This is a genomic window from Paraburkholderia sediminicola, from assembly GCF_046027825.1.
Taxonomy (GTDB): Bacteria; Pseudomonadota; Gammaproteobacteria; order Burkholderiales; family Burkholderiaceae; genus Paraburkholderia; species Paraburkholderia sediminicola_D.
Genome location: NZ_JAQQDU010000002.1, coordinates 1 through 56,596, shown reverse-complemented (window position 1 = coordinate 56,596; position 56,596 = coordinate 1). Strand labels below are relative to the sequence as shown.

At 62.1% G+C, this 56,596-nt stretch carries 51 protein-coding genes and 1 pseudogene (1 of these 52 cut by a window edge); 29 read left to right on the top strand and 23 right to left on the bottom strand.

Translation table 11 applies throughout. The features are described 5' to 3' along the window. The 10 genes from PQQ96_RS01420 to PQQ96_RS01375 all read left to right on the top strand — a co-directional run. On the top strand, positions 1–554 hold the 3' portion of the coding sequence (locus PQQ96_RS01420) for an acetyl-CoA C-acetyltransferase (RefSeq protein WP_408287750.1). It extends 598 nt beyond the left edge of the window; the window shows 554 of its 1,152 coding nt (coding positions 599–1,152); its start codon lies beyond the left edge, outside the window; it ends in the stop codon at positions 552–554. Positions 555–581: 27 nt separating this feature from the next. Next, on the top strand, positions 582–1,457 hold the full coding sequence (locus PQQ96_RS01415) for an SDR family oxidoreductase (protein ID WP_408287747.1): 876 nt from the start codon (positions 582–584) through the stop codon (positions 1,455–1,457). A 4-nt stretch (positions 1,458–1,461) separates the two neighbouring features. After that, entirely contained in the window at positions 1,462–2,820 is a 1,359-nt protein-coding gene (locus PQQ96_RS01410) for an acyl-CoA dehydrogenase family protein (protein ID WP_408287744.1), read from the top strand. Continuing rightward, positions 2,820–4,025 carry an acyl-CoA dehydrogenase family protein gene (locus PQQ96_RS01405; protein ID WP_408287741.1) on the top strand — a complete coding sequence of 402 codons (1,206 nt, stop codon included), beginning with the start codon at positions 2,820–2,822 and terminating at the stop codon, positions 4,023–4,025. The genes PQQ96_RS01410 and PQQ96_RS01405 overlap by 1 nt, the downstream gene beginning before the upstream one ends. Beyond that, entirely contained in the window at positions 4,022–4,825 is an 804-nt protein-coding gene (locus PQQ96_RS01400) for an SDR family oxidoreductase (protein ID WP_408287739.1), read from the top strand. The genes PQQ96_RS01405 and PQQ96_RS01400 overlap by 4 nt, the downstream gene beginning before the upstream one ends. Before the next feature lie 11 nt (positions 4,826–4,836). After that, positions 4,837–5,343 (top strand): MaoC family dehydratase, encoded by a 507-nt coding sequence (locus PQQ96_RS01395; RefSeq protein ID WP_408287737.1) that lies wholly within the window; start codon positions 4,837–4,839, stop codon positions 5,341–5,343. A 40-nt stretch (positions 5,344–5,383) separates the two neighbouring features. Beyond that, positions 5,384–6,589, top strand: a complete 1,206-nt coding sequence (locus PQQ96_RS01390) for an acetyl-CoA C-acyltransferase (RefSeq protein ID WP_408287734.1) — start codon at positions 5,384–5,386, stop codon at positions 6,587–6,589. Between the two features lie 188 nt (positions 6,590–6,777). Then, a complete protein-coding gene (locus tag PQQ96_RS01385; RefSeq protein ID WP_408287732.1) occupies positions 6,778–7,812 on the top strand; it encodes a WD40/YVTN/BNR-like repeat-containing protein in 1,035 nt (344 codons plus the stop codon). A gap of 108 nt (positions 7,813–7,920) precedes the next feature. After that, the gene (locus PQQ96_RS01380) at positions 7,921–10,422 is read left to right on the top strand and encodes an efflux RND transporter permease subunit (protein ID WP_408287729.1); all 2,502 of its coding nucleotides are present in this window, start codon (positions 7,921–7,923) and stop codon (positions 10,420–10,422) included. Between the two features lie 275 nt (positions 10,423–10,697). Continuing rightward, positions 10,698–11,774: a 3-ketosteroid-9-alpha-monooxygenase, oxygenase component gene (locus PQQ96_RS01375; RefSeq protein ID WP_408287727.1), complete on the top strand. Its 1,077-nt coding sequence runs from the start codon at positions 10,698–10,700 to the stop codon at positions 11,772–11,774. Between the two features lie 140 nt (positions 11,775–11,914). On the opposite strand, the gene PQQ96_RS01370 is transcribed toward PQQ96_RS01375, so the two are convergent. The 7 genes from PQQ96_RS01370 to PQQ96_RS01340 all read right to left on the bottom strand — a co-directional run bounded on the left by PQQ96_RS01370 (position 11,915) and on the right by PQQ96_RS01340 (position 20,529). Next, on the bottom strand, positions 11,915–12,781 hold the full coding sequence (locus tag PQQ96_RS01370) for a tyrosine-protein phosphatase (RefSeq protein ID WP_408287724.1): 867 nt from the start codon (positions 12,779–12,781) through the stop codon (positions 11,915–11,917). A gap of 905 nt (positions 12,782–13,686) precedes the next feature. After that, positions 13,687–14,718 carry a 4-hydroxy-2-oxovalerate aldolase gene (gene dmpG / locus PQQ96_RS01365; protein WP_408287722.1) on the bottom strand — a complete coding sequence of 344 codons (1,032 nt, stop codon included), beginning with the start codon at positions 14,716–14,718 and terminating at the stop codon, positions 13,687–13,689. A 10-nt stretch (positions 14,719–14,728) separates the two neighbouring features. Further along, a complete protein-coding gene (locus PQQ96_RS01360) occupies positions 14,729–15,628 on the bottom strand; it encodes an acetaldehyde dehydrogenase (acetylating) (RefSeq protein WP_408287720.1) in 900 nt (299 codons plus the stop codon). Positions 15,629–15,662: 34 nt separating this feature from the next. Beyond that, positions 15,663–16,445, bottom strand: a complete 783-nt coding sequence (dmpE, locus tag PQQ96_RS01355; RefSeq protein WP_408287718.1) for a 2-oxopent-4-enoate hydratase — start codon at positions 16,443–16,445, stop codon at positions 15,663–15,665. Positions 16,446–16,529: 84 nt separating this feature from the next. Beyond that, positions 16,530–17,921 carry a DUF1329 domain-containing protein gene (locus tag PQQ96_RS01350; RefSeq protein WP_408287715.1) on the bottom strand — a complete coding sequence of 464 codons (1,392 nt, stop codon included), beginning with the start codon at positions 17,919–17,921 and terminating at the stop codon, positions 16,530–16,532. Between the two features lie 87 nt (positions 17,922–18,008). Then, positions 18,009–19,598: a DUF1302 domain-containing protein gene (locus tag PQQ96_RS01345; protein ID WP_408287712.1), complete on the bottom strand. Its 1,590-nt coding sequence runs from the start codon at positions 19,596–19,598 to the stop codon at positions 18,009–18,011. A gap of 130 nt (positions 19,599–19,728) precedes the next feature. Further along, positions 19,729–20,529, bottom strand: a complete 801-nt coding sequence (locus tag PQQ96_RS01340) for an SDR family oxidoreductase (RefSeq protein ID WP_408287710.1) — start codon at positions 20,527–20,529, stop codon at positions 19,729–19,731. Positions 20,530–20,703: 174 nt separating this feature from the next. On the opposite strand from PQQ96_RS01340, the gene PQQ96_RS01335 reads away from it, so the two are divergent. The 4 genes from PQQ96_RS01335 to PQQ96_RS01320 all read left to right on the top strand — a co-directional run bounded on the left by PQQ96_RS01335 (position 20,704) and on the right by PQQ96_RS01320 (position 23,436). Then, positions 20,704–21,597, top strand: a complete 894-nt coding sequence (locus PQQ96_RS01335) for an alpha/beta fold hydrolase (protein WP_408287707.1) — start codon at positions 20,704–20,706, stop codon at positions 21,595–21,597. A gap of 113 nt (positions 21,598–21,710) precedes the next feature. Further along, a complete protein-coding gene (locus tag PQQ96_RS01330) occupies positions 21,711–22,496 on the top strand; it encodes an SDR family NAD(P)-dependent oxidoreductase (RefSeq protein WP_120305282.1) in 786 nt (261 codons plus the stop codon). Between the two features lie 8 nt (positions 22,497–22,504). Then, positions 22,505–22,897, top strand: coding sequence for a nuclear transport factor 2 family protein (locus tag PQQ96_RS01325; protein ID WP_408287704.1), 393 nt, complete (start codon positions 22,505–22,507; stop codon positions 22,895–22,897). A 17-nt stretch (positions 22,898–22,914) separates the two neighbouring features. After that, positions 22,915–23,436 carry an LbetaH domain-containing protein gene (locus PQQ96_RS01320; protein ID WP_408287702.1) on the top strand — a complete coding sequence of 174 codons (522 nt, stop codon included), beginning with the start codon at positions 22,915–22,917 and terminating at the stop codon, positions 23,434–23,436. A 100-nt stretch (positions 23,437–23,536) separates the two neighbouring features. On the opposite strand, the gene PQQ96_RS01315 is transcribed toward PQQ96_RS01320, so the two are convergent. Continuing rightward, positions 23,537–24,538, bottom strand: a complete 1,002-nt coding sequence (locus PQQ96_RS01315) for a helix-turn-helix transcriptional regulator (protein ID WP_408287700.1) — start codon at positions 24,536–24,538, stop codon at positions 23,537–23,539. Between the two features lie 184 nt (positions 24,539–24,722). On the opposite strand from PQQ96_RS01315, the gene PQQ96_RS01310 reads away from it, so the two are divergent. Next, positions 24,723–25,634, top strand: a complete 912-nt coding sequence (locus PQQ96_RS01310; protein WP_408287697.1) for an AraC family transcriptional regulator — start codon at positions 24,723–24,725, stop codon at positions 25,632–25,634. Positions 25,635–26,302: 668 nt separating this feature from the next. Beyond that, on the top strand, positions 26,303–26,728 hold the full coding sequence (locus PQQ96_RS01305) for a DUF3830 family protein (RefSeq protein WP_408287694.1): 426 nt from the start codon (positions 26,303–26,305) through the stop codon (positions 26,726–26,728). A 167-nt stretch (positions 26,729–26,895) separates the two neighbouring features. On the opposite strand, the gene PQQ96_RS01300 is transcribed toward PQQ96_RS01305, so the two are convergent. From PQQ96_RS01300 to shiA, 3 genes are all read right to left on the bottom strand, one after another. Beyond that, the gene (locus tag PQQ96_RS01300) at positions 26,896–27,024 is read right to left on the bottom strand and encodes an MFS transporter small subunit (RefSeq protein ID WP_074288242.1); all 129 of its coding nucleotides are present in this window, start codon (positions 27,022–27,024) and stop codon (positions 26,896–26,898) included. 10 nt (positions 27,025–27,034) lie between these two features. Beyond that, on the bottom strand, positions 27,035–28,438 hold the full coding sequence (locus PQQ96_RS01295) for an L-lactate MFS transporter (protein WP_408287691.1): 1,404 nt from the start codon (positions 28,436–28,438) through the stop codon (positions 27,035–27,037). Between the two features lie 504 nt (positions 28,439–28,942). Beyond that, a complete protein-coding gene (gene shiA, locus PQQ96_RS01290) occupies positions 28,943–30,271 on the bottom strand; it encodes a shikimate transporter (protein WP_408287689.1) in 1,329 nt (442 codons plus the stop codon). Positions 30,272–30,639: 368 nt separating this feature from the next. On the opposite strand from shiA, the gene PQQ96_RS01285 reads away from it, so the two are divergent. The 5 genes from PQQ96_RS01285 (at position 30,640) to PQQ96_RS01265 (ending at position 34,854) form a co-directional block, all read left to right on the top strand. After that, entirely contained in the window at positions 30,640–30,858 is a 219-nt protein-coding gene (locus PQQ96_RS01285; RefSeq protein ID WP_408287688.1) for a hypothetical protein, read from the top strand. Beyond that, positions 30,842–31,561, top strand: coding sequence for a GntR family transcriptional regulator (locus PQQ96_RS01280; RefSeq protein WP_408287685.1), 720 nt, complete (start codon positions 30,842–30,844; stop codon positions 31,559–31,561). Before PQQ96_RS01285 ends, PQQ96_RS01280 begins: the two co-directional genes overlap by 17 nt. Before the next feature lie 558 nt (positions 31,562–32,119). Then, positions 32,120–33,367 carry a formyl-CoA transferase gene (frc, locus tag PQQ96_RS01275; RefSeq protein ID WP_408287683.1) on the top strand — a complete coding sequence of 416 codons (1,248 nt, stop codon included), beginning with the start codon at positions 32,120–32,122 and terminating at the stop codon, positions 33,365–33,367. A 57-nt stretch (positions 33,368–33,424) separates the two neighbouring features. Beyond that, a complete protein-coding gene (locus PQQ96_RS01270; protein ID WP_408287680.1) occupies positions 33,425–34,213 on the top strand; it encodes a fumarylacetoacetate hydrolase family protein in 789 nt (262 codons plus the stop codon). Continuing rightward, entirely contained in the window at positions 34,210–34,854 is a 645-nt protein-coding gene (locus tag PQQ96_RS01265) for an NAD(P)(+) transhydrogenase (Re/Si-specific) subunit beta (RefSeq protein WP_408287677.1), read from the top strand. The genes PQQ96_RS01270 and PQQ96_RS01265 overlap by 4 nt, the downstream gene beginning before the upstream one ends. A gap of 131 nt (positions 34,855–34,985) precedes the next feature. Here PQQ96_RS01265 and PQQ96_RS01260 read toward each other — a convergent pair whose 3' ends face one another. Beyond that, on the bottom strand, positions 34,986–35,933 hold the full coding sequence (locus PQQ96_RS01260) for a LysR family transcriptional regulator (protein WP_121106681.1): 948 nt from the start codon (positions 35,931–35,933) through the stop codon (positions 34,986–34,988). 368 nt (positions 35,934–36,301) lie between these two features. Here PQQ96_RS01260 and oxlT point away from each other — a divergent pair, with 368 nt between their 5' ends. Genes oxlT through PQQ96_RS01245 form a run of 3 tightly spaced genes read left to right on the top strand, consistent with a single transcriptional unit; the run spans position 36,302 to position 40,085 of the window. Further along, positions 36,302–37,642: an oxalate/formate MFS antiporter gene (gene oxlT, locus PQQ96_RS01255; protein WP_408287673.1), complete on the top strand. Its 1,341-nt coding sequence runs from the start codon at positions 36,302–36,304 to the stop codon at positions 37,640–37,642. A 30-nt stretch (positions 37,643–37,672) separates the two neighbouring features. Next, on the top strand, positions 37,673–38,644 hold the full coding sequence (locus PQQ96_RS01250) for a LysR family transcriptional regulator (RefSeq protein WP_408287672.1): 972 nt from the start codon (positions 37,673–37,675) through the stop codon (positions 38,642–38,644). Continuing rightward, positions 38,634–40,085 (top strand): aldehyde dehydrogenase family protein, encoded by a 1,452-nt coding sequence (locus PQQ96_RS01245; protein WP_408288157.1) that lies wholly within the window; start codon positions 38,634–38,636, stop codon positions 40,083–40,085. Before PQQ96_RS01250 ends, PQQ96_RS01245 begins: the two co-directional genes overlap by 11 nt. Positions 40,086–40,177: 92 nt before the next feature. Here PQQ96_RS01245 and PQQ96_RS01240 read toward each other — a convergent pair whose 3' ends face one another. The 3 genes from PQQ96_RS01240 to PQQ96_RS01230 form a co-directional block, all read right to left on the bottom strand. Continuing rightward, complete coding sequence (locus PQQ96_RS01240; RefSeq protein WP_408287669.1) at positions 40,178–41,155, bottom strand: 2-dehydropantoate 2-reductase; 978 nt, start codon at positions 41,153–41,155, stop codon at positions 40,178–40,180. A 265-nt stretch (positions 41,156–41,420) separates the two neighbouring features. After that, positions 41,421–42,041 (bottom strand): LysE family translocator, encoded by a 621-nt coding sequence (locus PQQ96_RS01235; RefSeq protein WP_408287667.1) that lies wholly within the window; start codon positions 42,039–42,041, stop codon positions 41,421–41,423. A gap of 129 nt (positions 42,042–42,170) precedes the next feature. Continuing rightward, positions 42,171–42,710, bottom strand: a complete 540-nt coding sequence (locus PQQ96_RS01230; protein WP_408287665.1) for a hypothetical protein — start codon at positions 42,708–42,710, stop codon at positions 42,171–42,173. Positions 42,711–43,225: 515 nt separating this feature from the next. On the opposite strand from PQQ96_RS01230, the gene PQQ96_RS01225 reads away from it, so the two are divergent. Both PQQ96_RS01225 and PQQ96_RS01220 read left to right on the top strand, forming a co-directional pair. Further along, a complete protein-coding gene (locus tag PQQ96_RS01225) occupies positions 43,226–43,606 on the top strand; it encodes a DUF2946 domain-containing protein (RefSeq protein WP_408287662.1) in 381 nt (126 codons plus the stop codon). Positions 43,607–43,875: 269 nt separating this feature from the next. Continuing rightward, entirely contained in the window at positions 43,876–45,981 is a 2,106-nt protein-coding gene (locus tag PQQ96_RS01220; protein WP_408287660.1) for a TonB-dependent receptor family protein, read from the top strand. 43 nt (positions 45,982–46,024) lie between these two features. On the opposite strand, the gene PQQ96_RS01215 is transcribed toward PQQ96_RS01220, so the two are convergent. Continuing rightward, positions 46,025–46,609, bottom strand: a complete 585-nt coding sequence (locus PQQ96_RS01215) for an IMPACT family protein (RefSeq protein WP_408287658.1) — start codon at positions 46,607–46,609, stop codon at positions 46,025–46,027. Positions 46,610–46,989: 380 nt separating this feature from the next. On the opposite strand from PQQ96_RS01215, the gene PQQ96_RS01210 reads away from it, so the two are divergent. Further along, on the top strand, positions 46,990–47,616 hold the full coding sequence (locus tag PQQ96_RS01210) for a LysE family translocator (RefSeq protein WP_408287655.1): 627 nt from the start codon (positions 46,990–46,992) through the stop codon (positions 47,614–47,616). 74 nt (positions 47,617–47,690) lie between these two features. Here PQQ96_RS01210 and PQQ96_RS01205 read toward each other — a convergent pair whose 3' ends face one another. Next, positions 47,691–48,059 carry a hypothetical protein gene (locus tag PQQ96_RS01205; protein WP_408287653.1) on the bottom strand — a complete coding sequence of 123 codons (369 nt, stop codon included), beginning with the start codon at positions 48,057–48,059 and terminating at the stop codon, positions 47,691–47,693. 285 nt (positions 48,060–48,344) lie between these two features. After that, positions 48,345–48,965, bottom strand: a complete 621-nt coding sequence (locus tag PQQ96_RS01200) for a TetR/AcrR family transcriptional regulator (protein ID WP_408287652.1) — start codon at positions 48,963–48,965, stop codon at positions 48,345–48,347. A gap of 65 nt (positions 48,966–49,030) precedes the next feature. Between PQQ96_RS01200 and PQQ96_RS01195 the strand changes: the two genes are divergently transcribed. Next, positions 49,031–49,669, top strand: a complete 639-nt coding sequence (locus PQQ96_RS01195; RefSeq protein WP_408287650.1) for a glutathione binding-like protein — start codon at positions 49,031–49,033, stop codon at positions 49,667–49,669. A gap of 22 nt (positions 49,670–49,691) precedes the next feature. Here the strand turns inward: PQQ96_RS01195 and PQQ96_RS01190 are convergent, their stop codons facing one another. After that, a complete protein-coding gene (locus PQQ96_RS01190) occupies positions 49,692–49,949 on the bottom strand; it encodes a DUF2866 domain-containing protein (protein ID WP_408287647.1) in 258 nt (85 codons plus the stop codon). Positions 49,950–50,262: 313 nt separating this feature from the next. Between PQQ96_RS01190 and PQQ96_RS01185 the strand changes: the two genes are divergently transcribed. Beyond that, positions 50,263–51,366, top strand: a complete 1,104-nt coding sequence (locus tag PQQ96_RS01185) for a GGDEF domain-containing protein (RefSeq protein WP_408287644.1) — start codon at positions 50,263–50,265, stop codon at positions 51,364–51,366. 31 nt (positions 51,367–51,397) lie between these two features. Here the strand turns inward: PQQ96_RS01185 and PQQ96_RS01180 are convergent, their stop codons facing one another. From PQQ96_RS01180 to PQQ96_RS01165, 4 genes and pseudogenes are all read right to left on the bottom strand, one after another. Continuing rightward, on the bottom strand, positions 51,398–53,158 hold the full coding sequence (locus PQQ96_RS01180) for a peptidoglycan D,D-transpeptidase FtsI family protein (protein ID WP_408287642.1): 1,761 nt from the start codon (positions 53,156–53,158) through the stop codon (positions 51,398–51,400). Positions 53,159–53,280: 122 nt separating this feature from the next. Then, positions 53,281–53,904, bottom strand: coding sequence for a trimeric intracellular cation channel family protein (locus PQQ96_RS01175; protein WP_408287639.1), 624 nt, complete (start codon positions 53,902–53,904; stop codon positions 53,281–53,283). 521 nt (positions 53,905–54,425) lie between these two features. Further along, the gene (locus PQQ96_RS01170; RefSeq protein ID WP_408287637.1) at positions 54,426–55,967 is read right to left on the bottom strand and encodes a methyl-accepting chemotaxis protein; all 1,542 of its coding nucleotides are present in this window, start codon (positions 55,965–55,967) and stop codon (positions 54,426–54,428) included. A gap of 355 nt (positions 55,968–56,322) precedes the next feature. Continuing rightward, a pseudogene (locus tag PQQ96_RS01165) lies at positions 56,323–56,596 on the bottom strand (IS4 family transposase); the annotation flags it as partial.

Below are 56,596 nucleotides of genomic sequence, written 5' to 3'. Positions count from 1 at the left end.
TGCCAATCGCCGGCGTCGTACACGACGAGACGCCGCGCAAGGACACCACGCTCGAAAAGATGGCTTCGCTCCAGCCGCTGATGCCGGGCGGCGCGCTGACGGCGGCCGTTTCCAGCCAGACGTGCGATGCCGCTGCCGCTTTGCTGATCGTTTCCGAAGACGCGCTCAAGCGCTACGGCCTCACGCCGCGGGCGCGCATCCATCACCTGAGCGTACTCGGCGACGATCCGCTGTGGATGCTCACCGCGCCGATTCCCGCGACACGTCACGCAATGAAGAAGGCCGGCCTCGCGCTGGACGACATCGACGTGGTGGAGCTGAACGAAGCATTTGCCTCGGTGGCGCTCGCATGGCTGGCCGAAACGCGCTATCCGCACGAGAAGACCAATCCGAACGGCGGCGCGATCGCGCTCGGCCATCCGCTCGGCGCCACCGGCGCGCGGCTGATGACAAGCCTGCTGCACGAACTCGAGCGCACGCAAGGCCGCTACGGTCTGCAAACGATGTGCGAGGGCGGCGGTCTTGCCAACGTCACGATCATCGAGCGCCTGTAAGCGCATCACTGTCTACGAGGATCAAGCATGGGAATCTGCAACGAACGCACCGTGATCATCACCGGCGCGGGTGGAGGGTTGGGCCGCGAATACGCGCTGGCGTTTGCCGCCGAAGGTGCCGCGGTGGTGGTCAACGATATTCGTCAGGAAGCCGCGCAAGCCGTTTGCGACGAGATTGTGCGAGCCGGCGGCCGGGCGCTGGCCAACATTGACGACATTACGCACATTGAGACGGCGCAACGCATCATCGACGCTACGCGCGAAGCCTTCGGCGAGATTCATGTGCTGGTGAACAACGCGGGTATCTGTCGCGACCGGATGTTCACCAGCATGACCGAAGCCGATTGGGACGACGTCATGCGGGTGCATCTGCGCGGACATTTCTGTCTTTCGCAACTGCTGGCACGTGAGTGGCGTGACGCGTCGAAGGCGGGGCGCGAGGTGGATGCGCGCATCGTCAACACCAGTTCGGGGGCGGGTCTGCAAGGGTCGATCGGCCAGGCGAACTATGGCGCGGCCAAAGCGGCCATCGCGGCATTGACGTTGATGCAGGCCGCGGAGTTGCAACGTTATGGCGTGCGGGTGAATGCGTTGGCGCCGGCGGCGCGTACGTCGATGACCGAAGGCGTGTTCGCCGACATGATGAAAAAGCCCGCCAATGGCTTCGATTATTTCGATCCGGCCAACGTCGCGCCGCTGGTCGTCTGGCTCGGCAGCGTTGAATCGCGCGATGTGACCGGGCAGGTGTTCGAAGCGGCGGGCGGCATGATCGCTGTCGCCGAAGGCTGGCGCACGGGGCCGCGCATCGACATTGGCGCACGCTGGCAAGTCACGGCACTGGGTGGCGCGGTGGCGGCCCTGGTTGCGCAACGTGAACCGGCGCAGCAGGTCTACGGAAGCTGACGCGATGAACCTCGCTCTCTCCGAAGAACAAACCATGATTCGCGACTCGGCGGCCGAGGTGCTGGGCGAGCGCAGCGCATCGGCGGCGGTGCGGCAGGCGATCGAACACAGCGCGGGCCGCGACGAGGGTCTGTGGCAGACAGTCGCCCGCGAACTCGGCTGGTGCGCGCTGACCGTGCCGGAAGCGGCGGGTGGTGCGGGCCTGGGCGCGCTGGAACTGGTGCTCCTGATGGAACAGATGGGGCGGCGCCTTGCCTGCGTGCCTTACTTCGCCACGGTGTGCCTGGCGGCGACGGCGTTGGCGCAGTGCGAATCAGAGGTGGCGCGCGCGTGGCTCTCGCGGATTGCAAGCGGTGATGCGAGCGCGACGCTGGCGTTGCAAACAGGGTCCAGCTTCGACGCAAGGACGGGTTCTGCTTGCGCAGCGGCCGGCTCCGATGCACGCGCGACTTCTGTGGTCGCTGCTGCCGGCATCGATGGGCGCAGGGCATCGGCTTACGCTGCGCCCGGCTTTGATGCACGTACGGTGGCGGTTTACGCGGAAGAGACGGCTCACGGCTACCGTTTGTCGGGGACGTTGGCACAAGTTGTCGACGGTGCGAGTGTCGATCTGTTGCTCGTGCCCGCATTGATCGCGAACGAAGCGCAAACCATCACGCTGTTCGAATTGAACTGCGCTGATCTTGCGGGCCTCACCCGCGCACCGCTTGTCACGCTGGATGCGACGCGTCCATTGGCGCGCATCGAGCTGGATGCGGTCGATGTGCCGCGTAACGCGCTGCTGGCGTGTGGCAGCGAGGCGCAACGCGCGCTGTCGGATACCGCTTGGTTTGCAGCGCTGGCGCTGGCTGCCGAACAGCTCGGCGGCGCGCAGCAATGCCTCGACCTCACGCTTGCCTATACGGCGGAGCGCGTGCAATTTGGCCGCGCGATTGCGTCGTTTCAGGCGATCAAACACCGCTGTGCGCAGATGATGGTCGAGATCGAGGCGGCCCGTTCGGCCGTGCTTGGCGCGGCGCAGGCGTGGGATCAGGCGCGCTGTGAAACGCGGGATCAGGCAGGCGCTTCGTTACCACCCGAAGTGCTGGCCGATATCGCCACAGCCAAAGCCACCGCCAACGACGCCTTCCGCTTCTGCGCTCAGGAAGCGATCCAGTTGCACGGCGGCGTCGGCTTCACCTGGGAATACGACCCACAACTGTATTTCAAACGCGCGCAGGCTTGCAGCGCGCAGTTCGGCACGAGCGCGCAGATGCTGTCGATTATCGCGGAGCAGGTGATCGATCGTGGCGAGGCTTCGAGTACAGCGCTGTCGCCTGCCTATGCCGACCACGCACAAGCCGTCCTCGCGGGAGTCCTTTGATGAACAGCGAAACGCAACAGCAACGCTTGCGCGTGGAAGTCGCCGACTGGATGCACACGCATCTGAGCGGCGAGTTCGCCTGCCTGCAATTCCGTGGCGGCCCCGGCGACGAAGAGGCCTATCCGGCGCTGCGCAAGAAGTGGGAACGTGAACTGGCAAGCGGCGGCTGGACGGGTCTGGGCTGGCCGACAGAGCACGGCGGCCGTGCGATGTCCGTCGCTGAACAGGTGGTCTTTCACGAGGAATATGCACGGGCCGGTGGTCCAGGGCGCATGGGTCATATCGGCGAGGGCTTGCTCGGACCGACCCTGATCGCATGCGGTACCGAAGATCAACGTCAGCGCTTTCTGCCCGGCATCCTGAACGGCACGCAGTTCTGGTGCCAGGGCTATTCGGAACCGGGCGCGGGTTCCGATCTCGCGAACGTCCGCACGCGTGCGGTCCGCGACGAAAACGGCAATTGGCGCGTGCATGGCCAGAAAGTCTGGACATCGCTCGCACACGATTCCGACTGGATCTTTGTCATCGCGCGCACCGATCCGGAATCGCGCGGTAATCGCGGACTGTCGTTTTTCTTGATGCCGCTCGATCAACCCGGCATCGAGATTCGTCCGATCAAACAATTGAACGGCGGCGCCGAATTCAACGAAGTGTTCTTCGACGGCGCGCTCGCCGCCGCTGAAGATCTGGTCGGCGCCCCCGGCGACGGCTGGCGCATTGCGATGACGCTGCTCGGCTTCGAGCGCGGCATGTCCACGCTCGGTCAGCAGATGCAGTTCATCCGCGAACTCGAATGGGTGGTCGACGCGGCGCATGAAGCGGGTGTCGCGAATGATCCGCTGATTCGCCAACGGATCGCGCGAGCGTGGGCGGGCTTGCGCGTGATGCGCTACAACGCGCTGCGCATGCTGGCCGATGCCGATGCCGACGCCGGCGAAAACGGTGGCGGCGCGCTGGGCCGTGAAGCGCTGATCTACAAATACTACTGGTCGAACTGGCATCGCGAGCTCGGCCAACTGGCGATGGACGTGCTTGGGCCAGACGCCAATCTGATCGACAGCGCCGACGCGAAGCGCACCCGCCTGCAGGGCGTGTTCCTGTTCTCGCGCGCGGACACGATCTATGCGGGCACCAACGAAATCCAATTGAACATCATGGCCGAGCGCGGGCTCGGCATGCCGAGAGAACCCCGAGGAACGCTATGAACGAGTCTCAAATGGTGCGCACCGCGCCTGCCTATGTGCCGGGTCATCAACTGCTGGCCGGTAAATCCGTGCTGATTACGGCGGCCGCCGGTGTGGGCATCGGCTTTGCCGCCGCCAAACGCTGCGCGGAAGAAGGTTGCCGCGCGCTGTTCATCTCCGACATCCACGAGCGGCGCCTTGCGCAAGCAGTCGAAACCCTGCGTGCGGAAACGGGCTTACAAGCGATTTACGGCCGTCTGTGCAACGTCTCGGTGGAAGAAGACGTACGTGCGCTGGTGGCGGACGCCGAAGACAAGATGCAAGGCGTCGACGTGCTGATCAACAACGCCGGGCTCGGCGGCGCGCGTCGCATCGTCGAAATGGACGATGCCGAATGGTCGCGGGTGATCGACATTAGCCTGACTGGCACCTTCCGCATGACGCGGGCGATGTTGCCGCATATGCAGCAGCGCGGCCGTGGTGTGATCGTGAATAACGCGTCCGTGCTCGGCTGGCGGGCGCAGGCGGAACAGGCGCATTACGCGGCGGCGAAGGCCGGCGTGATGGCGCTGACGCGCTGCGCCGCGCTCGAAGCCGCGCCGTACGGTGTGCGCATCAATGCGGTGGCGCCAAGTATTGCACTGCATGATTTTCTGAAGAAGTCGGCTTCGGCCGATCTGCTCGATCAACTGGCGTCGCGTGAAGCATTTGGACGCGCCGCCGAAGTGTGGGAGGTAGCGAACGTGATGGTCTTTCTGGCAAGCGACTACGCGTCGTATATGACCGGCGAAGTGCTGTCGGTCAGCAGTCAGCACGCGTGATGGAGAGCCTCATGACTGAAACGCGGGCTGAAGTGCAGGCCGAAGTGTGCGGCAATCCGCAGCCGGCTCGCGTGTTCGCTCATCCGGACGAACTGGTTGCCGCGGTTGGCGAACGGCTCGGCGAAAGCGCGTGGATGCAGGTCGAGCAGGCGCGCATCGCGCTGTTCGCGGACGCCACGCTCGATCATCAATGGGTCCATGTCGATGTCGAACGCGCGCAACAAGGCCCGTTCGGCGGCTGTATCGCCCATGGCTTCCTGACGCTTTCGCTCGTCAATTTCTTTCTGCCGCAGATCGTGCGCATCGACGGCGCGCGGCTCGGCGTCAATTACGGCTGCGACAAGATCCGCTTCCCCGCACCGGTGCGAGCCGGCGCGCGGATCCGCGGGGTCGGCCAGTTGCTGCGCGCCGAAGCGATTGAAGGCGGCGTGCAGGCCTGGATTCGCGTGACCGTGGAGATCGACGGCGAGACCAAACCCGGTTGCGTGGCCGACACCATCAGCCGCTACTACCTGTAGCAACCCGAAGAAACCTGTAGAACCCGTAGAGGAATAGTTCATGAACGAAGCGGTCATCGTCTCGGTTGCGCGTACACCGATCGGCAAAGCATTTCGCGGCGTGTTCAACGACACCGAAGCGCCCGCACTCGGCGGCCATGTGGTGCGGGCCGCGGTCGAGCGCGCGCAACTCGCCCCCGCCGATATCGACGACGTGCTGATGGGCTGCGCCGCGCAGCAGGGTAGCCAAGGCTACAACATCGGCCGGCTCTCGGCGGCTGCGGCGGGTTTGCCGGCTTCGGTGCCGGGCATGGCGATGGACCGGATGTGCTCGTCGGGCTTGATGACGATCGCGACGGCCGCGCAAAACATCCTGTGCGGCGACGCGCGGATCGTGGTGGCGGGCGGTGTCGAGTCGATCACACTGACGCAGAACAAACACAAGAATGCGTATCGGGCGCGCTCCGACGCGGTGCTCGCGCATCAGCCGGCGGCGTACATGGCGATGATCGAAACGGCGGAAATCGTCTCGCGCCGTTACGGCATCTCGCGTGAGGCGCAGGACGAATACGCGCTGGCGAGCCAGCAGCGCACGGCCGCGGCGCAGGCAGCGGGCCGTTTCGACGAAGAGATCGTGCCCTTCGATGCGCAACGCGCGCTGTTCGACAAGGAAGGCAAGCAGACCGGCAGCGAAAGCGTGTGTGCCACGCGCGACGAATGCAATCGCGCGGACACCAGCGCGGCCAGTCTGGGGGCGCTGAAGCCGGTCTGGAGCGGCGGCGAAGCGGTCGCGCAAGGCGAGTTCATCACCGCCGGCAATGCGTCGCAACTGTCCGATGGCGCGGCAGCGGTCGTCGTGATGAGCGCTGCGGAGGCTAAGCAGCGCGGCTTGAAGCCGCTCGGCATCTATCGCGGCATGGCGGTGGCGGGTTGCGAGGCGGACGAAATGGGCATTGGCCCTGCGCTCGCGGTGCCGAAACTGCTGGCGCGCCACCGGCTGACGGTGAACGACATCGGCCTGTGGGAGATGAATGAGGCGTTCGCGTGCCAGGTCATTTACTGCCGCGATCAACTGCATATCCCTGCCGATCGTCTGAACGTGAACGGCGGTGCGATCTCGGTCGGCCATCCGTTCGGCATGTCCGGCACCCGCATGACGATGCACGGTTTGCTCGAAGCGAGGCGGCGCGGCGTGCGCTATGTCGTCGTGACGATGTGCGTCGGCGGCGGGATGGGCGCGGCGGCACTCTTCGAAACCGCGGCGTAGACCGCGGTCAGAGCTTTGCATGGGACCAGAGTAAGGCGTTAAAGCGCCAACAGCTTTGCATGGGATCGGAGTAACGAGCTTTGCATGGGACCAGAGTAACGCGCTAAAGCGCGAACTCTGGCCGACAGCTAAAGCGCGAACTCCGATCGACAGCTAAAGCGCCAACTCTTGTCGACAGGAGACAAAAAATGAAATCTACATTACCCGGCTTGCTGCTCTCGGCGGCCGTTCTGGGCGCGGCGCTGTTTGCGTTTTCGCCTCGCCCGGTGCCGGCCTTTGCGCCGACCACCATTCAAGCCGATCACCTGCAAATCAACGGGCTGGCTAAAGCCGGCACACGGCTCGTCGGAGTGGGCGAGCGCGGCGTGATCCTTCTGAGCGATGACGCGGGCGCTTCCTGGCGGCAAGCTGCAGTTGCGTCCGACGAAGCCTCGGCACTGACCCAGGTGTTCTTCATCTCGCCGCGTATCGGTATCGCGGTGGGGCATGACGGCTGGATCGTGCGCACCGTCGACGGCGGTGCGCACTGGAGCGAAGTGCACTTCGATCGCAAACATTCGGATCCGCTGCTGTCCGTGTGGGGCAACGCGGACGGATTGGTCTTCGCCAGCGGCAGCTTCGGCCAGTTATTCGTCTCGCACGACGCGGGCGCCACCTGGGTCCAACAGAAAACACCCGCCGACGATCGCCACCTGAATGCCATTGCCGGCGATTCGAGCGGCCGTCTGATGATTGCCGGCGAAACCGGCACGCTGCTGCGCTCAACCGACAACGGCGCGAGCTGGGAGAAGCGTCCCGTGCCCTATCAGGGTTCGCTATTCGGCGTGCTGAAGCTGGCTGACGGCGACTGGCTCGCGTACGGCATGCGCGGCAATGTGCTGCGCAGCACCGACCAGGGCGACACGTGGACCCATATCGATAGCCACATCGGCACCTCGTACTTCGGCGCGGTGCAACTTGCCGACGGCGAGCTGGTGCTGGTCGGCCAGGGCGGTGCGATCGTCACCTCGCGCGATAACGGACAGAGTTTCACGGTACGCAAAGTGGGCGGCGTGCAGAGCCTCGCGGCCGTAGTCGACGCCGGGCATGGCGAGCTTGCGCTGGGCGGAGAAGCAGGCATCGCGTTGCTGCCGGTAGTGCCCGCAGTCCGCGCTCCGCTTGTGTCTCCCCCGGTGTCTCCCCCGGCGCCTCCGCCTGTGTCCCCCAGCGCGTCGTCGTCCTGAACGCGTGGATTCATTCGCCGAAACTCCATAGCGCGCCCGCCGGCCACTGATTCGCCACGCCCGCCGCGCTTTCCGTTGCTTTGCTGTTGCCTTGCCGTGAGACGCATCATGAACGCATCGTCCCGTCCTTCTTCGTCCCGCCTTTCGCGCTTTGTCGAGCGTTGCGCCGACGCCATCATGCGCCATCGGCGCATCCTGCTGACGCTGTGCCTCGCGGTGACCGTCGCGCTGGGTTGTTCCGCAACGCGCTTGCGGCTCGATCCCGGGTTCAACAAGATGATCCCGATGCAGCACCCGTATATGCAGGTGTTCAACCGCTATGCGAGCGCCTTTCCGGGTGCGAATACGATCCTCGTGAGTCTGCGCTGGAAGGGCCACGGCGACATCTACAACCAGGCGTTCATGGACGACCTGCGTCACGCGACCGATGACGTGTTCTTTATCCCCGGCGTGAACCGCTCGCGTGTGTTCTCGCTGTTCACGCCAAACGTCCGTTACACGGAGGTCACCGAAGCGGGCTTTCGCGGCGACGTGGTCGTGCCCGGTCAGTTCAGCAGCGCGAATCCCGACGACCTTGCCAAAGTGCGCCGCAACGTGGCGCGCTCCGGCCAGATCGGCAGGCTGGTCGGCAACGACCTGCATTCCGCGCTGATCCGCGCGGAGTTACGCGAAACGGATCCGGTCACCGGTAAGCATCTGGATTACGGCGCGGTGGCGCGGCAACTCGAACAGATCCGCGCGCGCTATTCGAACCAGGATGTCGAAGTCGACATCATCGGTTTTGCGAAACTGGTGGGGGATGTGGAGGCGGGGATCAGCGGTGTGATCGGTTTTTTCGCGCTCGCGTTTCTGATTACCGCTGCGCTGCTGTTTGCCTATACGCGATCGGCCAAGACCACGGTGCTCGCGCTGTTCGTCGCGTTGCTGCCGGTGGTGTGGCTGCTCGGCGCGTTGCCGATCCTCGGGCTCGGCATCGATCCGATGTCGATCCTTGTGCCGTTTCTGATTTTCTCGATCGGCGTCTCGCATGCCGTGCAGATGACGAATGCGTGGAAGCAGGCGCTGGTCGCCGGGATGTCTTCGACCGATGCGGCACGCGACGCGTTTCGCAAGCTGTTCGTGCCGGGCACGGTTGCCTTGCTGACGAATGCGCTCGGCTTCATGGTGATCATGCGTATTCAGATCGATATCGTGCGTGAGCTGGGTGTCACGGCCTGCCTCGGCGTGCTGCTGATGATCGTCACCAACAAGGTGTTTCTGCCGATTCTTTTGTCGTACACGCGGCTGGAGGCCGGCACGCTCGCGCGTGCGCAAAGCCGTGCGGCGCAAGGCGGCAGCCGCCTGTGGACGCGCTTTGCGATGTTCGCACGGCCCGCTCCGGCGCTCGGCGTCTTTGTGATCGCGCTCCTGTTGCTGGCGTTTGGCGCGAAAGAGTCGCGCAATCTGCAGATCGGCGACATCGGCGCTGGCGCGCCCGAGTTGCGCAGCACCTCGCGCTACAACCTCGACAACGCGCGGATTACCAGCGAGTACAACATCGGCGTCGATGCGCTCGCCGTGATCGTCGAGACGACCGGTTTCGACGATGCCTGTCTGCATTACCCGGTGATGAGCGCGATCGAGCGCTTCGAGATGCAGATGCGCGGGGTGGCGGGCGTGCAGTCGGTGGTGAGTGTGCCGTCGCTCGCGAAGGTTTCGATTGCCGCCTTCAACGAAGGCAATCCGCGCTGGGGCGCGCTGCCGCGTTCGAGCGACGGTCTCACGCAGGGCGCGAGCGCGTTCGATCCGGACAACGGCATGAACACCGAGAACTGCCAGGCGATTCAGGTGTTGATCTATACCACCGATCACGAGGGCAAAACGATCGCGCATATCGTCGATGAAATCAAACGGCTGGCGGCGGAAGATCACACGCCGAATATTGCCTTCCGGCTCGCGGGCGGCAACGTCGGCGTGATGGCGGCGACCAATGAAGCGGTCGGCGACGCCGAGGTGGCGATGCTGCTGTCGATTTTTGGTGCGATCGCTTTGCTGTGCTTCGTGACCTTCCATTCGTGGCGCGCCGTGTTGTGCATCGTCGTGCCGCTGACCGTGGTGTCGATTTTGTGCAATGCGGTGATGGCCTGGCTCGGCATCGGCCTGAAGGTCGCCACGTTGCCGGTGATTACGCTTGGCGTGGGAGTGGGCGTCGATTACGGCATCTACCTGTATGAACGGATGCAGCATGAGGTGCGCGCGGGCGCCACGTTGCCCGATGCGTTCGCGGCGGCGATGCGTCAACGCGGTACCGCGGCCTTGTTTACCGCGGTGACGATGTTCATCGGGGTGGGCACGTGGGCGTTTTCCGCGCTCAAGTTCCAGGTGGATATGGGCGTGCTGCTTGCCTTCATGTTCCTCGTCAATCTGTTCGGCGCGGTGTTTCTGTTGCCTGCGCTGGCGGCATGGCTCGGCGTCGAGCGGGCGGAGCGGCGTGCCGGCGCGCGTGATGGGGCGCTGAACGCGGCAGGGAGCGTGCTGAATGCCGCCGGTGCCGCCGGTGCCGCGAGTGCAGCGAGTGCCGCTAGTACTGCCAGTACCGCGAATGTCGCGAATGCAGAGGGGATCCGGTGAATGTGCCAACAGCGCCAGACGCGTCCGAGCGCAGCGCTGCATCGGCGCCCGGGGAGATCGAGCTGGCTGCGCGCTCGAGCATGGCAATCCGGGGCGCTAACGGGTCGCTGGAGGGCGCTGAAGGGTAGATGAAGTCCCTAGTCCGTCGGGACGATGAAGGCGGGGTGCGTCGCGCTTATCGTCAGGCGTGAGCGCGAAGGTTTGCGCGTGTCGCAAGAACACTTAAGACGGCGGCTATTCAGAAGCGCCGCCTTTTCCATTGGAGGAGATAAGAGATGTCCGCACGTCCGTACAAAATTGAATCGCAGCCGCTGGTGCAGCGTTATGCACGCGGCTGGCATTGTCTTGGTCTCGCGTGCGAATACAAGGACGGCAAGCCGCACACGCTGAACATCTTCGGCCAGCGTCTTGCTGCGTTCATGGATTCGCAAGGGCGCGTGAATGTGGTCGACGGCTTTTGCCCGCACATGGGCGGCGACCTGAGCACTGGCCGCGTGGATGGCGACACGCTGGTGTGTCCGTTTCACGGCTGGCAGTGGGACGGCGAGGGCAATTGCCAGTCGATTCCGTACTGCAAGCGGATTCCGCCGAAGGCCAAAATCGGCACATGGCAGACTTGCGAACAGAACCAGTTGCTGTTCATCTGGCACGATCCCGAGGGCAATCCGCCGTCTGAAGACGTGACCATTCCCCGTATCGACGCGTGTTTCTCTGACGAATGGTCGGACTGGGTGGTCGACCTGATGAAGATCGACACCAACTGCCGCGAACTGGTCGACAACATCTCGGACATGGCGCACTTTGGGACCGTGCATGGCGCGCCGGTCGACTACTTCGCGAATCTGTTTGAAGACCACAAGGCCACGCAACTGCTGGTGGGTCGTAGCGAACGCCTGGGCGACGACGAGCTGATCGCGCTGTCCACCTACTTTGGTCCGGCTTATCACATCACCGAGATGACGGGGCAGAGCGGCGGCCATCCGATTCATTCGATTCTGTTGAACTGCCATGTGCCGACCGACATGAACAGTTTCGAGTTGCGTTACGGCGTGATGGTGAAGAAGGTGCCGGGCTTGTCCGACGAGCAGAACATGGAGATTGCGCGCGCGTATTCGAAGCAGGCGCAGGCTGCGTTTTATGAAGACGTGGCGATCTGGGACAGCAAGACGCGAATCGACAATCCGCTGTTGTGCGAGGGTGATGGGCCGCTGTATCAGATGCGCGACTGGTACTCGCAGTTTTACGTCGACACGGCGGACGTGAGGCCGTCGAGTGTTGCGCGGAAGGTGATCGAGATCAAGGTGCGCGAGGGTGGGGAACCGCCGCCGCTGCGGCACGTGTTCGAGGGATAAAGCGATTGAAAAGGCGGTGGATGCACCGCCATTAGATGGCGGACTAACCCCACGTTTTTCGGAGCGTGGGGTTTTGCTTTTCAGGCCAGGTGAGTCGCGGTGTGAAGCGCGCGTATTGGGTCAATCAAGGCCTGTTGCGCTTACGGGTTCGTCGCCGCAGCGTGTGTCGCCGGTTCCAGATAGTTCTGCTGGATCTTCTCCACATTCACGTGCAGTACATCCACGAGATAGTGTTGCATCCCGCCGTACTGCTGATCGATGACTTCCATGGCTGCACCGATGTAATCCGGGTCGACTGCGAGCAGCGGCGCCAGTACGTCGGGCGCGACGCCGATCTTCTGCAACTGCGCGGTCGCTTGTGCGTTGCCTGCGGCGTTGTAGCGGTTCGATTCGAGGTAGTTGGCAATCACTGTTGCGCGATCGATGCCCAGAGCCGACAGCAGCAGCACGGTCGCGAAGCCTGTGCGGTCTTTACCTGCGGTGCAGTGATAGAGGATGGTTTTGTTGTCTTCGGCGAGCTTGAGGAAGCGGGAGAATTGCGCTTGATAGGTGCCTGGGAACTGCTGGTAGAGCGACACCATGAATTGATGCATTTGCGCGGGTGTCGAGCGCTTGAGCATGGGGATGACGGCTTCCGGCGCGAGGTTGCCGGCGAGGATCGGGTCGGCTTGCCAGGGGAATTGGGTGGCGAAGGCTTGTTCGGCGGGTTTCTTTTCGCTTTCGGCGCGGAAGTCGACGATGACGTCGAGGTGCATCGCCTTGAGTTTGGCGATGTCGGCCGGTGTGGCGAAGGCTGGGTTGCCACTGCGGAAGAGGCGGCCGGGCTGGATTTGCCGGCCGTCTGTGGTGGTTAGGCCCGCTAGGTCGCGGGTGTTCTGGATTTTTTCCATCTGGATGAAGGTGTCGGTGTTGATTTTGCCGGTGACGGCGGGCTGCGCTGTCGCGGTGATGGTTATTGCTGTTAGCAAGGCACCGAGTGCCGCGGTTCTGTATGTTTTCAGTTTCATGATTGTATTTTAATGTTTTTGAGTTTGGGTTTTTGCCTGCTGGGCGGCTGTTTGTCTGTTTGCCTACGGCGTTGGGATTTGCATGAGCTGTTTGCCTGCGCGGCGCTTGTTGTCTGTATGCCTATGGCGTTGGCCTTTCCTTGATTTCTTATCGGTATATTAGCGTCGCCCCTGTGCGGGGCAGGCACCTACTTTTCTTTGCATGCCGCAAAGAAAAGTAGGCAAAAGAAAGCGGCTCGAACCCCCTGCTAAGCGAGGCCCCCGCACAGTCACGGTAGTGGTGCATCTGGAATCTGTGTTCTCGCGCATTCGGCGCCAGTGACAAGGCTGTCATGCTTCCCGCCTCGCACTACGTGCTCGTCGGAAGGGGCCATCATGCAAACCCAAGGCTTCGTTTTAGCATCGTGGGAGTCATCGGCTTCGCCTCGGCAAAGCGCCCCGCACGCATGGGAAAATCCCCACCTCAAATAAAATGTCGATGCGTCGCAGTCGCAGTTGCAGTTGCACTGGCGAGTTATGGTACCGGACAAAACGCGAGAGCTAAAACGTAGTGGGTGGTTTTGTGAAGTACTCTTCGGCGCGCGCAGCGCCGCCGGAAGTATGACTACCTTGTCACTGGCGCCGAATGTGCGAGAACACGGATTCCAGATGCACCACTCCAAGCCAGGGACCCGCTTAAGAATTAGCGGTTGGAGCCGCTTTCTCTTGCTTACTTCTCTTTGCGGCCGGCAAAGAGAAGTAAGTGCCCGCCCCGCACAGGGGCGACGCTAATAAACCAATAAGAAAACAAGGAAAGGCCAACACCGCGAGAGCACAACCAAAAAGCGCCGTGCAGGCAAAAAAACCAAAACCAAAGCCCAACGCCGCAGGCAAACAGCCAAGCGCCACGCAGGCAAAAAAAACTACTAAACGAGTACTCCCCGCCCTCTGGCAAGAGTAATCGCCGTATCCTCGATCATATCCTCCTGCCCGCCGACCAGGCGTTGTCTCCCCATTTCAACAAGAATATCCCGCGCAGGAACCCGATACTTCGCTTCAGCCCGCTTGGCAAACAGCAAAAACGACGAATACACCCCCGCATACCCAAGCGTCAACGCATCGCGATCAATCCGGATCGGCGCATCCATAATCGGCACAACGAGATCCTCGGCAACGTCCGAAATCTTGAACACATCCACACCCGTCTGAATCCCCATCCGCTCGCACACCGCGACAAAAACTTCCATCGGCGTATTGCCGGCACCCGCCCCAAGACCGGCCGCGGCAGCATCGATACGGTTGGCCCCCGCAGCGATAGCCGCAATCGAATTGGCCACTCCCATCGCCAGATTGTGATGCCCGTGAAAGCCAAGTTCCGTCTCGGGCTTCAGCGCCGCACGCACCAGGCCAATTCGTGCCGTCACGTCATCAGGCAACATGTAACCCGCTGAATCCGTAATGTAGATGCAGTTGGCACCGTACGATTCCATCAGTTTCGCCTGCTTGACGAGCTGCTCGGGCGGCGACATATGCGCCATCATCAGAAAGCCGACGGTATCCATCTCCAGCTTGCGGGCAAGACCAATGTGCTGCTCGGATACATCGGCTTCCGTGCAATGCGTCGCGATTCGAATCGTATGCACACCCAGCTCGTGCGCAAGCCGCAAGTGATCGACGGTGCCGATGCCCGGCAGCAATAGCGCCGATACCTTGGCCTGTTTCACTTCCGCAATCACAGCGCTCAGATACGCTTCGTCCGTATGCGCCGGAAAACCATAGTTGACCGAAGCGCCGCCCAGGCCGTCGCCGTGGGTCACTTCGATCAACGGGACGCCGGCAGCGTCGAGTCCACGCGCAATCGAACACATCTGCTCAAGTGAAATCTGGTGGCGCTTGGGATGCATGCCGTCACGCAATGTCATGTCGTGCACGGTAATGCGGGTTCCTGCTAAAGACATAGTCGGCTCCTCAAGCGGTGGCAGGCGATGCGGCAAGCATCTGTTGGGCAAACAGTTCGGCGGTGCGGGCGGCTGCCGCAGTCATGATGTCGAGATTGCCGGCGTATTTCGGCAAATAGTCGCCGAGGCCTTCAACTTCCATGAATACGGACACGCGGCGGCCGTCGAACACGGGGCCGTTCTTTAACGTGTACCCCGGCACGTATTGGCGTACTTCTTCGATCATGGCGTGCACGGAGGCGGTAATCGCCTCGACGTCAGGATCAGTCTCGGTCAGGCAATGGATCGTGTCGCGCATGATCAGCGGCGGTTCGGCCGGATTGATCACGATGATCGCCTTGCCCACCATCGCACCGCCGACCTGTTCGATCGCCTGCGCGGTGGTACGGGTGAATTCGTCGATGTTCTTGCGCGTGCCGGGGCCGACCGAGCGCGACGACACGGTCGCGACGATCTCGCCATATGCCACGCGCTGTACGCGTGAAACGGCGTAGACCATCGGGATGGTGGCCTGGCCGCCGCACGTGACCATGTTGACGTTCATCGCCTGCTGGTCGATCTGCGCGGCGAGGTTGACTGGGGGCACGCAGAACGGACCGATCGCGGCGGGCGTCAGGTCGATCACGCGCACGCCGCGCGCGGTCAACTTGTCGGAATGCTCGCGGTGCACGTACGCGGAAGTGGCGTCGAAGGCAATGCGGATATCGTCGGCGGCCAAGTGCGGTAGCAGGCCGTCGATGCCGTCAGCCGTCGTCTTCATTCCCATTTCGCGGGCGCGCGCGAGGCCGTCCGACTCCGGGTCGACGCCGACCATCCACACGGGTTCGAGCACCGCGCTGCGGCGCAGTTTGTACAACAGATCGGTGCCGATATTGCCGGGCCCGATCAACGCGCATTTGATCTTGCTCATTGAATGCATCCTCAAGGAAAAGACGGTCAAACGGTCAGATGAAGCGCACGGAGCAACTGCCGATGCCTTCAATCTGCATGTGTAACTGGTCGCCGCGAACAACGGGAATCAACGCCGCCAGCGAACCCGACAGCACGACTTCGCCGGCGAGCAGCGGCACGCCGAGTTCGCCGAGCGTGTTCGCGAGCCATGCGACTGCATCGGCCGGGTGACCCAGCGCGGCAGCGCCGACCCCTTCCGCCGCACGCGTGCCGTTCTTATCGAGCGTCATGTGGCAAGCAGCGAGATCGAGTGAGTGGGGGGCGACGCGTTCATCGCCGAGCACGTAGACGCCGCATGAGGCGTTGTCGGCCACTGTGTCGCCGATGCGTATCGCCCAGTCGCGGATGCGCGAATCGACGATCTCGAAGCACGCGCCGACCGCTTCGGTGGCGGCAAGCACCGCCTCTCGCGTGATGCCGGGGCCGCGCAAATCGTCTTCCAGATAGAACGCAATTTCGCCTTCCGCGCGCGGCGCGATCAGCTTGTCGATCGGGATGTCCTCGCCGGCGACGTAGTGCATGCCGGAAAGCAGCACGCCGAAATCGGGCTGGCGCACGTCGAGCATGTCCTGCACGGCCTGGCTCGTCACGCCGATCTTCTTGCCGACGATGGTTTCGCCCGCTTCGATGCGGCGTGCGACGAAGTGCTGCTGCACGCGGTAAGCGTCGGCGAGCGGCAAACCGCCGGCGCGCGCCGAGAAGGGTGCAATCGGCGCGCGCTCGCGCCATGCGTGGTAAAGCTCGTCGCCGAGGGTGGTGTGAAGTGTCGAAGTCATGGCGACCGCAAATAGAAAGGGAAAAGCGCCGGGGCGGAATCTGAACCCGTCCCCGGCCATGGTTTCAATCGAGGCGCTGCGAAATCAATTGCCCGCGCCGCGAATCGCATCAGGCGAGAAGTACGCTTCGGTCAGTTGCGAGCCGCGTGTGAGCACCGGCATCGGTTCCTGATTCGACAGACGGTCCGCGTAATAGGCGCCGGAGATCAGGTCGTGATAGAACACGGAGGTCGAGTAGAACGATTTGGCGTCGTACGCGTAGAGCGTCGGGGCGAGGTTGGTGCGCCACAGTGTGCCGCGGGCGTCGTAGTTGTCGGCGGCGACTGCATTCCACGTGTCTTCGTCGAGATACAGCACCCGTTTCGCGTATTCATGGCGATAGCCGGACTTGAGCGTGGCTTGCAACACCCACACGCGATGCAGTTCGAAGCGCATGTACTGCGTGTTCTCATGGCCCTTGGTCAGAATATCGGTGTATTTGATCGACGGGTCCATCAGCTTGTAGTTGTCGTACGGCACATACACTTCGCGCTTGCCGATGATCTTCCAGTCGTAACGTTCGCCCGAGCCGTTGAAGAGGCGGTCGTCGTCCACGGTACGAAAGCCGCCGGGACCTTCGGGTTGATCGAAGCCGAACTCAGGCGCCTGGCGCACGCGCCGTGTGCCCGGGTTATAGGACCACGTGCGGCGGGTGTCGGAGCCTTCCTGGTCCCACATCTCGTAGCCGGTGATGATCGTGCCGCGATCGGACAGTGGCAGCATCGTGGTCTGACGGAAGAAGCTCTTCGCGTTCAGCGGGTTTTTCGGATCGAAGTGGTCGGCGCTGCGCGGCCCGTAAATCGCGTATTGCACCTTACCCCATGCAATATTGCCGTCGGGGTAGACCACGGCCTGGTCGTAGGTCGCGGTTTCGCCTTCGATCGCGGATGCGAAGCGCAGATTCCACATCGCCTCGACCCCGTTCTTCGGCACGGGGAACGGGCTGACCGGCGGGAAATCCTTCAGGCCGTTCTGGTCCTTCGTCATCGTGGTGGTCGGCGCGTACAGACGGATATCCTTGTACACGGCGTCGCCATAGCTGAAATCGCGGTGGCTCGGATAGACCGGAATCTTGAAGGTATCCGGATACTTCTTGAGCAGGGCTTTCTCGCCGTCGGTGAGACGCGCTTCGTACTGCTGCATGTTCTGCGCGGTGATCACGAAGAGCGGCTTCTCGCTCGCGTACGGATCGGGGAAGCGCTGGCCCGGTTTGTAGTCGACGCCCGGCGGCGTCCCGAACCATTTGCCGGTCCATGCGGGGATCGTGCCGTCGGCATTGCCCGCGCGCTCGGCGCCCATCGGCGTGAGCGGACCTTCGAGCTTGGCGATATCTTCCGGGCTGGTTTTGGCGAACGACGGGGCGCCTAGTGCGGCGGCGAATGCGGCGCCTGCCGCGAACACGCAGACGCGCACTACGGGATTGAAAATTCGACTCATGACCAAATCCTCTTGCAGTAATAAGACGGCTGATTCAAAGGGTGATGCAGGCTGCAAGGCGCCCGGAACGCAGGGCGCTTTGCAGCATCAGAACGAGTAAGTCGCGGTGGCGAGCACGTAATCGCGATCGGCGAGCGGCCGGTTAACCGGGTTCGGATTGCCGAGGAACTTCGCGTAGACGAGCCCGAGTTTCAGGTTGCTCAGGCGCGTGAAGTTCACACCGACCGTCACGCGGTGATCTCCCACGCCGGTCAGCGAGCCGAGTGCGCCGGATAGCGCGGATTGGCCGGTGAAGTCGTCGGCATAGGTGAGCGGCACGTCGAGGTCCCAGCCGTTGAAGACGTTCTTGTAGCTGAGCGTCCATGCCACCTCGAAGGCGGCGGCGTTACGCGTGTTGGTGAGCGTCGTCGAGCCCATCAGCGGCGTGATGTTGCCGGCGTGCACATACGAGATTTCACCCACCAGCGTTTGCGATGCGGCAAGGAAGGTCGGTCCGATCGAATAGATCGCCGAGAGATTCGATTGCCATACGTCGCCGCGCGTCGACTGCGCGCCCGTGGGGGTGTTCACGAGCACCGCGGCGCCTTGCCGGTACGACGTTTCACCCGCAACGTTCACGCCGTTCAGATCGGTCGAGAAGCTCAGGCCGGTGAGCTTGATGTGATCGAAGTACTTTTCCTGGTACTGCAGACTAGGAAAATACGTCGTCACGACACTCGGGTTCATGTCGTTGTAGTGCAGGTAGTACGCACCGATTTCGGTGTCGCCGAAGACGCGCCAGCGTGCGCCCAGGCCCCACTGATCGTCGCCGTTCGGCCGGATGTCGTTGCCGCGCGGAATCTGGATGCCACCGGGCCCGATGATGTATTGCGAGCCGGGGCCGACGACGTCCGAGTAGCTCCAGAACGCGCCGGGCGGTACGAGCTGGTTAGGCTCGAACGCAAACTGGTAATAGCCGAGCAGGCTGAAGTTAGGCGCGAGTTGCCACTGCGTCGAAATCTGCGGCACCGGCAGCAGGATGTCCTTGACCTCCGCGCCTGCCACATAGCTGGCGATCGCATTGGCCGGCCCCTGGGCGCCCGCGATGTTCGGGAAGAACACGCTTTCGCCCCATGCAACTACCTGCTCGCCCACCTTGACGTTCAGACTCGTGCCGCCGAAGTGGATCGTGTCGTACGCGTAGGCTGCGAGCAACTGCGGGGATCCGCCGGCAAAGTAGCTCGCATCGCTGGTGAACTGGTTGTACGCGCCGCTATGGTTGACGGTGTAGGGCGCGTCATTGCTGTTCGGGTGCTGGTAGGCCTGGTCGTAGAACACGTTGGCTCGCACGAAGACACCCCAGTCGTCATGCTTGAGGTTCACTTCGCCAAGAAGGCTCACCTGATTTTCGATCAGCTTGTTCTTTGCGAAGTTGCGGTCGCCGTCATCGCCGTTGATGTTCTCCGGCGTCAGCAGATTGCCGCTCGGCGCGCGCGTGCGCATCCCCAGGCCATAGCCGAGCGTGAAGTTGTAATCGAGCGTGGTGTCCGTGCCGAGATTGATCGTGTCGCCCGCGTATGCGGGTGTGGCGAACGTCGTCATCGTCGCTGCCGACGCCGCTGCCAGCACGGCGAGTCTGCATGCCGCGCACACCGCGCGCAACACCGGTGCGCGCTCTTGTGTTCCGTTGATCTGCATTCCGTCTCCTCTGTGGTCACTTCTGAAATTTGTTGTGATCAGAGGTTAGGGGGCACGTGCGGCGCGAGAATCGTCAAAACGGACTAGTCGCTTGCCCCAGGGGATGCGAGATGTGCGCGTGTGAATGCGTCTATGGCTTGATGGCGAACGCTTTGTGCAGGTCAGTGGCGGCGAGAAAAGCGGGCACTTCGCCGCCGCCTTCGAGAATCAGGTTGCTGCCCGATGCATAGGCGGCGTGCGGTGAGGCGAGGAACAGACACGCGGACGCAATGTCGCCGGGTCTCGCGAGCCGGCCGGCGGGAATCGTCGCGGTGATGTTGTCGAGCGCGGCCTCGCCGTCTGCCGCGGACGACCCCGTGTGGCCGCGGGTGGCGGCTTCGGTTTCGACCAGACTCGGGCTTACCGCGCACACGCGAACCTTGGGGGCCCATTCCACCGCGAGCGAGCGCACCGCATTCAGCAGGCCGGCTTTCGCCGCGCCATAGGCCGCTGTTCCCGGCGATGGTCGCAAACCGCTTACGCTGCCGATGAAGAGCAGGACGCCGCCTTCCGGTTGCTGTTGCATCAGCGCATTCGCACGTTGCGCGATGTGCAGCGGCGCCAGCAGGTTCAGGCGGACGACGGCTTCGGTGAAGCGCGGCGAGGCCTGCGCGGCGAGCGCGAATGGCGCGCCGCCCGCATTGTTGACGAGCACATCGAGCCGGCCGGTTTCGCGTTCGATCTGCGCGAGCATGGCGTCGATCGTGTCGATGTCGCGCACGTCCGCGGCGATGAAGCGCGGGGCATCCACCTCCACGCTCGCAGGCGGCGTGCGGCTGCACACATACACCGTGGCTCCCGCCTCTCTGAAAGCTTGCGCGATGCCCGCGCCGATCCCTTTGGTGCCGCCCGTGACCAGCACCACCTTGCCGCTGAAATCAAACCCTGTCATTGCCGCTGTCTCCCACTGTTCATGTGGGGCCGATGGTAGGAGAAATGCGGCGTTGCCTCGTAGTCTGAAAAGACGATGTTTCGCGGTGAATTCGAAGGGATGATGTTTTCGCTGGCGACCTTCACACAATTTGCCGCGCCGAAGAGCGCGGCGCGAGGCAGGAGACAAGCACGCATGAATGCAACGCCCACCGAGTCCCAACACGCCGACGCGCACGGTAAGTCGCGTAGCGCGCCGCCAACCCCGCAGGCGCCGAAGGGGATTTTCACGGAAGTTCCAGGCGGCCTGACACTGCACCACTTCGAAGCCGGCAGCGGCGCACCCGTTGTGTTCATCCACGGCAGCGGACCGGGTGCGAGCGGCTTCAGCAACTTCAAGCACAACTACCCGCAGTTCGCGGCGGCGGGTCATCGGGCGATCGTGGTTGATCTGCCAGGCTATGGCGCGTCGTCGAAACCCGCGGACGTGAACTACACGCTCGACTTCTTCGTCGACGCATTGCGCGCGCAGCTCGTTGCGAACGGCATCGGCCGGGCGACCTTGCTCGGCAATTCGCTTGGCGGTGCGATCGCATTGCAATACGCACTTGACTATCCCGACGACGTCGACAGCCTGATCATGATGGCGCCGGGCGGCGTCGAGGAGCGCGAGACCTACTTCAAGATGGAGGGCATCCAGAAGATGGTGTCGCTCTTCACGAACCGCCAGATGAATCGTCTGACGATGCGGCAATTGCTCGAACTGCTGGTGTTCGATCGTAGCCTCGTCACGGACGCGCTGGTCGAAGAACGCCTGAGCGTATGCGAGCAACAGCCGCCGGAAGTGCTGTCGACGATGCGCGTGCCTAACCTGACCGAGCGTCTGGGCGAACTCAAATGCCCGGTGCTGGGTTTCTGGGGCACGGACGACCGCTTCAATCCGGCCAGCGGCGCCATGCGTTTTCTCGAACATTGCGCCGACGCGCGCTTTGTCCTGATGAATCGCTGCGGCCACTGGGTGATGGTCGAGCATCGGCGGTATTTCAATCGCGAATGTCTGGAATTTCTCGCGGAGCAGCATGCCACTTGAGGCATGCTTCGGATGCGGCGCTGCCGGCGTGACCGGCGTGTCCGGTGCGACCGGTACCAAGGGCCCAAGCTGAGACGCCGCATAAAACCCAACTACACCACGACGGAGACGGCATGACATTTCCCCATCAACTGTTCGACATGAGCGGCAAAGTAACCGCCATCACGGGTGGCGCACGCGGCATCGGCGCGCAGACGGCACGCACGCTGGCGGCGGCCGGTTCGGCGATCGCGGTGCTCGACGTGCTGACGGAGCCGGGCGAGCAACTGGTCGCCGAGATCAATGAGTCGGGCGGCCGCGCGGCGTTCTGGAAGATGGACGTCACGCAGGAAGACAACGTGCAGCGCGTGTTCGGCGAAATCGCCACGCGTTTTGGACGCCTCGACGCACTGGTGAACAACGCCGGTATCGAAGGCGCGAATCTGCCTACGCACGAAATGACGCTCCAGCAATGGCAGAAAGTCATCGACGTCAATGTGACGGGCGTGTTTCTCTGCACCAAGTACGCCATTCCGCACATGCTGGCGGCGGGCGGCGGCTCGATCGTGAATCTGTCGTCGATGTATGGGTTGGTCGGCGGCCCGGACGTGCCGGCGTACCACGCGTCGAAGGGCGCAGTGCGGCTGATGGCGAAGACCGAAGCGATGCTGTACGCCACGCAAAACATCCGCGCGAATTCCGTGCATCCTGGCTTTATCCGCACGCCGCTGCTGGAAGAGGCGTTCGCCAAGCTCGGTGACCCGGAGCAGATTTTCGCGCATATGAAAACGCTGGTGCCGCTCGCGAAGATCGGCGATCCGCAGGATATCGCGTCGGGCATTCTGTATCTGGTGTCGCCGGCCGGCCGCTATGTGACCGGCACGGAGTTGGTGATCGACGGTGGCTACACCGCACGCTAGGAAAACAGATGAATACCAGTGAATACATGAAGGCCCGCCTCGTCGACTATATCGAGGCGTTCAATGCGGCGGACGCTGCACGCGTCGTCGCGCTGTTCGCCGATAACGCGAGCGTCGAAGACCCGGTCGGCACGCCCTTGAAAGAGGGCAAAAGCGAGATCGAAACGTTCTATACGTACGCGACGTCGGTGGGCGCCCGGCTCGAACTGATGGCGCCGCCGCGCGGCTCGCACGGCAATAGCGCATCGATCAGCTTTCGCGTGCATATCACGGGGCAGCACGGCCGGCCCGCGCACATCGACGTGACCGACGTGATGGACTTCGACGCTGCCGGCAAGATTGTGCGCATGCGTGCGTACTGGGGCGCGGACGACTATCACGTGCTCGCAGACGCGAGCTGAACCGGGAAGGCGGCGCGATGGCGCTCTACGAGTTCAACGGCAAGCGGCCGCGCGTCAATCCGTCAGCGTACGTTCATCCGAGCGCCGTGCTGATCGGCGACGTGACGGTGGCCGCCTGCTGTTACATCGGACCACATGCGAGCCTGCGTGGGGATTTCGGCGCGGTGGTGGTGGAGCGTGGCAGCAACGTGCAGGATAGTTGTGTGCTGCACACAGGCGTGGAGAATACCTGCCGGCTTGGCGTCGACAGTCATGTCGGGCACAGCGCGATCATTCACGGCGCGACCCTCGAGCCGAACACGATGGTCGGCATGCATGCCGTCGTGATGGATGGCGTCGTGCTCGGCGCGGCGAGCATCGTGGCCGCTTGCGCGTTCGTCAAGAAGGACTGGCGGGTGCCCGCAGGCGTGCTGGTGGCCGGGGTGCCGGGGCGCGTGGTGCGCACCCTGAGCGAAGACGAGATCCTGGCGAAATCGTCCGGAACCCGGATTTACCAGCAACTCGCGGCGGATTGCCTGCGCACCATGCGCAGCGTTTGAGGTTGGGCGCCGCCCATCGGGCGGCGCGAGTGCGGCGCTAAAGTTCGAACGCCGCGGCTAGCGCAATATGCGCGCGGCCGCGGCGTTCCTTCCTGCTTCCTTACGTTACATACCCCTGCGCCACATTGATCAACTGCACGCGATTGCGCACGTTGAACAACTGCCGCAGACGCCGCAAGTGGTAATCGACGTTATGCGGCGACAGCCCAAGGAAGTAAGCAATTTCCTTGTCGCGCTGCCCCTGCACGACCGCCTTCAGCACCGCATGCTGCAATTCGCTCAGCGAGACGCGATGCTGCTGCGCCGGTGCGATGCCGATCACGCTCTTCGCGTGCGTCCAGATGAATTCGTGGATCGTGTGCGCGAACATCAGCGTTTCGGCCACGATCGACTCCGTCATCCAGCGCGGGTTGCCGATCTCCGAGTTAAAGCACAAGCTCGCGCTCAGCTCCGGCTCGGGCAGCGGCATCTGCGTCAGAATCCCACTTTTGCGGCCGGTCGCCTCGAGCATGTCGATCAGCCCGCCGAGCCGCTCGCTGCGCATCTGCGCGCGCGGCAGGTCGGCGCGCATGTCGGCGGTGTTCCAGACGAACGGCATGCCGGTCGGCGACGCCAGCGAGACGCGCGGATCGAGCTCGAAATAACGCTCGCGAAAATAGCGCGTGAGCCATGTCTGCGACTCGTAGCTGGTCAGCACGAACATCGACTTATGATGCGCGGTGGTGCGCGTGGCCGAATAGCTGAACGAGTCGAAGCCGAGTTGTTTGATGCGGTGCCGCACGAATTCGATGCGGTCCTGCGCGCTGCCAAATCGCACCAGCGGACTGATTATCGGTGTGGCGCGCCGCGCGGCGGGCGAGGGCGTGCCGATCTCCTCCTCAGTGAAGAGCGTAAGAAAACCTGCGGGCGCCATGCCTGATGCGGTGCGGGTGGATGCCCTGGATGCTTCAGCCGCGTGGGCTGATTTCTCGGGTTGCCGCGTGCCGGCCGGGTAAGCCGGTGCTGCGGTAACCGCAGAGTTGTAAGCCGCCGACACGTGGCTGGCTTCGCCTTGCGGCGAACCGGTCAGCCAATGCGGCAGCGTATCGCATTCGTGTTCCATGAAACGGTAGCTCCAGCGTTCGAAACGCGTGAAAGACGACAACCGGGATGATCAACTATTTCCAAATATTACGGTAGCCGGTTCCTTGCTATCATTTTTGAGATCTTGCGCTGACCTCTGACCGGCGACGCGGGTGTGACAGGGTTTGCTCATGTGCATACGGGACCTCCCAGGAAGAGACGTGATGGCAAAAATTCCAAGGCTGACAACGACGCTTGCTTACGACCGCTATATGGCGGGCCAGAAACTGGTGTCGAGCGTGGATCGCCCGTGGCGGCACCTGGTGCTGCGCTCGTATCTCGAGCCGGCCGAGCAGGAGCTGCTGGAAGCCCCGGGCCTCCAGGACGTCACGTTGATGACGCTCGCCAGCGGCGCCGAACACCTCGAGCGCAACCTGAATGGGCACTGGGAGAGCGCCGAGTTGCGCATGGGCGACGTCTGGTTCGTGCCGCCCGTGCCGATTTCGTGGCGCTGGCGTTCGATCAGCGATGAGCCGCTGTCGACCGTCCATTTGCACCTGGAGCGCAGCCTGATCGACAGCGTCGCCGACCAGATGGAGCTGGGCGGTTCTCGCGAACTGTCGCTTGGCGACGCGATGCAGTTTCATGATCCACTGATCGCCGCGATGCTCGGCGCATTGCATCGCGCCGCCGGCGATCCAGCCGATTCACGGCTGTACGTTGACGCGCTGGCTCACGCGCTCGCCGCCCACCTGTTGCAACATTACTCGCGCGGCCGTCACGCCGAGGCTGGCTTGCCGTCGCAGCCCGAGCGATTGGTGCCACGCCGCATCCGCCGTGTAACCGATTACATCCGCGCCAATCTTGCCGCCGATCTGGCCATCAGCGAACTGGCCACGCAGGCCGGGTTAAGCAGCTTTCATTTTGCTCGGGTGTTCCACCGCGAGACGGGTGAAACGCCCCACCAGTTTGTCGCGCGCTTGCGACTCGAAGAAGCCGCGAGGCTGTTGCGTGCCACCGATCAGCCGGTGCTGCAAATCGCGATTGCGGTTGGTTTCGAGAACGCCAGTCATTTCTCCGTGCAGTTCAAGCGTGCCTACGGCGTGACGCCGCTTGCCTACCGGCTGCGCGGCTGAGAGTCAGGTTGCGCGGCTGGATCGCGTGGGCGGCTCGCCAGCATGCGATGCCTGAGCGGCACGCCGACACTTGACGGCGCGCGGGCGTTCACTGGTTACGACACACGGTTCTGCCAGGCGGCGCTGCGATGCCTGGCCGCGCGTGGCATGGCATATTAAGGCGGCCGCAGGGGCATCGAGGGCAAGGATCGCTCGCGGTGACGCGTGAAACTTCCACGGTGATGCCGATTTCGTCGCAGGCTGCGCTGTCCGCTGTCCGCTGAATTGCCGAAACGGGCGTTGAGCACTTTTCGCAGTTTGCTGCGCATTGCATCGCTTGCAAACTACGAAGTTTCGTGGCGTCGCAGGCGATAGAGCTGGCACGCTGGGGCCTGGATGGTGTTCCGGCCGGTTTGCAGCTGACGTGCTCACTATATGATGAAGCAGGGGATCGGCAGCACCCCTTGCAACTGTTGCCTTACGAAGAGGCGTGGCGCTCGTGATAGCGGCGCGGTGGCCTGCTTTATGCGTGACCGCCGGAGTCACTGGTTCAACTGGCCTGACCAGTTGGGCGACAACTGTCTCTGTCGAAGCCTTGCACCGGCCGACAGAATGTTGCGCCTGCAGCCTGGCTCTGGCCGGCGTCTGACCGACCATTCCACTCAACCTGTCACACCGGAGATCTAGCGATGACCCGACTTCGAATTACCGCCTGCGGCCACGTCTTTACCGCCGAAACGCATCCTGACGCGCCGCAAACGGTGGCCGCCTTTCTGAGGCTCCTGCCGTACCGTCAGAAGATCATCCACGTGCGCTGGAGCGGCGAAGGCTGCTGGGTTCCGCTTGGCGACTTCAAACTCGAAAACGATGGCGCGGCAGTCGGCTTCGAAAATCACACGAGCCATCCGTCGGTGGGCGACATCCTGTTCTACCCGGGCGGTTACAGCGAAACGGAGATCATTCTCGCGTACGGTTCATGCTGCTTCGCAAGCAAGATGGGGCAACTCGCGGGCAATCACTTCCTGACCATTGTCGAAGGCAAGGAAAAGCTGCGCGAGCTCGGCACCAAGGTGCTGTGGGAAGGCGCGCAAGACGTGTTGTTCGAGAAGATCTGAAGCGGTGCCCGGTGCGGGCATCAGTTTGGCCGCGACGACAGTCGGTGAGGGTGCGGTGTACCCGTGGTAGCCGGGGAAGAAGGGTGAGAGAACGCGCGCGATTCGCGCGCGTCGACACGCTTTTCTAGCACCCCGCACATTCGGTTGTGCGGGGTGCCATTCAACACTTACTTGAACAGCTTCATCGCTTGCGAGAGCGTATTGACCACGCCCCATGCCAGCGGCAGCGTCACATATAGCCAGAAGACAGCGAGCTTGACCTTGTTGGTCGGATGAACGGCTTGAATGGTCGACATGCGAGTCTCCTTAGGCGCCTTTGGCGAGTTGTGCGTCAGTCATGTGGTGCTTGTCGTTGACACGCTTAACCAGCAGGTTGCAGACGAAGCCGATCACCAGCAGCACAACCATGATGTGAATCGTCATCGTGTAGGCATCCGCCTTTGCAACGCCGTGCGCCACTTCATACGCACGGATGTAATTCACCAGCACGGGACCCGCGACACCCGCCGCGGCCCAGGCGGTCAGCAGGCGGCCGTGAATGCCGCCGACGAACGCCGTGCCGAACATGTCCGCGAGATACGCCGGCACCGTCGCGAAGCCGCCGCCGTACATCGACAGGATCACGCAGTACGCGAGCACGAACAGGGCGATCTGGCCGGAGGCCGCGAAGCCAGGCACGAGGTAGTACAGCACGGCGCCGAGCGCGAAGAAGATGAAGTAGGTGTTCTTGCGGCCGATCCAGTCCGAAGCCGAGGCCCACACGAAACGGCCGCCCATGTTGAACAGCGACAGCAGACCGACGAAACCGGCCGCCGCGGCAGCCGTCACGGTGTCCTTGAAGCTCTCCTGGATCATGACCGAAGCCTGGCCGAGAATGCCGATGCCGGCCGTCACGTTCAGGAACAGCACCAGCCAGATCAGATAGAACTGCGGTGTCTTCAGCGCCTGATCGATGTGCACGTGATTGCGCGAAATCATTTTCTTCTGGTTCGTCGCGGGCGGCGTCCAGCCGGCCGGCTTCCAGTCTGCCGGCGGCACGCGAATCGCGAGTGCGCCGATCGACATCGAGATGAAGTACGCAATGCCGAGCACGACGAAGGTCTCGGCCACGCCGATGCTGGTCGCACTGCGGAAGTGGTTCATCAGCGCCACCGACAAAGGCGCGGCAATCATTGCGCCGCCGCCGAAGCCCATGATCGCCATACCGGTCGCCATGCCGCGGCGATCCGGAAACCAGCGGATCAACGTCGACACCGGCGACACGTAACCGAGGCCGAGTCCGATCCCGCCGATCACGCCATAGCCGAGATAGAGCAGCGCGATCTGGTGCAGATACACGCCGAGCGCGGAGACCAGGAAGCCGCCTCCGAAGCAGCACGCGGCGGTGAACATCGTGCGGCGCGGGCCGACATGTTCGAGCCACTTGCCGGCAAACGCCGCCGACAAACCCAGGAACACGATCGCCAGCGAAAAGATCCAGCCGAGCGACGTCAGCGACCAGTCGTCAGCAGCGGATTGCGTAATGCCGATGACCTTGGTCAGCGGACCGTTGAATACGGAGAAGGCGTACGCCTGGCCGATACAGAGGTGAACGGCGAGGGCCGCGGGCGGCACCATCCAGCGCGAAAAGCCCGGCTTCGCAACGGTGGCCTGTTTGGAAAGAAATGGGGCAGAGCCGGAATTCCCGCTCGGCTCGGTGATGCTACTCATGGTCGGTCTCCCGTGACGAATGCTTTGTTATCGGCGCTTCTTACAGAATGCTTTAGTGCTGCGGTGTAAAAATTTCAGGTCAACGTGCCGTCAATATATGTATTTGTATTTCATATAACGTGCGCCAATTCGATGTAGAAGCTGCTTCGCAGAACGATAGAATGCGAATTGGGTCTTTGCAATATGAGATGTAAATGCATAAATCATTATCCGGATGAAATAAGGCTGTAATTTTAAGAAATGCGGCAGCGCGCCATGAAAACCCGGAATGGGCTACCGAATGCGGGGAACGTTGGACGCCGGAACCGGCAAGAATGTGGGCGTTGAGCGGAAAGCAGGGAGCTGGTGCGGCGGAAAGTGAGAAAGCTGGGAACGCGGCGGGCAGGCTGATGAAGGGAGCTTGAATTTCAGAACGATCTACGGGAAGGCCATTGGCCTGAAAACAAACGGGCCGGCATTGGCACCTTTGCCAAGCCGGCCCGTCGCAACAATCTTCGGTAAGAATCAGGCGACTGTGCGCCCGGTCTTCATCTTCGCCGCCACGAGCACCGAGATCAGGCAGCCGACCGCCAGGTAGGCCGCCACCGGATGCCAGGAGCCGCCGGCAAAGCTGACCAGCGCCACCGCGATAAACGGTGTGAAGCCGCCGCCAACCACGCTCGCCACCTGATACCCGACGCCCGCGCCGCTATAGCGATACTCGGTGCCGAACAGTTCGGTGAACATCGGTTGCTGCACGCTCACGACCATGTCGTGGGCGACGTTGGCGAGCATGACGGCGAAGATCACGATCCACACCGTCGAGCGGGCTTCGAGCGCGAGAAAGAACGGCACCGCGCTGAACATACCGATCAGCGCGCCGATGATATACACGCGCCGGCGGCCGAAACGGTCCGCAAGCGCCGCAAAGCAAGGAATCGTCACGCAGCTCACCGCGCCGACCAGCAGGCCGATCGAGAGGAAGAACTCGCGCGGCATGTGAAGATTCGCCGTCGAGTAGTTCAGTGCGAACGCCGTCACGATATACATCGTGAACAACTCGGCAAGCCGCAGCGCGATGATCAGCAGGAAAGCCTTGGGGTGCTTCAGCAACGCCTCGACGATCGGCAGCCGCACGCTGCGTTCACCGTGCTCGCCGACCTTCTCGACGAACTCCTTCGATTCTTCCATGCTCGAGCGAATCCACAGCGCGATCAGCACCAGCACCACACTGAACAGGAAGGGCAGGCGCCAGCCCCAGTTCAGGAATGACGCGTTGTCCATCGAGCGGCTGATGATGGCGACCAGCCCGGTCGAGAGCACCAGCCCCACGCCATAGCCGACCTGCACGCCGCTGCTGTAGAACGCCTTCTTCTTCTCCGGCGCGCTTTCGACCGCCATCAACGCCGCGCCGCCCCATTCGCCGCCGACCGCGAAACCCTGGATCGCGCGCAAGGTGACGAGCAGCACCGGCGCCCACCAGCCGATGCTGGAGAAGGCCGGCAGCAGGCCGATCGCGGCGGTGGAGAGGCCCATCATCATCACCGTGAGGACCAGCATGCGCTTGCGTCCAAGCCGGTCACCGTAGTGGCCGAACACGAAGCCGCCGAGTGGGCGGAACAGAAAGCCGACGCCGAAAGTCGCGAATGCGGCGAGCGTGCCCATGGCCGGGCTGACCTTCGGGAAGAACTCGGCGTTGAAGACGAGCGCGGCGACAATGCCGTACAGCAGAAAGTCGTACCAGTCGACCACGGCGCCGATGAAGCTGCCGAGCGCCGCTTTGCGAGCCCGGCTGCGCGCCGTGCGGTTGTCGGCGATGGCCGCTTTCGGTGCTTTGGGGATGGTGGTGCTCATGACGGTGTCTCCTTCCAATTCTCGGGGTGCTGTCTGGATGCGCGCGGCAGATACGGGGCGGTGGCCGCTGCGGGCCTATCACAGGATTCCCCGAAGGTTAATGATGCGAAGCGGTTGACACAATCCGCATTCAGGTGAAATTGCGCGATCATCGAACGCAACTGCGCGAATAGCGCGCGTTTTGCGCGTTTACACCGAGCTTCGCCTGTTTGGATCGGTAGAGGAACCGCCCGTGTGCCGCACGTGCTACCTTGAGCATGCAATTCTAAAAACAACATCTACTGATATACTACATACGGAATATTGATTTTTGCGGCGTTGCAGCATATGATTGAGCTATCTGTTCACTCAATCATTCGGAGTTACAAATGGAGTTTGTTCCTCTCGCGTTGCTTGCCATTGCTGTCGTAGGTCTAGGCTCTGCCGCCACCGTTCTGTTGACCCGCTGGATCCCGCAGCCGGTTGCGCAGCTTGCAGCGCAACATGGCCGGTTCGTCGGCCTGGGCGAGCAGGACAGCGGCATGGCTGCCGTGGCGCCGTACCGGGCGCATGTTCAACAAGAGGCGATGAATGTCGTCAGAACTTGAAACTGAAGCAGTGGCCACACCCTTGATGTTGTCATTGCAGCCGATCGGCGCGAGCGCGAGCTTGCGCGATCAGGCGTATGCCATGCTCCGCCAGGCCATTGCCGACGCGGATATCTACCAGACTCGCGAAGAAATCCGCCTCGACGAGCGCGTGCTGAGCGAATCGCTAGGCGTGAGCCGCACACCGGTGCGCGAGGCGATGACGCTGCTCGAGCAGGAAGGTTTTCTGCGCATGGTGCCGCGGCGCGGCATCTACATTGTGCGCAAGAGCAAGCGTGAGATTGTCGAAATGATCCAGATGTGGGCCGCGCTCGAAAGCATGGCGGCGCGTCTGGCCACATTGCACGCCACGGACGACGAAATCGCCCGCCTGCGGCACATGTTCGACAATTTCCGCGATGCCACGCCGGCCGAGCACATCGCCGAGTATTCCGACGCCAACATCGCGTTTCATCAGGCGATCGTCGAGTTGTCGAAGTCGCAGATCATTCTCGACACGATCAAGAACATCTTCATCCATGTGCGGGCAATTCGCCGCATGACCATTTCGCAGAGCGACCGCGCGTCGCGTTCGATTGTCGACCATCTGCGTATTATCGAAGCGCTCGAGCAGCGCGATACGGAACTGGCCGAGCGCCTGACTCGCCAGCATTCGCTCGATCTGGCGGCGTTCGTCGAAGCGAATTGCGACTTTCTGGATTGACGGCAGGGTAGGTGCCTGATTGGCGCCACGGATGAAAAAGGCTTGCGGTGATGACTCACCGCAGGCCTTTTTTGCTTTTCCGACCGACATGCGTGCGCGGCGGTTGGGCAGGGAAATGGTTGAACCCCGGGCTCAACACCGCGCCACCGGAATCATCCCCCTGACGCCGCATTCAGCCGGCGTCTTCGGCTCATGTTCATGAGCGTTCACCATTTCTTCCCCTGCTAGTCGTTACCTCGCGGTGGGGATACGCCCAGCTTGACGGTCGTTGAAATATGGTATGTGATATATCAAATCCAATCGAGACAAGCAGCACTCGGTGTTTTCCCTCGAATCGAGCGAGCCGGCGCGGCATCATCTCGCTGCAACGTAGGCCAGGCAGACATTCAGGGCAGAAACCGCGAAACAGTCGCATGTTGAGATCGTGCTTGATTGAATGTGATATATCACATACCGTATGTACCGAGGCCAGCCAACTATTCGCACGAGCGGACGTTATCGAAGCGGGCACGTCCGTCGATAACCGTCGCACACAACTGACTGATCAGGAGACATGACATGAGCAAAGCACTCGATGGCGTGCGCATTCTCGATTTCACGCATGTGCAATCGGGCCCGACCTGCACGCAGTTGCTCGCGTGGTTCGGCGCGGACGTGATCAAGGTGGAGCGGGCCGGAGCAGGCGATATCACGCGTGAGCAACTACGCGATATTCCCGACGTGGATAGCTTGTACTTCACGATGCTCAATCACAACAAACGCTCGATCACGATCGATACCAAGAACCCGGAAGGCAAGCAGGTTCTCGAAACGCTGATCCAGAAATGCGACGTGCTGGTGGAGAACTTTGCACCGGGTGCGCTGGACCGGATGGGCTTCACCTGGGAGCGCATTCAGGAGTTGAATCCACGCATGATCGTGGCGTCGGTGAAGGGCTTTGGCCCCGGCCCCTACGAGGACTGCAAGGTCTATGAGAACGTCGCGCAATGCGCGGGCGGCGCGGCCTCGACCACCGGTTTCGACGATGGGCCACCCGTGGTGACCGGCGCGCAGATCGGCGACAGCGGCACGGGTTTGCATCTGGCGCTAGGCATTGTCACGGCGCTTTATCAGCGCACACAAACCGGGCGCGGACAGAAGGTGCTCGCGGCGATGCAGGACGGGGTGCTCAACCTGTGCCGCGTGAAGCTGCGCGATCAGCAGCGGCTCGAACGCACCGGCACGATGAAGGAGTATCCGCAATATCCGAACGGGCAGTTCGGTGAGGCGGTGCCGCGCGCGGGTAACGCTTCGGGCGGCGGCCAGCCGGGCTGGATTCTGAAGTGCAAGGGCTGGGAGACGGATCCGAATGCGTATATCTACTTCATCACGCAGGCGCCGGTGTGGGCGAAGATCTGCAACGTGATCGGCAAGGAAGAGTGGGCCACCGATCCGGACTACGTGACGCCTGCCGCGCGCCTGCCGCGACTGAAGGACATTTTTGCCGAAATCGAGCGCTGGACCATGACCAAGACCAAGTTCGAGGCCATGCAGATTCTCAACAAATATGACATCCCGTGCGGACCGATTCTGTCGATGAAGGAAATCGCCGAAGAGCCGTCGCTGCGCAAAACCGGCACGATTGTCGAAGTGGATCATCCGACCCGAGGAAGGTATTTGACGGTTGGTAATCCTATCAAATTGTCAGATAGCCCGACCGAAGTCAAACGCTCACCGCTTCTGGGTGAACACACCGACGAGGTGATGACCGAACTCGGCTACTCGCCCGAGCAGATCAGCGCATTGCGGACCGCCGGCGCGATCTGAGCGCTCGATGTGACCGCTCAATGTGACAGCTCAATGTGGCAGATCAAGGAGCGATGTATGGATACGTGGATGCGTTTTATGTCGAGCGACGGCGGCGTCGTATTCGGCCGGGTGGAAGGCGGTTATCTGCACGAATACAAAAGTCTCGATCAACCGGTGCCGACCGGCGCGGTGTTGTCGACACGTGCGCTCACGCCGCTCGCGCCTTGTGCGCCCGGCAAGATCGTCGCGTTGTGGAACAACTATCACGCGCTCGCCGCGAAGCTCGACAAGCCTGTGCCGGCGCATCCGCTTTTTCTGCTGAAGCCGGCGGAATCGGTAATCGGTTCGGGTGAACCGATCCGCCGGCCACCCAGTTACGCGGGGAAGATCGTCTACGAAGGTGAGCTCGGCATTGTGATCGGGCGACGCTGTCGCGATGCGAGTGCAGAACAGGCTGCGGAAGCGATCTTTGGCTACACGCTCATCAACGACGTGACCGCCGCTGATCTGCTGAACGAGAATCCGCACTTTCCGCAGTGGTGCCGCGCGAAGGGCTTCGACACCTTCTGCTGCATGGGCCCCTCGATCGTCTCCGGTTTCGACTGGCGCGCAGCGCATCTCGTGACGACACTCGACGGTGTGGAGCGGCAGAACTATCCGCTCGCGGATATGGTGTTTTCGCCGGCCGAGCAGGTGCGTCTGATTTCACAGGATCTCACGCTCGAGCCGGGTGATGTGATTGCGTGCGGCACGTCGGTCGGCGTTGGATCGATCAAGGACGGCGCGACGGTAACGATCACGATCGACGGGATTGGCACGCTAAGCAACACGTTGGGTGCTGCTGTGCGCGAGGTAGCGATATGACGCAACGTCCGGGGCTCGTTGCGTTGCTTGGTAGCGTCGTGGGACTTGCCGTCATGGCTGGCGGGTTTGTGCGCTATCTGTCGGCGGCGGTGCAGGCGGATGTCGAGCGTATCGAACTCTATGCGGCGGTCTTCATTGGCGCGCTGGTCTTCGCGACGTCCGCAATCGCATTCTGCAAACTGCGCGGCACGTTGGACCTGAGCGCGGCAGCGCGTCCAGGTCATGGCGTTGTCAATGTGTCGGCGCTGCTGCTGTGTGCATGGCTGGGCTACGGTTTCGTCACTGAACATGCGCAGCCGTTGGGACTCGCTGCGTTGCTTGCGACGAGCGCGCTTGCCGTTGCGCTAGGCATGCATCTGACGATCAACCGCGAGTACGCGAACGATCGCGATTCACATACGCATGCGTTTGCCGGGCACTGCCAGGGATTTGCGCTCGAGCGGCATGGGTTGTTGGCACGTATCGAATGGCATGGTGATGAAGAGCAAGCCTGGGTGCTGCGTGAGATAGCACCAGGCACGGTGCGCGCGGCAGCATACCGGCACCGCCGCGGCTGGCATGGCAGTGGGAACGTGGGTGGGCAAAGGCGCGGGTCGGTGCGCCAACGCTCCACTCACCGCGTGATGTGCCGTCAAAGATGAATAGACCAATGCGTCGAGCGGCAAGCGTGATTCATGATCGGCCTACTGGGCCGACAGATAAGGGAACTCACTTGCAGCATAGGGATGCTGATCAATTCGCAATAGTTAGAGTTTTATTGGTTTTCCATCGCCTACTGCTTATAGACGCTCAATTCCTTCACGCGCGTGATCTTCTCGATCAGATTCGCACCTTCCTCCATCAGGAAGCGTTTGAAGGCGACCGCAACCGGCGGCAGACGCTTGTTTTTCCGATGTACGACATACCAGTTGAGCATGACTGGAAAGGTCTCGACGTCGAGCACGACCAGATGACCGAGTTGCAACTCGAGACTGATCGTATGCGCAGAAAGGAATGCGATGCCCATACCGGCGATCACGGCCTGCTTGATGGTCTCGGTGCTCTTGATCTCCATCGCGATCTTGAGGTTGGCGAGACGGCCGGCGAAGCCTTCTTCCATCGAATTCCATGTGTCAGAGCCGCGTTCGCGCACGATGAAAGCCTCGCTCGCCAACTGGCTCATCTTGATGTTGCGTTTATGCGCGAGCGGATGCGTGGGCGCCGCCACGATCACATAAGGGTGCGGCGCGAACGACTCGTTGGTCGCGTCGGTTTCGTGCGGCGGGCGCACCATCACCGCGAGATCGGTCTGGTTGGTCGCGAGTTGATGCAACAGTTCCTCGCGATTGTGCACGGCGAGATTGAGCACGACGCCCGAGTAGCGCCGTGTGAATTCAGCCAGCACGCGCGGAAAGAAGTAGTCGCCGGCGCTGATCACCGCGACGTTCAGCTTGCCGCCGGAGACGCCCTTGAGCTGACTCATCGCTTCATCGACTTCGTGGAACTGCTGAATGATCGCGCGGCTGTAGTGCAGCATCTCGGTGCCGGCCGGCGTCAGATAGATTTTTTTGCCGAGCTGCTCGAACAGCGGCAGCCCCGCGTGTTCCTCGAGCTGCCGGACCTGGGTGGAGACGGCGGGCTGCGTCAGATGCAATTCTTCCGCGGCGCGCGAGAAGCTCAGGTGGCGCGCCACCGTTTCAAAGACCTTCAGTTGCCGCAGAGTCGCATTGCGCATCGTCATGGCCAATGTATAAGCAAATGTGAATCAACATAATAACAAACTTTAATTATTAGTAATTCAGCAATGACCCTAGCATGGGCCTGTATAAGCGGAATTGTCGGCGCAGCACTCGGGTTAACGCTTGAATTACAGACGTGGCGGGGGATGCGGCAAAAAGTTTATGCAGTACCGATGCTTAATTGATCGGAATAAAGAACTGCCCGCAAAGCGGTAATTCAAGTGCGGCGGGGTTTAAAGGATGCGGATTAAAGGCGCAAATATCAAATATTCCCGAATGGCAAGGCTATTCGGGTCATAACCCAAAGGTGAGACGCATACGGTGCGGCTTGACTGCCGGCTGCACCCGATAAAAAGCGGAGACAAGGCGCATGGACGATATCACTCAGCAAGCCACGGCACGCGTATTCTGGGCGAACCGTTGGTGGCAGCTCTTCATCGGCATGATGTGCATGGCATTGGTGGCCAATCTGCAATATGCATGGACGTTATTCGTCACGCCGATGAATGCGCGGCATCACTGGGGTGAAGCATCCATTCAGCTCGCCTTCGCTATCTTTATCCTCACTGAAACGTGGCTTGTGCCGGTGGAGGGCTGGCTGGTCGACAAATTCGGACCACGCCCGGTAGTCGCCGGTGGCGCGGTATGCGCCGGCCTCGCCTGGGTCATCAATTCGTACGCGACGACCTTGCCGATGTTGTATGTATCCGCGGTCATTGCCGGGATCGGTGCGGGCGGTGTGTACGGTACGTGCGTCGGCAATGCCTTGAAATGGTTTCCGGATCGCCGTGGTCTTGCTGCTGGTCTGACTGCGGCAGGTTTTGGCGCCGGCGCGGCGGTCACTGTGATTCCGATCGCCAGCATGATCACGCGCTCGGGTTACGAGCACACCTTCTTTTTCTTCGGCATCCTGCAGGGTGTTTGCATACTCGCGCTCGCGTTGCTGTTGAAGAAACCGAACTTGCGCCAGCAAGCCGCACCGAAGAGGAAGTTCGCGGTCACCCAGGTCGATTACACGCCGGGTCAGATGATCAGGACACCGGTGTTCTGGGTGATCTACGTGTCGTTTGTCGCGGTAGCAGCGGGCGGCTTGATGGCGACCGCGCAGATCGGCCCGATCGCGAAAGACTGGGGGCTCGCGCGCATTCCGATGACGCTCTTCGGCATGACCTTGCCGCTGCTCACCGCCACGCTTTCCATCGACAACGTCTGCAACGGCTTAACCCGTCCGCTGTGCGGCTTCATCTCCGACAAACTCGGCCGCGAAAATACGATGTTCGTGATCTTCATCGGCGAGGGCCTCGCGTTGCTTGGCCTCATGCAGTACGGCAGCAACCCCTACGCGTTCATGACGTTCGCCGCGTTGATCTTCCTGTTCTGGGGCGAGATCTTCTCGATCTTTCCGGCGATTTGCGCCGACACCTTCGGCAGCAAATATGCGGCGGCCAATGCGGGCACCTTATACACCGCGAAGGGAACGGCCTCGCTGCTTGTGCCGATCGCTTCGGTGTTGTCCGCCACGGGCGGCTGGAGTCTTGTCTTTATCGTCTCCGCCGTGGTCACGATTGCTGCGGGCATTTCGGCGAAGTTCGTCCTCGCGCCAATGCGCTCGCGCTGGATCGAAGTGCACAACCAGCCGCAGGGCGTGCTGGCCGTCGCCGGCAGCAAGACCTCGCGGCTTGGCCATTGGCCTGAGCAGTCAGGGGAATAGGGTGAGCGGCCCACGCCCGGCAGTGACGTCATGAATGTCTCGCTACAGCAACTCAAGGTGTTTGTCGCCGTCGCGCGGGAACGGAGCTTTACGCGCGCGGCGCGCGAATTCGATCTGACGCAGTCGGCGGTGAGCCGGTGTGTGCGCGAACTGGAGGACGCGGTCGAATTGAAACTGTTCGACCGCACCACGCGCCAGGTCGAACTGACTCATGCGGGCGCGAGTCTGGAGCGCAGAATCGGCCGCCTGCTCGATGAAATCGAATTGACGCTGCGCGAGGAGCGTGCCGCTTTCGACGGACACACCGGCGTGGTTGTGCTGGCGAGCAATCCCGTGTTGTCGTCAAGCTGGGTGGCGCAGGGGCTGGCTCGTTGTGCGTCGGCGTTTCCCGAGCTGATCGTGTCCGTCAAGGATCAACCGCAAAGCAGTGTGCTTGCGAGCGTCGAGCAAGGGGAAGTGGACTTCGGCGTGGTCTCGGTGGTGGGCCCCCTGGTCGCCGATCAGTTGCACGCGCAAGTGGTTTTCACGACGCCGCTCCATGTGGTGATGCCGCCGGCGCATCCGCTGGCGCGGCAAACCGGCGTCGCATGGCGCGCGTTGCAGGAATGCGCGCTCGTCACGCTGAATGCCGATGCGGGCATGCGCGCCGCGCTCGAGCTTGCGTTCAACGCGCATGGCCTGAAGCGACGGCCAGTGCAGGAAGTTGGCCACGTCGCGGCGGTGTCGCGCATGGTTGAACTGGGCATCGGCATCGGTGTGTTACCCGTCGATGGACATTGGCCCGCGCCTGGTGCGTCACTGGTGAGCCGGCCGCTGGTCCCCGAGATGAATCTGACGACGCTGCTCGTGCATCGCCGCAACCGCTCCCTCAGACCCAACGCTGCGGCGGCATGGGCGCAGTTCGCCGCGCTGGCCGATCCGCTGCCCGTCGGCACACCCAGCACACCCAGCACACCCAGCCCATGCAACACCCCACGCAAGGAGCTTCATGATGGAAACTGAAACCGACCTCAGGCGCCATGATCTGCTGATCGACGGCAAGCGCTTGCCGCCCGGCACCGGCGAATATTCCGTCGACATCAACCCCGCGACTGAAGAGCCCATTGCACTGGTTGCGCAAGGCAGCGCCGCCGACGTCGATACCGCGGTGCAGGCGGCGCGTGCCGCGTTGAAAGTGTGGAACGCGATACGGGCATCCGACCGGGCCCGCATCCTGATGCGTCTCGCCGGCCTGATGCGCGCGAATCTGGAGGAACTCGCCGCGCTCGAAAGCCTCGACGCCGGCAAACCGATCTCGGCGGTGATGCGTCAGGACATTCCAGCCGCGATCGATACGCTCGAATACTACGCAGGCTGGTGCGACAAGATCAACGGGCAGGTGGTGCCGGTGCGTCCCGATGCACTGACCTACACGCTGCGTGAGCCGGTCGGTGTGGTCGCCGCGATCGTGCCGTGGAATTTTCCGCTGATGATCGGGATGTGGAAGATCGCGCCCGCGCTGGCGTGCGGTTGCACGCTGATCGTCAAGCCTGCGGAGATTACGCCGCTGAGCGCATTGCGCATCGGCGAACTCGCGCTCGAAGCGGGCCTGCCGCCCGGGGTACTGAACATCGTCACCGGCAAGGGGCGGGTGGTCGGCGATGCGCTCGTCGCGCATCCCGGCATCGACAAAGTCACCTTCACGGGCTCGCCTTCCGTGGGGCGCGGCATTCTGCAGGGCGCCGCCGGCAACTTCAAGCGCGTTACGCTGGAGCTCGGCGGCAAGTCGGCGAACCTGATCTTCCCGGATGCGAATCTCGACAATGCGGTGCGAGCCGCGGCGTCGGGCATTTTCTTCAACACCGGCCAGGTCTGTTCGGCAGGCTCGCGCATTCTGGCCCATCGCGATGTGTACGACGAAGTTGTCGAGCGTCTCGCGGCGCGTGCGAAGTCGATCAAGGTTGGCGATCCAGCGGCGCGCGAAACGTCGATGGGGCCACTTATCTCCGCGGCGCAGATGAAGACCGTGCTCGGCTATGTCGAGACCGGGCGATCCGAAGGGGCATCACTCGTGACCGGCGGTGCGCGGGTCGGCGAGCGCGGATTCTTCGTCGAGCCGACGGTGTTCGCCAACGTCGAGCACGAAATGCGCATTTCGCAGGAGGAGATCTTTGGACCTGTGGCGAGCGTGATCCGCTTCGACGACGAGGCCGACGCGATCCGCATCGCCAACGGCACGTTATATAGCCTCGCGGCTGGCGTGTGGAGCGCGGATATTGGCCGGGTGCACCGGGTTGCGCGTGACCTGAAAGTGGGCACCGTGTGGATCAATACCTACGGTTATACCGATGTGCGCTTGCCTTGGGGTGGCTCCGGCGATTCCGGCTTTGGCCGCGAGCACGGCGACGTGGCGATTGAAAACTTCACCGAGCCGAAGGCGGTGTGGCTGGCGATCGATCAATAGCGGTAGCGGTGCGAAAGGAAAGGAACGAACGCGTGGCGTTCGATCCTTTCCTGTGAAGCGCGTGAGACGTCGGTCGATGCGCGAACGGGCGCTCAATCGCCCTGCAATGCCAGCCGTTCGCGCAGTTTGACGAGGGCGAGCACGACGTCGATTGTCGGTGTGGGCTCGGCAACGAGACGGCCCATTTCCTGTACCACCGTTAATAGCGGATCGATCTCCATCGGACGGCGGTTCTCCAGATCGACCAGGGTGGAGGTCTTATGTGCGCCGACCGCACCCGCGCCGTCAATGCGTTTTTCCACGTCGACGCGAAAATGCACGCCGAACTGATCCGCAATGCGCTTGGCTTCCAGCATCATCGTGCGCGACACTGCGCGCGTGCCGGGGTCGCTGGTGAGGACATCGAGCGTGGCGTGGGTCAAGGCGCTGATCGGATTGAAGCACAGGTTGCCCCACAGCTTGAGCCAGATTTCATCGCGGATATTGTCGCGGATCGGCGCGTCGAATCCCGCTGCCTGCATGATCTCGTGCAACTGCTGGATGCGCGGCGTGCGTTCACCGCTCGGCTCGCCGATTGGGAATTTCTTGCCGTACACGTGCTTGATGACGCCCGGTTCGACGATCTCCGCGGCGGGATAGAGCACACAGCCGATCGCGCGTTCGGGGCCGAGCCGGGTCCATTGGCTGCCGTCCGGGTCGATGCTGGCGAGGCGCGTGCCGGCGAATTTTCCACCGTGCTGGTAAAAATACCAGTAAGGGATGCCGTTGACGCCGGTGACGATGGCCGTGTGCTTGCCGAGGAGCGGCTGCATGGTGTCGACCACGCCAGGCAGCGAATGCGCCTTTAGCGTGACGATCACGAAGTCCTGCACGCCGAGTTCGCGCGGGTCGGACGTGCAGCGCACTGGCGCGCTGAACGTTTCGCCGTCCATGATCAGACGCGCGCCGTGTTCGCGCATCGCCGCAAGATGCGGGCCTCGCGCAACGAAACTCACATCCGCGCCGGCACGCGCCAGTTGCACGCCCATCAAACCGCCAATCGCTCCTGCTCCGAAGATACAGATCTTCATGATGCCGCCCCTGTGACTATGAGAAGTCGTTTGCCCGATGCCGCGTAGCGCCTTGCCACGGCGGCAGGCCATTCTGCGAGCATAAGGGTGCAGGACGATGACTGATAGTTAAAGTTTCTGCGGCGGTGTATTAACTATCGTTTATAGATGCGCTAATGGGCCGGTTATCATGCAGGTTCCGACGGGGCGAGAGGGTGCCTTGCAGTCGAGGCGTAACCGGATAGATCGTTCGGTAAGCTTGATATCGTGCTTCGGATCAGACGTCTTAGGTCCGCCGAACCAGTAGAAAGCTCGCGCCGATCACCGCCAGAAACGCCCCACAGCAGCGATTGAACCACCGGCGAACCCTGGCGCGAACCAGCCACTTGCCAAGGTGCATGCCAGCCCAGGAATAAAGCGCGATTGCCACCCATTCGAGTACCAGAAAGCTCGCGCCGAGCACCGCGAACTGCGGCAGCATCGGTTTGGCGATATCGACGAACTGCGGCAAAAATGCGGTGAACACCAGAATCGCCTTGGGATTGCCTGCCGCCACGAGACACTCCTGCCGCGCAATCCGCCAGAGCGATGCATCGTCCTGCTGGGCCGTGTCGATGGCCGGCGCGTCGCTGCGCCACAACTGGATGGCAAGCCAGATCAGATACGCGGCGCCGGCCAGTTTGATCGCGAGAAAGAACCACTCGGATGCGTGCAGCACGACGGCGAGGCCGGTCGCAGCCAATACCAGCATCAACGCGAACGCAACCAGCCGGCCGGTGCCGCCGACGAACGCCGTCATGAAGCCGTGCCGCGCGGCGACGTTGATCGAGAGAAGATTGTTCGGGCCGGGCGCGAGGTTGAGCGCGAAGCAGGCGGGCAGGAAGAACAGCCAGGCGGTGATGGACATGACGGCACGCACGGAGAAGGGGACGGTGTTGCGGAATCGGGGCGCAAGACGACCGGCGTCAGTGACGCCTTGATTCTACATGTTCCAGATTGTAGCGAATCGGCGGACCGTGCCGATTCCGCCGCCCGCTCAGTTCACCGATTCGACAAAACCCGGGTCGCTGATCAACGCGTCGACGCTCAGCTTGACCGTGTCTTCGATGGCGACGGTATTGCTGGTGAATTTGGGCGACTTCTGCCGGACCGTCTTGGTGGTTGAGAACACAACCTTCTGGGTCGTAACATCGGTCACGATGTAGCGCATTTTCAGCGTCCAGAATGCCGGCGACCGCGAATCGTCTACCGTGAACTTCTCGATGCTGCCGCTCAGAACCTTCCTGCCTTCGGTGAGATGAAAGCCGGCAATCCGCAAGCTGCTCGCGACGCCGTTGCGCACGGCCTCGTTGATATCGGTTTTGAGCACGATGCCGGTCATTGCCGTGTTTTCGATCCGGTTCGGCGAAACCTGGCCGGTGCGGGCCGGCATGTAGGCGAAATCGCGGGCGGGGGCGACGCTGAGCCAGCCGGTTGAATGCGCGGCCACGCGCGGTGGGCAATTCAGGCCGAACCACGACCAGGAGCAGGCAGACAGCATCAACGGCAGGGCAACGACGCTGCAACCCTTGATCACTGTGGATCTTAGGGCCGGACGCAGGGGGCCGAGCGATGGCCGCAGAGACTGACTCTGTTGCGGCGACTCGGGCGCTGTGCTGGAAAAAGCGGCGGTCGAGGTCAGAGGGGTTGCCTTTTAGGTTGAGTCATCCCGGTTCAGAGCAGCATGGTAACAGCGAGCCGATCCCGTGCATCTTCTTAACTGGATCAGGGTCCGGAATTCTCGAACGATTGAAACAGCGCCGCTCATCATAACGAGCGGTTTCTTCAATAGACACCGCGTCATTAGAGGATAGCTGCTACCCGAGCCGAATCGGCGTGATTCCGTCAATGCGCCGGCGGTTATCTCACGGCAATAACTGCGATGCATAAAAAGAGGTCGCATCAAAAAGATCCGCGTGAGAGATGTGCATGAGACGTGTGCAATACGCCGTGCAAGCCGCTATATCCGTCATCACATGTCGATGAGCGTGTGATTTCGGAGATTCTGCGTGGCATAATCGCACGGCTTTCATTTCTCCTACACCTCGCCACATGCTGCGCCGTCGTCTACAGAAGATCGGCAGTATCCTCGGATTGCTCGCCATCCTGATGGCGACGCTCGCGCCGACGGTGTCGCAAGCGTTGAGCGCGCAAGAGCGTCTCGACGCAGCGCTGGTCGATCATTGTTCGGCGCAAGTCGATGCGGCCGCGGGCGGAGACACAAGCCCCTCGCATTCGCTGACGCTTCATTGGGAAGCATGCGGCTACTGCGGATTGCTCGCCCATTTCCCAGTCGTGCCGCCGGTGCCGCTCGCCTTCGCGACGCAAGCCGCTTTCGCGCATACCGCTGTCATCCACGCCAGCGTCAGCGCGCCGTCCGTTACGCCGCTTCTCTCGGCGCAGCCACGCGCGCCACCTGCCGCCGTTCTCTGATTTCTGCCGGTCTGCCTGCGTGCAAGGCGTGGCGTGCGTCCGCATGGACGCCGCTGCTGTGCCGACGCGCACGCCTGTCTGATCGCGCAGACCCTCGTTCCTAAGCCGCCGGCTTTCCACCGCTAGCCGTGCTTGCACGCGCAAGCACGCGTTTAACAGCGCGCGTTTGCCGCGCGGCCCACTCGCACGCGAACTCGACCTGATCGAGTGCGCGCGCTATGCCACATTCAAAAAGACGCTGCCACGATGCAGCGCCGGGACCTCATCTTATGTATCGATTCATCAAAAGAAGCGGCGCGCTTTCGAGCGCCGCAGTTTTTTTCGCCACTCACGCACTTGCGCAGACCAGCAAGCCTTCCGACACGTCGGAGCCGAAACTGCTCGAACCCGTGGTCGTGCAAGGGCAGATGGGGGCGTCACTGACTTCCAGCACGCCGGCTCAACAGAAGCGCAAGCTCGACGAGACGGTGGGCTCCGTGGGCTTTGTCGATAGTGAGTCATATGCAAACACGTATGCCTTCACCTTGCGTGACGTTCTGAAAGACGTGCCGGGTGTGTTCGTGCAGAACCGCTACGGACAGGAGTTGCGCTTGTCGATCCGTGGCTCGGGCATTGCGCGTTCATACCATACGCGTGGACTGGAAATTCTTCAGGATGGCATTCCGACCAATCAGGCCGACGGTAGCGGCGACTATTACCAGATCGATCCGCTCGCCTTGCAGGCGACCCAGGTCTACAAAGGCGGCAACGGGCTCGCCTACGGATCGTCGACCCTTGGCGGCGCGATCGATTTTCTGACGCCGACCGCGTACACCGCGGTCGCGCCGAACATCTTGCGACTCGAAGGCGGCAGTTATGGCACGGTGCGTAGCAGCGCGCAGTTTTCGCGTGTGGTGGGGCCGCTCGATTTCATCGGCACGTTCACGGTCGATCATAACGACGGCTTCCGTCAGCATTCACGCGGCCAGTATGAGCAGTTCAACGCGAACGTCGGTTATCGCTTCAGTCCAACCGTCGAAACGCGTTTCTATCTCGGCGCCTATATCGTCGATCAGCAATTGCCCGGCACGCTGACCCTGAATGACGCGCTGAACAACCCGACCAAGGCTGCCGCCAGCGCGTTGTCCGGCGACCAGGCGCGCAACACGCGCACCGAGCGGATCGCGAACCGCACAACGGTGAAGCTCGACGTCGGCCAACTCGACATCGACACGTGGGCGATTCACAAGAGTCTGTATCACCCGATTTTTCAGGTCATCGACCAGGATGGTTGGACCTACGGTGTCGCGCCGCGCTACACGGCGACGCTGAACCTCGGCGGCATGCGCAACGACGTGATCGCGGGCGCACGGTTTTTCGGCGGCAATACGCAGGCGCGGCAGTACGTGAACGTCGCCGGCAATCGTGGCACGCAGACGCTCGACTCGTCGCAGAACGCGTACAACTACGAGGCCTATGTCGAGAACCGCCTGTTCTTCCTGCCGACCGTTGCGTTGATGACGGGCGTCAAGGCGCTGCGCGATGTGCGTGAATATGTCGACCATGGCGGTCTCGCTGCGGACCCGACCTACAAGTCGGCGAGCCAGACGTACAACGGCATTAATCCAAAGGTCGGTTTGTTGTGGCAACCGAATCGTGAGATTCAGGCTTTTGTCGATATCACGCGCAGCCAGGACACACCGGATTTCACCGACCTCACGCAGTCGTTTGCATCGACCACGCGCTTCACGCCATTACAATCGCAGCATGCGTGGACGCTGGAGATCGGGACGCGCGGCACGCGTGACAGGGTGAGTTGGGATCTCACGGCGTATCAGTCGATGGTGCGTGATCAGTTGCTGCAGTACACGACCAATCCGGATATTCCGGCCGCCACGTTCAACGCCAACAAAACCGTGTTGCGTGGCATTGAAGCTGGCGCGTCGGTCGACGTGTGGCGCGATGTTTTCAAGCCCGGCTCGGGAGATCGGATTACGCTCTCGGGACTATGGAACCTGAGCGATTTCCGTTTCAAGGATGACCCGCAGTATGGGTCCAATCGGATTGCCGGGGTGCCGGTCAACGTGCTGCGCGCTGCTTTGAGTTATGCGCAGCCTGACGGCTTTCATGTGTCCGCGACCGTGGATTGGGTGCCCGCCGGCGCCTGGGCCGATGATGCCAATACGCTGCGTGTGCCGGGGTACACGTTGCTAGGCTTGCAGGCCGGGATGGACTTTCGCAATGGCGTGTCGGTGTTTGTCGATGCCAGGAATCTGACAAACAAGCGCTACGTGAGCGATATCAGCACGGTGGCCAATGCCGCCACGGCGAGCGGGGCGATCTTTTATCCCGGAGAGGGGCGGAGCGTTTTTGCCGGAATAAGATACGCGTTCTGATTTTGCTTCTGTTTTTTCCCGCGTTGCGGGGAGGGCAAATCGATCAGAAAAACCCGGCCTTGCCCTGGGTCATATCCACCAGGGCTAGCCGGGCATCCTCTACCGCATTGACGGGCAGCCGGACAGTCATCTTCACCAGCATCCCGTAGGCACTGTCTACGAGTCCGTACCCTTCAGCCTCGATCCATCGGCGCACTTTCGCTTCATCGGCGTAGCTCACTTCGACGATCAGCGCGACCTGAGCAATCCTCTCCACGCGCGGCGCGTCCAATAGCGCTGAAGCAATCGCGTCGGTATACGCGCGTACCAACCCGCCGGCGCCCAGCTTCACGCCGCCGTAATACCGTACGACGGCGGCCAGCACGCCGTCCAGATCATGATGCCGCAGCACTTCGAGAATGGGCCGGCCCGCTGTTCCGGACGGCTCGCCGTCGTCGGACATGCCTGACTGGCCGCCGGCCAGCAGCGCCCAGCACACATGCGTCGCGCCAGGATGTTCTTCGCGCAGACGGCGCAGCTCGGACATCGCGGCGTCGCGGTCGGCGACCGGTATCGCGTGCGCGATGAAACGGCTCTTGCGAATCTCGAGTTCCGCAGAGAGCGGTGCGGGCAAGGTATAGGTGGGCAAGGCAAAGACTTCGGTGGATGAAAAATGCGGACCTCATGAGAGTCTCATGCGGCCCTGTGCCCGTCATGGTAGCGGATCGCCGATGGGCAATCGGCGAATCATCCAGGCACAGGCGGCGCGCCGCGATTCTCGCCGATCCGGTAATGGTCCCTTGCGAAGTGAAGCGATGACGCAGGGCGCTTCGCGCAGCATAATCATAAACGTGACGAATCTAGCTCCCGGCTGGGGCGAAAGCAGATCCCTCGTCTGTCGGTTCGTCACGTTTTCTCGTCGCTGTCGTGCACTTTTCGCGCGCAAATCCAGAATCCATGCATTCGTCTACAATCGTCGGCTAAACGTGCGCCTGCCCGCTGAACCGGGCGCGCGACCAAGGAGACGACATGCTTGATCTTTCCACGCTGGGAACCTTCGTTGCCGTTGTACTCGGGCTCTTTCTGATTCCCGGTCCGGCTGTGCTGCTGGTTTTGACACGCACCGTGCATGGTGGCCGGAAGGCCGGCATTCTCACCGGACTCGGTATTGCTGTTGGCGATTTCATCCACACGTTGGGCGCAGCGGTCGGCCTGTCAGCCCTGCTGATGACGTCGGCGCTCGCCTTCAATGCCGTGAAGTTCGTCGGCGCTGCCTATCTCGTCTATCTGGGCATTCGCGCCTTGCGCGAAAAGCAGGCGAGCGCGCATTTGCCGGCAGTCGCGCCGGTATCCGCTTCCAGGGCTTTCTTTCAGGCGATCCCCGCCGAAGTGTTGAACCCCAAGACCGCGCTGTTTTTCCTCGCGTTCCTGCCGCAGTTCGTTCGCCCTGAGCATGGTTCTTCGTTCCTGCAGTTCACGACGCTCGGACTTATCTTCGTCGGCATGAGTGCGCTTTATACAACGTCGATCGTGCTGACCATTCGTCCGCTGGGCAAGTTCGTCAAACGCCTGACCTGGCTGAGCCGCTGGCAAAACAAGATCATCGGCGTGCTGTTCATTTCTCTGGGCCTGCGCGTCGCCACGCAAACGCGCTGACGAATCTGCACGCCTCTGCACGCCGTTTCGCACCGGCGCGCAGAAACACGCTGCCGCGTTTGCGCTAGATTGCGCTAGATATTGCGGCGCTGCCGCCTCAAGCGGCCTTCGCGTGCGTATTCCATCTGGCCCTGGGTACGCACGGCAAGCCTTTCCTGTTCGGCGCGGCTCATCTGCCGTGTATCGTCGATATCACCCACGCGCAGCACTTCCTGCGCGATCCGTATGCGTAGCGTCATCAAGGGTTCGCCGCGTTCGACCAGCGTGCGGTCGGTTGCGCGCGCCTGCTGGACGCCGCTGTCGATCAGGTTGCGCAGTTCAAGCAACGTGAGCCGCTGGCGTTGGATCTCGAGGATGAGCCGCTGGATGGCCTGCTCGTCGCGCGTGCGCCACCAGGCGCGCAGTTCGGCGAGCGTGGGCGGTTCGAAAGGAGGAAGGCGCATTGTTCAGACGAAAAACACTGTATATATGTACAGTATATCCCGTCTTTTTACGGAAACGCGTAGCGCGTGTTGATCAGCTCGCAGCCCCGGTAAGAAGGGGCGTTATAACGCTCAGGTGAGCGCGAGCATGATCGAGGTAGAGACCACGATGATGAAAAGACACGTAGCGGTAATCAGGTCATACGGATAGCTCATGACGGAACCATAACGTGGCGGGCGGATGAGCCATCATAGGCATATCCGTTCCGCATGACTGTCAAGCATTGCAAAGCCGTGGTTACCCGCCTATCCGCAGATCAACGCCACGCCCGCCACCGCCGTTGCCCGCAGCGACGCGCGCGAATCGCCCGCGCGGGCGCGCAACGCGAGGCTGTGCAAAATCGCCGATGCGATCTTCGCAAGGAGGAGCGGTTGTGCATCGGCGGCCAGTTCGCCGGTGGCCTGCGCCAGCTTGAGGCGTTTCTCGAAGGCCTTGTCGTAGAGACGCAGTCCGTCGGCAAGCGCTGTGCGGACCTCGGCGTCATCCACTGCTTCGACCGCGGCGGTGCCGATCATGAAGCAGCCGAGCGGATTGCCCTCTGCGGGCAAGTACCACGCGAGTGCGCCGTCATAAACACGCATCAGTGCCTGCGGCAATGGCAGGTCTTCGCGGAGCGCATGAACCATCGCAAGCCGGCCGGCCTCGATATAACGCTCGAGTACGGTCAGATACAACGCGTGTTTGTCGCCGAATGCGCCGTACAGGCTCGGGCGGTTCATGCCGGTCGCGGCACTCAATTGATCCAGCGAGGTACCCGCATAGCCGCCGCGCCAGAACACGTCTCTTGCGTTGGCGAGCGCCTCGTCGGAATCATAGGCGCGCGGGCGCCCACGAGGGCGGGTTTCTTTTTTTGTACTGGTCGGCATATAAATATGGCTAAAGGGATTTAAATGCAATATAGTACAAAAACACCAACGACAGGAGATTCCCCATGGATCTGTACTTCTCGCCGCTCGCTTGCTCACTGGCCACCCGAATCGCGTTGTACGAGGCGGGGGCGCAGGCAGGGTTCATTCAGGTTGATACGAAGTCGAAACAGTTGTCGGACGGCTCGGACTTCTATCCAATCAGTCCGCTAGGGCAGGTGCCGGTGCTACGTACGGACGAGGGCTGGTTGTTGACCGAAAACACGGCGATCCTGCCTTATGTGGCCGATCATTTCCCGGCCGCGCGGCTTGCGCCCGCGGCGGGTACGGCAGAGCGCGCGCGGCTGCAGCAATGGCTCGGTTTTATCAGCACGGAGTTGCACAAGGGGGTGTTCGTGCCGCTACTCGATGCGCGCGCGCCGGAAGACGTGAAGCACTATGCGCGCGACAAAGCCACGTTGCGGCTAGGCGTTTTGCAAGATCATCTGGCGCAAAACGAGTATCTGCTCGACGCGTTCAGCGTGGGCGACGCCTATCTGGTCACCGTGCTGAACTGGGCGTCGTATGGCGGCATCGATCTATCGGAATGGCCGGCGGTTGCGGCTTACTACAAACGATTGATGCAGCGGCCGAGTGTTGCAAAAGCCGCTGCGGAAGAAATCGCGCTGTTTCAGGAAGAAATGGCGAAGCGCGCGAAAAACTGAGGGGAGGTTGCCGGCTGCGCGATTAGTCGTCGCTCTGCTGGCAGAAGCGGCGCCCTGGAATGTGCGACACGACCGCCTGGGCAATCTCGAGTGGTGTGCTTTCCGCGGGCACCACGCGGCGGCTCGATTCCGGGGTGTGCTTCATGGTCCATTCGACGAGTCTGTACGAGCGTCCCCATGGGGGCTGCAAGGGGTCTGAGACCTTGCACGAGTGGATCTGGCGCACCCATTCGTTGCCGGGCATCGTGCGCAAATGCTCGAATACCGTGTCTTCCACCATCGTTTGACTCCTTCTTCGCAGGCATGCTGTCCATCTATCGGCGCGTCGGCGACACCCCCGGAGAAAAAAAGCGCCGCCGATGTTCTGGCGGCTCAACAGGGGATGTTGTGCGCCATAGTTACAGGTAAGAATTAAGCCAAACTTAAGATCGCGCTCAAAATTCCCGCGCGTGATCCCTCTACTTGATCGCGCCGCTAAAGCGCTGTTTTGCGTGCGCGGTGATCCAACCCTCAAGACCTCGCGGAATTGGCCGTTATTAAGGCGGTTGGGGCCGCCGACCCCGCTTCGCCTCCGGGCCCACATCCTTGATAACGTGACGAATCTCGCTCAAACGCCGCTTTCCGACCGCCTTCGCTCGCTCGTCGATACCGTGCAGCACAACGAGCGCACGCTGCGCCGCTTCCAGAACGTCGAGTTGAAACTGATCGGCGCGCAGGATTTCGCGTCGTTTCTCGACACGCTGTTCAGCCATCTGCCGCAAGAGTTCTCGCTGGCGAGCGTGACGTTGTGGCTCGACGACCGCGCGCCGATGCTGCTCGAACTCCTTGAGCCGGGCGCTCTGGATGCGCTCGGCCAGCCCAATCTGAGAACCTCGCGCGAAGGGGGGCTTACAGCGCTTGGTCTATGCGACGAGGGACGGCCGTGGCTCGGCAAGCTGAGCGGGCTGGATGAAACAGCGCGCCGCGCATTCTTCGGCAACGTCGACATGCCAGCGAGCGCGATCTTGCTGCCGCTTGCCGCAGGCGACACCGTCAGCGGCTATCTATGCCTTTGCAGCGACGACCCGGCCCGTTTTGCCGAAGGCATGGCTACGGATATTCTGGAGCGCTTTGCGAGCATCGTCACGGCGAGTCTTGACAATGTCGCGCATCGCGAGCGGCTCAAGCAACTTGGTATGACCGATTCGCTGACAGGACTCGCCAATCGCCGCTACTTCGATGAGCGGATGCGCGAGGAGATCATGCGTGCTGTCCGGTATGGCGTACCGGTTGCTTGTCTTTTCATCGATATCGACAGCTTCAAGCGTATCAACGACACCTACGGACATCAGACCGGCGACCGTGCTCTGGCAGCGGTCGCGGCCTGCGTGCGGCAGCAGGTGCGGCTGGGCGATACCGTGGCGCGTTACGGCGGCGAAGAGTTTGCCGCGCTGTTGCAAGGCGATCGGGCCGATGCGCTGACGGTTGCCGAGCGCGTGCGGCTGGCCGTCGAAAAGCTGGATTTGCAGGACGACCACGGCGAACGCATTGCATTGACCGTGTCGATCGGCGTCGCCGCGCGCACGATCACCGGTGCGCCAGCCGATGCCGCCGTGCACGGCTACGCGATGATGGAAGAAGCCGATCGGGCGATGTACCAGGCCAAGCGTAATGGCCGCAATCGCATCGAGGCGCTGGAGAAAAGCGCGCAGCGATAACGCGCCGGGCTAAGCTTGTTCGGCACATCGCTCAGGCATCCGGCGGCACCCCCAATAACTGCAGTGCACCGCCCGTCACGCCGCTGAACACCGGCCCGGCCACGGTCCCACCATAAAATGCCTTGCCGGCCGGGTCGTCGATCATGACAGCGACAATCAGCCGTGGGTCGCTCATCGGCGCCATGCCCACAAACAGCGCACGGTAACGGTTTTTCGCGTAAGCCGCGCCGACCTGTTTGCGCGCCGTGCCGGTTTTGCCGCCGATCCGGTAGCCCGCCACCGCCGCTGCGCGCCCCGTGCCGCCAGGGCCGGTAGCCATTTCGAGCATCGAGCGGATCGCGCGCGCGGTGGCGGGCGTGGTGACCGCATGGCCCTTATCCTCGGACTGCGCCGCGGCAGTTGGACCCGCGTTCCCGTCAGCGTTTCTGTCCGCATTTCCGTTATTACGCAGCAAACTCACGTGATGCATGGTGCCGTCGCCGGCATAGGCGGTGTAAACCTGCGCGATCTGCAGCAGCGAAGTGGACAGACCGTAGCCATACGCCATGGTCGCCTGTTCGATGGGACGCCAGCGTTTGTACGGGCGCACCTTGCCCGACGCGACACCTGGAAAGGTCAGCTCGGGTCTCAACCCGAGCCCGTATTCCTGATACTTGTTCCAGATTTTTTCGGCGGGCAGATTCAGCGCGAGCTTCGCAAGTGCGATATTGCTCGACTTTTGCACCGCTTCTGCGACGGTCATCGCACCGTGATTCGACGTGTCATGAATCACCGCCGGGCCGATCTTGTACCAGCCCGGCGCGGTATCGATGATGCTTTGCGGCCGCACCTTGCCTTCGTCGATCGACAGTGCGACGACCACCGGTTTGATCGTCGAACCCGGCTCGAAGGTGTCGACTACCGCGCGATTGCGCAGTTGCCGCCCGGTGAGACGGGCGCGGTCGTTCGGATCGAAACTCGGATAGTTGGCGAGCGCGAGAATTTCGCCGTTGCGCGCGTCGAGCACGACGACGCTGCCGGCTTCCGCGTGATGTTTAGCGATCGCGTCCTTCAGTTGCGTGTAGGCGAGTTGCTGAATCCGCCGGTCGATCGTCAGGTGGATGGTGTCGCCGTTCTGCGCGGGCACGAGCGGCCGGGTCTCGGACACTACCCGGCCAAGACGGTCGCGGATCACTTCGCGCTGGCCCGGCACGCCGAGTAGTTGCTCGTTGGCGGCGAGTTCGACGCCTTCCTGGCCGTTGTCCTCGATATCGGTGAAGCCGACCACGTGCGCCGCCGATTCGCCTTCAGGGTAAAAACGCTTCGAATCCGCGATTTGCGTGATGCCGGCGAGGCCCAGTTTGTTGAGGCGGTCGGCGGTATCGGCATCCACCTGGCGCTTGAGCAGCACGAAGGTTTTGTCACCGTTCAGACGCCTGCGTAATTCCGTCTCAGGCAGATCGAGCAGCTTCGAAAGCGGCGCGAACGCGGTTTCGTCGAGGAGCTTGGGCGAGGCCCAGATCTCATAGGTCGCGAGGCTGACGGCCAGCATCGAACCATTGCGGTCGACGATGCGCCCGCGTGTCGCATCGAGTTCGAGGGTGCGCTGATAGCGTTTTTGCCCCTGATCGACGTAGAAATCCTGATTGACCACCTGCACCCAGAACGCGCGTGCCGCCAGCGACGCGAACGCGCCGAACACCAGCAGGATGACAAGTTTCGAGCGCCACATCGGCAGGCGCGCGGCCAGCAACTGGTTCTTTGCGACGGGCGCGTACGGATCGTGCGACTGCGATTTCTTCTTTTGGATCATGAGTGCGGGAAACGAACAGCAGTGCGTCGCGAGCTGAAACCGGCAGCGCCGGCAGCTTGTTGCGCGTGACTGTCGAGCGTGCTCCTCGAGTGGAAGCCGCACGCGCGAGGCGTGCAGCTGGATTAGCGTGCGCCGCCCGAATCGGCGGCGGTGAATACCTTGAGTTGCCAACGGAATCGCACGGCCAGCATGCGCACCACGAAGCCACAGGCCAGCACTACGACGGAGGCCGGCCCCGGCGCCAAGTCGCAGGCCTGTAGTGCCACGTACAGCGCGCCCGCGCCGAGCGCGATGCTGGCGTACAACTCCTCGCGCAGCACGAGCGGCATCTGATTGCACAGCAGGTCGCGCAGCATGCCGCCGCACACGCCGGTGATCGCGCCGGCGAGCACGACGATCGCCGGGCTCACGTCCAGCGTCGCGGCAACATCGCAACCGATGACCGTGAACGCGATCAGGCCGATCGCGTCGACCGTGATGAACAGCTGTTGCCAGTTGCGCAGCCACTTGGCGCCGGCTGCAGCAATCGACGCTGCCTCGATTGTAATCAGAACGTAATATGGATGCGAGATCCATGCAAGCGGATAGTGGCCGAGCAACACATCGCGCACCGTGCCACCGCCGAGCGCGGTGACGGTGCCGACGAGGCACAGGCCGAAGCGGTCCATGCCGCGGCGCATGCCCATCAATGCGCCGGACATGGCTTCAGCGACGATCGCAACGAGGTAGAGGAGGTGGAGCAGCATGACGGAGAGCCTTGATGGGACGGCGCTCGCAAGAGGAAAGGCTCCGCATGGGGGCTTGCCACGAGGCGCGCGTTTGAAAGCGGCCATTATCGGAAGCGGCGGGTCCTGATGAAAATGCCTTAAGACGAATTAGGCGATGGCAAATTCGGCTTAACCTGGTTGCGGAATTCAGCGTGGTAAGCGTTCGCTGAACAGCGGGGGCCTTCGCGCAGGTCGGTGGAGGCAGGAGGCAGGAGGCAGGAGCAGAGGCACAGGCACAGGCACAGGCACAGGCACAGGCACAGGCACAGGCACAGGCACAGGCAGAGGGGCCGTGTAGCCGCAAGACATAGCCGCGAGCGCAAAAGTAGGCTGCCGCAAAAAAGCCGCGTGGATTTGAAGAATCCGCGCGGCTGGTTCGTTCGATTAATGCGTCGACTCCGACGCGGCGAGTTAAAGAGGCGCTCCCTGCCTGTCGAGCGCCTTCTTTTTCTCTGCGGCTCTTCTCACGGCGTCCCGCGGCCTGAAAAGAGCGGGCTGCCTCAGGCTGGCAAAGCGAAGCTCGAGATTGCCTCACGCAAGACGCCCACCTGATCTTTCAGCGAGTGGGCCGCGGCGGCGGCTTCTTCGACGAGCGCGGCATTTTGCTGCGTGACCTGATCCATTTCGCCGACTGCGCGATTGACCTGTTCGATGCCCGCGCTCTGTTCGCGCGACGCGTTGCTGATCTCCTCGAGGATTTCGTTCACGCGACGCACCGACTGCACGATTTCGCCCATGGTCGAACCGGCGTTGGCGACCAGCGACGCGCCCGCTTCGACGGTATGGGTCGATGTTTCGATCAACGCCTTGATTTCCTTCGCGGCTGTGGCCGAGCGTTGCGCGAGGCTGCGCACTTCCGCGGCGACCACTGCGAAGCCACGTCCCTGTTCGCCCGCGCGGGCCGCTTCGACGGCTGCATTGAGCGCGAGGATATTGGTCTGGAACGCGATGCCGTCGATCACGCCGATGATGTCGCCGATCTGCCGCGAGCTGCTGGTGATTTCGCCCATTGTGCGGACCACGTCGTCGACGACGCGGCTGCCGCGCGTGGCCACATCCGCGGCCTGACCGGCGAGTTGCGCCGCTTGCAGCGCGCTGTCCGCGTTCTGCTTAACGTTCACCGTCATCTGATCCATGCTCGACGCCGTTTCGACGAGCGCCGCAGCCTGTTCCTCGGTGCGCTGCGAGAGATCCGTGTTGCCGGCGGCGATTTCGGTCGCGCCGATATTGATGTTTTCGGTACCGAGACGCACGCGCGAGACCGTATCGACGAGACCGGCCTGCATGGTGTGGAGGGCGTGCAGCAGACTGCCGGTGTCGTTGCCTTCCACCGGCACGCGCGTGGCGAGGTTGCCGCGCGCCATCAATTGGGCTGCTTCCACGGCGACTTCGAGATCGCCGCCGAGCGTGCGGCGGATGCTGCGCAACACCAGCAGCATGACGACCGTGGCGATCGCGCCGAGCGTCACGGTGATGGCGAGCCAGCGCAGCAGACTGGCGTAGAACGCGCTTTGTACGTCGTCCATGTACATGCCGGTGACGAGGTACCAGTCCCACGGCGCGAAGTGGCCTGCGTAGCTGGTTTTGGCCACGGGTTCGTTGCTGCCTGGCTTGGCCCACAGATAGTCGACGAAGCCGCCGCCTTCATGGCTGCCTGCTTTGACGATATCGACGAACAGATGGTTGCCGGCCGGGTCGGTGAATTGCGCGAAGTTCTTGCCAACCATTTCCGGTTTGAATGGGTGCATCAGCATGACCGGTTGCGAGTCGTTGACGGAGATGTAGCCGTCTTTGCCATAGCGCATGGCGGCGAGCGTATCGAGCGCCTGCTTTTTGGCTTCGTCTTCGGTGATTGTGTGCTGCTGTGCGAGGGTGTAGTAGCGGTTGACGACGTGATTGGCCTGGTCGATCAGCGAGGTGAGTTGATCGCGGCGGTCCGAGATCATCGATGCACGGTTTTGCCATGCGCCGAAGCCGCCGATCAGGATCAGGCCGATCCAGAGGACCGCGATCATTGAGGCTAGTTTTTTGTTCAGTGTCATAGCAAGGGGCTTTTGCGTTCGCTTTGGCTTTCGCTTTCGCGAGGTGGTCGGTCAGAGGGCTTGCACTTTTTCACTTTTCACTTTTCGCTTGCAGCGATTGGCTTGTCGCTTACTGTGTTTACGGCCTATCTCTCTTTGCTCCGCAGGGAGGGGAAACCCGTTGTTTTTATTTGTCTGACTAAAGGGGGTTTGTTTCGTCTGTTTGCCTATGGTGTTGGGGTTTGGTTTTGGTTTTTTTGCCTGCGCGGCGCTTGTTCGTCTGTGTGCCTACGGCGTTGGCCTTTCCTTGTTTTCTTATTGGTCTATTAGTGTTGCCCCTGTGCGGGGCAATGCTCTCAACTTAAGCCCCACAGCATCAAGCGAGTTTGTACGCGAGATGGAAGTGGGGCTTGGCTTTTCTGGGTGGCCTTGGATAGGAGCGTGAGGGCTGGATGCGGCATCGGGTGTGGTGGATCACTTCCAGCACACCGGCGAGGCTGTCCAGACAGCGCCGGATGCGCAGAAGGCACGTGCCGAGGATGGGCTTGAGTTCGCCCAGTGCGTACACCCGGTTGGGACGACTGGCACGCCCGTCGTCGTGCGGCGCATCGAGATCGCTGAGCAATGTGCACAGGTTGTCAGCGAGGATT

What these genes read in the sequence shown, in the direction of transcription:
- PQQ96_RS01415 (WP_408287747.1), top strand. Translation starts at nt 582, where the DNA reads ATGGGAATCTGCAACGAACGCACCGTGATCATCACCGGCGCGGGTGGA.
- PQQ96_RS01410 (WP_408287744.1), top strand. Translation starts at nt 1,462, where the DNA reads ATGAACCTCGCTCTCTCCGAAGAACAAACCATGATTCGCGACTCGGCG.
- PQQ96_RS01405 (WP_408287741.1), top strand. Translation starts at nt 2,820, where the DNA reads ATGAACAGCGAAACGCAACAGCAACGCTTGCGCGTGGAAGTCGCCGAC.
- PQQ96_RS01400 (WP_408287739.1), top strand. Translation starts at nt 4,022, where the DNA reads ATGAACGAGTCTCAAATGGTGCGCACCGCGCCTGCCTATGTGCCGGGT.
- PQQ96_RS01395 (WP_408287737.1), top strand. Translation starts at nt 4,837, where the DNA reads ATGACTGAAACGCGGGCTGAAGTGCAGGCCGAAGTGTGCGGCAATCCG.
- PQQ96_RS01390 (WP_408287734.1), top strand. Translation starts at nt 5,384, where the DNA reads ATGAACGAAGCGGTCATCGTCTCGGTTGCGCGTACACCGATCGGCAAA.
- PQQ96_RS01385 (WP_408287732.1), top strand. Translation starts at nt 6,778, where the DNA reads ATGAAATCTACATTACCCGGCTTGCTGCTCTCGGCGGCCGTTCTGGGC.
- PQQ96_RS01380 (WP_408287729.1), top strand. Translation starts at nt 7,921, where the DNA reads ATGAACGCATCGTCCCGTCCTTCTTCGTCCCGCCTTTCGCGCTTTGTC.
- PQQ96_RS01375 (WP_408287727.1), top strand. Translation starts at nt 10,698, where the DNA reads ATGTCCGCACGTCCGTACAAAATTGAATCGCAGCCGCTGGTGCAGCGT.
- PQQ96_RS01370 (WP_408287724.1), bottom strand. Translation starts at nt 12,781, where the DNA reads ATGAAACTGAAAACATACAGAACCGCGGCACTCGGTGCCTTGCTAACA.
- dmpG (WP_408287722.1), bottom strand. Translation starts at nt 14,718, where the DNA reads ATGTCTTTAGCAGGAACCCGCATTACCGTGCACGACATGACATTGCGT.
- PQQ96_RS01360 (WP_408287720.1), bottom strand. Translation starts at nt 15,628, where the DNA reads ATGAGCAAGATCAAATGCGCGTTGATCGGGCCCGGCAATATCGGCACC.
- dmpE (WP_408287718.1), bottom strand. Translation starts at nt 16,445, where the DNA reads ATGACTTCGACACTTCACACCACCCTCGGCGACGAGCTTTACCACGCA.
- PQQ96_RS01350 (WP_408287715.1), bottom strand. Translation starts at nt 17,921, where the DNA reads ATGAGTCGAATTTTCAATCCCGTAGTGCGCGTCTGCGTGTTCGCGGCA.
- PQQ96_RS01345 (WP_408287712.1), bottom strand. Translation starts at nt 19,598, where the DNA reads ATGCAGATCAACGGAACACAAGAGCGCGCACCGGTGTTGCGCGCGGTG.
- PQQ96_RS01340 (WP_408287710.1), bottom strand. Translation starts at nt 20,529, where the DNA reads ATGACAGGGTTTGATTTCAGCGGCAAGGTGGTGCTGGTCACGGGCGGC.
- PQQ96_RS01335 (WP_408287707.1), top strand. Translation starts at nt 20,704, where the DNA reads ATGAATGCAACGCCCACCGAGTCCCAACACGCCGACGCGCACGGTAAG.
- PQQ96_RS01330 (WP_120305282.1), top strand. Translation starts at nt 21,711, where the DNA reads ATGACATTTCCCCATCAACTGTTCGACATGAGCGGCAAAGTAACCGCC.
- PQQ96_RS01325 (WP_408287704.1), top strand. Translation starts at nt 22,505, where the DNA reads ATGAATACCAGTGAATACATGAAGGCCCGCCTCGTCGACTATATCGAG.
- PQQ96_RS01320 (WP_408287702.1), top strand. Translation starts at nt 22,915, where the DNA reads ATGGCGCTCTACGAGTTCAACGGCAAGCGGCCGCGCGTCAATCCGTCA.
- PQQ96_RS01315 (WP_408287700.1), bottom strand. Translation starts at nt 24,538, where the DNA reads ATGGAACACGAATGCGATACGCTGCCGCATTGGCTGACCGGTTCGCCG.
- PQQ96_RS01310 (WP_408287697.1), top strand. Translation starts at nt 24,723, where the DNA reads ATGGCAAAAATTCCAAGGCTGACAACGACGCTTGCTTACGACCGCTAT.
- PQQ96_RS01305 (WP_408287694.1), top strand. Translation starts at nt 26,303, where the DNA reads ATGACCCGACTTCGAATTACCGCCTGCGGCCACGTCTTTACCGCCGAA.
- PQQ96_RS01300 (WP_074288242.1), bottom strand. Translation starts at nt 27,024, where the DNA reads ATGTCGACCATTCAAGCCGTTCATCCGACCAACAAGGTCAAGCTCGCT.
- PQQ96_RS01295 (WP_408287691.1), bottom strand. Translation starts at nt 28,438, where the DNA reads ATGAGTAGCATCACCGAGCCGAGCGGGAATTCCGGCTCTGCCCCATTT.
- shiA (WP_408287689.1), bottom strand. Translation starts at nt 30,271, where the DNA reads ATGAGCACCACCATCCCCAAAGCACCGAAAGCGGCCATCGCCGACAAC.
- PQQ96_RS01285 (WP_408287688.1), top strand. Translation starts at nt 30,640, where the DNA reads ATGGAGTTTGTTCCTCTCGCGTTGCTTGCCATTGCTGTCGTAGGTCTA.
- PQQ96_RS01280 (WP_408287685.1), top strand. Translation starts at nt 30,842, where the DNA reads ATGTCGTCAGAACTTGAAACTGAAGCAGTGGCCACACCCTTGATGTTG.
- frc (WP_408287683.1), top strand. Translation starts at nt 32,120, where the DNA reads ATGAGCAAAGCACTCGATGGCGTGCGCATTCTCGATTTCACGCATGTG.
- PQQ96_RS01270 (WP_408287680.1), top strand. Translation starts at nt 33,425, where the DNA reads ATGGATACGTGGATGCGTTTTATGTCGAGCGACGGCGGCGTCGTATTC.
- PQQ96_RS01265 (WP_408287677.1), top strand. Translation starts at nt 34,210, where the DNA reads ATGACGCAACGTCCGGGGCTCGTTGCGTTGCTTGGTAGCGTCGTGGGA.
- PQQ96_RS01260 (WP_121106681.1), bottom strand. Translation starts at nt 35,933, where the DNA reads ATGACGATGCGCAATGCGACTCTGCGGCAACTGAAGGTCTTTGAAACG.
- oxlT (WP_408287673.1), top strand. Translation starts at nt 36,302, where the DNA reads ATGGACGATATCACTCAGCAAGCCACGGCACGCGTATTCTGGGCGAAC.
- PQQ96_RS01250 (WP_408287672.1), top strand. Translation starts at nt 37,673, where the DNA reads ATGAATGTCTCGCTACAGCAACTCAAGGTGTTTGTCGCCGTCGCGCGG.
- PQQ96_RS01245 (WP_408288157.1), top strand. Translation starts at nt 38,634, where the DNA reads ATGGAAACTGAAACCGACCTCAGGCGCCATGATCTGCTGATCGACGGC.
- PQQ96_RS01240 (WP_408287669.1), bottom strand. Translation starts at nt 41,155, where the DNA reads ATGAAGATCTGTATCTTCGGAGCAGGAGCGATTGGCGGTTTGATGGGC.
- PQQ96_RS01235 (WP_408287667.1), bottom strand. Translation starts at nt 42,041, where the DNA reads ATGTCCATCACCGCCTGGCTGTTCTTCCTGCCCGCCTGCTTCGCGCTC.
- PQQ96_RS01225 (WP_408287662.1), top strand. Translation starts at nt 43,226, where the DNA reads ATGCTGCGCCGTCGTCTACAGAAGATCGGCAGTATCCTCGGATTGCTC.
- PQQ96_RS01220 (WP_408287660.1), top strand. Translation starts at nt 43,876, where the DNA reads ATGTATCGATTCATCAAAAGAAGCGGCGCGCTTTCGAGCGCCGCAGTT.
- PQQ96_RS01210 (WP_408287655.1), top strand. Translation starts at nt 46,990, where the DNA reads ATGCTTGATCTTTCCACGCTGGGAACCTTCGTTGCCGTTGTACTCGGG.
- PQQ96_RS01205 (WP_408287653.1), bottom strand. Translation starts at nt 48,059, where the DNA reads ATGCGCCTTCCTCCTTTCGAACCGCCCACGCTCGCCGAACTGCGCGCC.
- PQQ96_RS01200 (WP_408287652.1), bottom strand. Translation starts at nt 48,965, where the DNA reads ATGCCGACCAGTACAAAAAAAGAAACCCGCCCTCGTGGGCGCCCGCGC.
- PQQ96_RS01195 (WP_408287650.1), top strand. Translation starts at nt 49,031, where the DNA reads ATGGATCTGTACTTCTCGCCGCTCGCTTGCTCACTGGCCACCCGAATC.
- PQQ96_RS01190 (WP_408287647.1), bottom strand. Translation starts at nt 49,949, where the DNA reads ATGGTGGAAGACACGGTATTCGAGCATTTGCGCACGATGCCCGGCAAC.
- PQQ96_RS01180 (WP_408287642.1), bottom strand. Translation starts at nt 53,158, where the DNA reads ATGATCCAAAAGAAGAAATCGCAGTCGCACGATCCGTACGCGCCCGTC.
- PQQ96_RS01175 (WP_408287639.1), bottom strand. Translation starts at nt 53,904, where the DNA reads ATGCTGCTCCACCTCCTCTACCTCGTTGCGATCGTCGCTGAAGCCATG.
- PQQ96_RS01170 (WP_408287637.1), bottom strand. Translation starts at nt 55,967, where the DNA reads ATGACACTGAACAAAAAACTAGCCTCAATGATCGCGGTCCTCTGGATC.